Origin of the sequence: Chryseobacterium paridis (genome assembly GCF_016595215.1) — a bacterium.
In the GTDB taxonomy this organism is placed as follows: domain Bacteria; phylum Bacteroidota; class Bacteroidia; order Flavobacteriales; family Weeksellaceae; genus Chryseobacterium; species Chryseobacterium paridis.
Window position 1 is genome coordinate 57,672 of the sequence record NZ_JAENHK010000007.1, and the last position, 57,671, is coordinate 115,342.

A 57,671-nucleotide genomic window follows, 5' to 3' on the forward strand; every position below is an offset into this window, starting at 1 on the left:
TTAGGTTCATTCCACTCAAAAAGATTGGAGAGCATAAAGTTTTTATTGAACCAGTTTCTTTTTAAATGGACAAATGAATAGTCCAATTCTACTGCCTGGACTACGCTTTCATCATAATCTATCGACAAAATTTCAGATGGTAGATTTTCATTCGAATTTTTTGCTTCTGTATGTAAAATGTCGAGTTCTGACTTTTCGATTCTCATGCTATTCCATCCTGATTCATTTTCCATAAAATCATAAGGAATGAAATTAATATCATGAATTGAAGCATTGCTGATGACATCTGTTTTCTCTGCGGCATCAAATGTATTTTTGGCACTTTGGGCCATAGCTAAATATAAATCTGCTTCAGAAGCTTTATTGATTCTTGTAAGTTCTTTTTCAATATAATCTTTGTTGCCTTTTATTTTCCAGTCAGAAAATGCCAATTCTTTAATCGTATTTAAATTAACTAGCTGATCATTCCAATTGCTCTTTTCCTCATCAGTATCCAATCCGTCGAATAATTCAAGATGAGCTGTAATTTTATCTACAGTTTGTTCATAGGTCGTTCTGTATTTTTTATAAGCTTTAAATTCTTTGGTATCATTCTTTTTAGCATCAAAAAGTATGGTACTTTGAATGGCTATCATCTGATCAAGACTTTCCTCGAGATTCTTTAAATTATTTTTATCAAGAATGTCCCTGTAAATATCAAACAGAGAGTTATTAGGATTCAGATCCCAGAATTGAGAAGAGATAGGAACGGAATTGAGTTCATAAGCCATATTCTGTTTTTTAATGATAGAAAGAGCTTTTTTCTGCTCATCATTAAGAAGGCTTTGCGGCTTTAGAAGTTCCAGCTCTTCGTTTTCATATACTCTAAGAGAAGGGCAAATCATAGGAAGATCATTTTCCATCGAACTTTGAGACAAATAGGTGTTTTTAAGCTTTTGGTAAACGGCAATAAAGTATTTCATGGCATTAGTTTTTAGTTTTAAATAACCGACAGAAAAGATTTCTGCCGGCTATTCTTTATTGAGAAGGATATTATGATTTTCCGTCAGTCCATTTCTTGATTTCAGGATTTGGATTTGGAGATTTTGGAATGACATGGCATTTATAACCGATGATGTAAATTCCATCAGAAGTTAATTTTTTGCCATTCCATTTAGCATTAGACTGTACGTCCTGGTTATCGTAGCTGTAAGTTCCTCCGAAAACGAAAGGTCCGATTCCTACTGCAGCCCCCGATGTTACAGAGTTCTTTACATCTGTAAATGCTGTACTGTTGTTTGTGAAGTCTAAAGAAACATCTTTTGCAATGATCAGTTCAGTAATTATAGATGGCATTAGCCCTTTACCTTTTCCATCGCTGATTACGTCACCACTTAAAGTTTGTGGAGATTGCTCATGTAATTTCCAGTATTTGGACTCTATGAAATTTTGGTTCAGCCATCCTCTCTCTACTCTTACTTTTCCTAATTTGAAAGATATTTTCATATTGGTGTAGTCTGTATTGATTTTCGTCTTTTCGTGTTTTCCACCTCCTTTAGCGCCGATAGAGAAGATACCCAGGCTAAATCCTGCAGCTGCACTCCAGTTGTGAACAGATTTTGAGTAATCATAATTAGATTCGCCTTCCACGATGGTCACTGTTGGCCATCCTTTAGATTCCTTCAAAGCATTAGCTGCTACCGGAATAGAAGGAGAGTAGTTGGTGTAGTCGAGAACTCTTGTTCTTTGACTGTTTCTGAATTCAGATTCCATTCTTTTTTTAATGACAAGCATGTTTTTTTGCTCTACCTCACTCAGGTAATTCTGGATTTTCTCAACAGCTTCTTTGTATCCTAAAGATTGCCATGCCTTAAGTGATGCATCTTCACGCTTCTTCATGTTCTTGCCATCTATTGATAACTTGGCCATTGCTTCTGGATCTCCATTGTCAGCGGCAGTTCTTATTTCGTTGTTGGCGTCTACTATATCGTAATATTTCATTTGATATTCCACATACTTAGAATAGGTTGGAGAAACGAAAGTGTGGAAGATCTCTGGCTTATTCATATCGTCAATAGGAGAATTAGGATCAAAATCTGTGTTTTTTACTTTTTTGATTTTGAAAAGCTTATCTCTTAATGTGTTCAGTTTCTTTTCTACTTTTTCATCAAATTGAGTATCTACTACTACAGACCATTGTAAAAGATCTTCATATACTTTCGAAACTCTTTTCTGAGAATCATTCATAATGCTCATGATAGACATTGATCTTCCGTTCCCAGAGCTGGTAAGGGGAGGTAATTGCGAAGGAATAACGTCTACCATTGCGGCAAATTGCTCCATTTGAAGATATTTTCTGAACTTACTGTTTGATAAGGCATTCTGATAAGCTTCCATATCAATTTTAGGATTTCCGTTCGCATCCAGAATTGGTTCTCCTTTTGCGTCAAGCATTGGTTTTGGAGAAGGAGCATCTCCGAAAAGACCGTTAAGAGCATAGTCAAAAGTGTCCTCGGAAAGAGTAATCCCTACCGGATCAAATGAAATGAAATCATTAGGTCCCAGAGAATCCGGATCTCCGCCATTAGTTACTGTGTCATACACTTGTTTTAAAAGCATGCTCATTAATGAGTTTGATTTTGCTTCTTGAGTTAAAGTTGGCATAATTATTAAGTTTTTATTTTTGCTTACTCTTTTCGGTTTTCAGCATCCCCGCTTTTGTATGGTACAAATGTATTTTAGCTTATAATGAAATGTCTCAGTATTTTTCCTGTTTAGTGATGTGCTTTTTACTATTTTTTAATTTTTATTGAATTTTATTAATCAAAACATGATTATTGTTGTAAAATAAAAAGCAAAAATATTCTGTTTTAATATTTTTAATATTTCACGTGTATTTGAGTTTTACAATTGTCATAAAATTTTTTAAAATATTAATGTTTTAATAAATATTTGGCAAATATTTTGATATTGTAACATTACTTGTCGACGAGTACTATAAAACTAATAATCATCCTTTATTAACAGTTTAAATATTTTAAGTGATGAAACACCTACAAACCAATCAGGAATTTCGTTTCAATGAAGTTCTTTTCGAGCATCGTAACAAGGAATATGGTGCTTATGTTTTAAGAAATGAGTCAGACAAAATACTAACAAAAGCACTGTTCGTAGGTGTAAGTTTGTTGGCAGCTATTTCGATTACTCCGCTAGCTATATCGGCTTTTAAAAGTGAGGCACCGCTAAAAGCGCCTATTGCACCAGTTTATCATCCGATGGATATTCCTAATGATCCTCCAGTAAAAGACCCGCCAGCTCAAATTAAGCCAGAACCTCTTCGAGCTGAAAAGGTAAAAACCTATGATGATAGACTACCAGAGCCAAAAGCAATTGTTAGGAATGAGAAAAAAGAAATAGTAGACAAGGAGAATGCATTGGCAAGCACGCAAACCTCTCCTGGTAAAGAAGTTGAGAATACAAAGTATATTCCGGCTCTCCCTCAGAATATTGGAACAGGAAGTATACCACAGGTAAAACCCGAAATTCCTGCAGAGAAACCAGATCCTAAAAAAATTGAAACGGAACTAAGTGTTGAAGCTAATTTCGTTGGTGGAATCGATTCATTCAGAAATAAAGTGATGAATAATTTTGATGGTTCCGGATTTGAAACAGATGGAGTAGTAAAAACTACCATTACTTTTATTGTGGAGATCGACGGGACAATCTCAGGGATCAAGGCTAATGGTACCAATGCAGATTTCAATAGTGAAGCTATGAGAACTATAAAATCGATCAGAGGAAAATGGGTGCCAGGAAAAAATAAAAATGGTGAGGCAGTAAGAAGTTATTTCAAATTTCCAATTTCGATGAAGTTCGATCAATAGATATTAAAAATAAATCTTGACAGTTATCCACAAAATACTATTTTTTGTGGATAATTTTTTTTAGGGTTAAATTCTTTATTAACAATACTTTAACTCATTTTTAGTTTTCATCATTCATTAAGAGCAAAGAAAAATGTGTATTTTTGAGGCTTAAAGTTCTAATAATGGGAAAAATCATAGGTATCGCTAATCAGAAAGGAGGAGTTGGAAAAACGACAACAGCTGTAAATCTGGCAGCGGCATTAGGGGTATTGGAAAAGAAAATATTAATTATTGATGCTGATCCTCAGGCTAATGCCACTTCAGGATTAGGTGTTGAAGATGTTCAATATTCTACATACAATCTCTTGGAACATAGTGTAGAAACCACGAATTGTATCAAGAAAACGGCTACGCCAAATCTTGATATTGTTCCGTCTCATATAGACTTAGTAGCTGCGGAAATTGAGTTGGTAGACAAAGAAGATCGTGAGTATATGCTTAAAAAGGCATTGGAATCTGTAAAAGATGATTATGATTTTATCATTATTGATTGTGCACCAAGTTTAGGTTTGATTACCGTGAATGCATTGACTGCAGCTGATTCTGTTATTATCCCGATCCAGTGTGAATATTTTGCATTGGAAGGTCTTGGGAAACTTTTGAATACCATTAAAAACGTTCAGAAAATCCACAATAAAGATCTTGATATCGAAGGTTTGCTTTTGACAATGTATGACAGTAGATTGAGGTTATCTAACCAGGTAGTGGAAGAGGTAAATGCTCATTTTCCCGAAATGGTTTTCGAAACCATTATTAGCAGAAACGTAAGATTAAGTGAAGCTCCAAGTTTCGGAGAAAGTATTTTAAATTACGATGCAGAAAGTAAAGGAGCAATTCAGTATATTCAGTTGGCAGAAGAGGTTCTGTTAAAAAACGAAAATTTAGTAAAGAATTAAATTTAATAATGAATGCTCAATGAATGAATGTTATGGCAATCATTTAGTGATCATCATTTACCAATTATATTTATGAAGGATAAAAAAAGAGCGATGGGACGAGGTTTAGGAGCTATATTAAGCGCTGAATCGAAAGCGACTGTTAATTCTGCTACCGATGAGGGAGCAGACAAGTTTGTTGGAAATATTGTAGAAGTTGCGATTGAAGATATTTATCCTAATCCGACTCAGCCAAGAACTTATTTTGACGAGAAAGCTTTAAATGAACTTGCTCAATCAATTAAAAATCTAGGGGTCATCCAGCCCATCACCTTAAGAAAAGAAGGGGAGAGATTTGAGATTATATCAGGGGAAAGACGTTTTAGAGCTAGTAAAATTGCTGGTTTAACTTCTATTCCTGCTTACATTCGTTTAGTAAATGATCAGGAGCTTTTAGAAATGGCTCTTGTTGAAAATATTCAAAGAGAAGACCTTGATTCTATTGAGATTGCCCTTACTTACCAAAGACTTCTGGATGAGATCGGAATGACTCAGGAAAATCTTAGCCAGAGAGTAGGTAAGGACAGAAGTACCATTACCAATTCCATCAGATTGTTGAGATTGAGTCCGGATATCCAGAATGCTATCCGAAGTGGTGAGATTTCTGCGGGGCACGGTAGAGCAATCATAAGCATGGAGAATGATGAGTTGCAGCAAATTTTATTTGACCTTATCATTAAAGAGCAGCTCAATGTACGTCAGGCAGAACAGGCTGCTACAGCATTGAAGAATCCAAAATCACCTGCTGCCAAAAAAGTAAAAGCGGAACTTTCCAATAATTATAAAAGAGCCCAGAAAACAATTTCTGACATCTTAGATGTAAAAGTGGAGATCAAAACGACTGGGAATGGTAAAAAAGGTAAAATTGTTCTTGACTTTAAGAACGAGGATGAATTGGAATACATCCTATCCCACATTAAATAAATGAAGAAATTATTGTTCACTTTTTTCTTGTGTCTGTTTGCATTAGCCTATTCACAAGTAAATCCAAATGATACAATTCGGGTAGAGCACCATCCGAAGGATAGTGTTTCTGCTGCAAAGCCACAGAAATCTGAGGCTAAAGTGGTTGCAGATCTTGAAAAAGCAAATGGGCCTACAGCAAAAACTTTAAAATTAAATCCTACAAAAGCAGGTCTGTACTCTGCTGTTTTTCCCGGACTTGGTCAGTTTTATAATAAAAAATATTGGAAAATCCCTATTGTTTGGGGAGCTGTAGGAACTGGAGTTGGAATTGCCATGTGGAATGATAAACAGTACAAGAAGTACAGAGAGTATTATATTGCCAAATTAAATGGAACTCCCAATGAATTTATCGATAGCCGACCATGGTTGGATAAAGTAGCATTAGCAAACGTACAGGATAGGGCAAAAAGACAAAGAGATTACGCCATAGCGATCAGTGGGTTGATCTACATTTTAAGTATTGTAGATGCTGTGGTAGATGCTCATCTTTACGAAAGCCGCCATGACCCTGATTTAACTTTTAAACCTGCTGTAATTCAAGATCAGTTTAGTATCGAGCCTCCTAAAACAGGTCTAAGTTTAAGTTATAGATTTTAATGAGTATAAATCATAGTTTTCTATGATAACAAATAATAAATAATACATGAGAATAGCATTAGTTGGATATGGAAAAATGGGCAAGATCATAGATGAAATTGCTACAAAGAGAGGACATGATGTTGTTGCCCGTCTGAAAGAAACTCCAACTGCTGAAAATCTTAATAATCCAGATGTTGTTATCGAATTTTCATTACCTGAAGTAGCTTTCAACAACATAAAGGCATGTTTGGAAAATAATATCCCTGTTATTAGCGGAACAACAGGCTGGCTGGATAAAAAAGCAGAAATAGAAAGTATTGCAGTTGAAAATCAAACTGCATTTTTATATGGTTCCAACTTTAGTTTGGGGGTTAATCTATTCTTTGCTTTGAATGAAAAGCTAGCTGATCTGATGAAGAACGTTAATGAATATTCTTGCCAATTGGAAGAAATTCATCACATTCATAAACTGGATGCTCCAAGTGGAACAGCTATTTCCTTAGCTGAAGGTATCTTTAAAAACAATCCCAAATTTGATGCATGGAAGTTAGAAGAAACACAGGGAAACCAGTTAGGTATTTTTGCTGTTAGAGAAGATGAGGTTCCCGGAACGCACAGTGTGTTTTATAAAAGTGAAGTAGATGAAATTGAAATCAAGCACACGGCATTTAATAGAAATGGTTTTGCACTAGGAGCCGTAGTTGCTGCAGAATGGATTAAAGATAAAAAAGGAAATTTCACAATGAAAGATGTTTTGGGGCTTTGATCTGTAACAAAACCCCCGAATCATAAACTAATAAAGAAGTTGCTCAACGCAAATTAATAGAATAGGCACGAAATTTATGAATTACTTTTTAACTTATACAGTATATGTTCTCATTTTATCCTTATTAATGGGGATTTCAACATGGAAGCTGTTCAAAAAATTGGGGTATAGTCCGTTATTCGCTTTTATACCTTTTTACAATTATTTTATTATTCTAAAAGAAACCAAGCACCCTAAATGGTGGGCTATTTTATCCTATTTGCCGATCGTAGGTCCGATCATGATGTCTGTTTTTCATTTATATTTAATGAAAAAATTTGGAAAGACTCTTTTCAAAGATCAGCTGCTTACGGTAATTCTTCCGTTTATTTATATGGCGGTGGTGAATTATGGTAAGGATGTAGAATTGGAAGATGAAAATGAGTTGTTCTTAACCGATGAGGAAAAAAATGCAAAAAAGAAGGATTCATTCTTGGGGTCAGTTACTTTTGCTGTTGTTTTTGCAACCATTATTCACGTTTTCGTAACACAGCCTTTTGGTATTCCCACCGGATCGATGGAAAGAACATTGTTGGTTGGGGATTTCTTATTTGTAAATAAATGGAGCTACGGGTATAGATTACCAATGCGTCCGTTAGCAATACCTTTCTTACAAGGAACTATTATGGATACAGGGGAACCTGGAAATCCAAAAGATGATCCAAAATCTTATGTAGATGGTGTGAAGCTGCCTTATGCAAGAATAATGCAGTTCAGCAAACCTCAAAAGAATGATGTTCTGGTATTCAACTATCCCCAGGATTCAGTACATACTGCGATCGATAGAAAAGATCCATATGTAAAAAGATGTGTTGCCACTGCGGGAGATACATTTGAAATGAGAGCTGGAAGGCTTTTTGTAAATGGTAAGCCTGAGACTGTTTTAGGAGATCAGGAAGTTCAGCATGCGTATACGGTTAATACAGGAGCTCAATTAGATATTCCTGGATTGTATAATACCTATGGTTTCTTACCAGTAAGAGAAATGCAGACCGATAAAGGTTTTGTTTACATGTTCCAGGGTTTAACGAATAAAACTGCTGCAGAAATTAAAGTATTGCCAAGTGTAATCGATATGGAAGAAAGTATTTTTCCAAAAGATTCAGCTACGGTTCAACATAAGTTAAACGCTGATAAAACGGCTTACACAAAAAGTATTGATACCACTCAATCTATATTTCCGATTAATAAACCTTGGAATCAGGATTGGTATGGTCCGCTTAGGATACCTAAGAAAGGTGATGTAGTAGCTATTAATAAAGAAACTCTTCCAATGTATCAATGGATCATTTCTGAATATGAGCATAACAGCCTGGAAAATAAGAATGGAAAGATCTTGATCAATGGAAAAGAAACGAATCAATATACTATCCAGCAAGATTATTATATGATGGTGGGAGATAACAGAGATGCTTCATTGGATGCGAGATTCTTTGGTTTCGTTCCTGAAGAAAATATTGTCGGGAAACCGATATTTACCTGGATGAGTTTACAAGGTGTGTTTAAGGATGCCAGTTCTTCTTATCAGGCGCCATTCAAGATTCGTTGGGATAGAATGTTTAAAGCGACAAATACAGGAGAAGCTAATAAAACTTCTTACTGGTGGATAGCAGCAATGATTCTTATTTTATTCTTTGGATGGGATTACTTTGTTAAACTGTTCAGAAAGAAAAAAACAGAAGAAGATTTATAAATAAAATAAATTTAAAATAGAATGAAGTATTTGAAAAAATACTTCATTTTTGCATTATGAATATGAAGAATGTATTATTACCGGTGTTTTATTTACCACCAATTTCATGGTTTTCAGTCTTTTTAAATGCTGAAAATGAAGTTGCTTTTGAGCAATTTGAAAATTTTCCTAAACAGACTTATAGAAACAGGACCAATATATATGGTGCCAATGGAAAGCTATCTTTAATAATTCCGATCAGTCACACCGGGAAGAGAGCTTTGAAAGAAATAGAAGTCTCCAACAGAGAAGATTGGAGAAAGCTTCACTGGAAGTCTATCAAAACAGCTTATCAGAGTTCTCCTTATTTTGAATTCTATGAAGATAAATTAATAAAGCTATTTGAATTAAAGGAAAACTACCTTTTAGATTTTAATATCAAAGGTTTAGAGATTATACAGCAAATCTTAAAAACAGAAAAGGCATACTCTTTGAATGAAGAATATATCAAAAATCCTGAGGAAATCAATTTTAGAGAAAAGTTTTCAACAAAAATTCCTTCAGAATATGAAATGGAAAATTATTATCAAACATTCTCTGATAAATTAGGATTTTTAAATGACTTATCGATTCTGGATCTGATTTGTAACAAAGGACCTGAATCTTTGACATATATAAAAAATATTAAACAATCATACTAGCATGAAAAAGGTATTATTAGCTGCTGTTTTCTTAGCAGGCTTTAATTCTGCTTTTGCACAACAGGCAGAGGGGAAGAGTGTTGATCCGAAAGAAAATAAAGATTTAATGACATGGTACCACAAAGACTTTGGAACTACTAAGGTTTATGGTATCAATACAGAAAATGCGTATAAATATTTAGAATCTAAAGGGCTAAAACCTAAAACTGTTGTTGTAGGTGTTCTAGATAGCGGAGTACAGGTGGATCACCCGGGATTGATTAAAAATATTTGGTCAAATCCTAATGAAGTTCCGAATAATGGAAAAGATGATGATGGAAACGGATATATCGATGATGTTCATGGATGGAACTTTATTGGAGGGAAAAATGGAGATGTAGACATTGATAATATGGAGGTAACGAGAGTTGTTGCCAAATATAAGACCGTATTTGAGGGTGATGATTCTACTAAGAACAAGGCTAATCAGGCTAAAATGCCGGAAGAGTTTGCGATGTATATGAAGGCTAAAGAACTTTTTGGTAAGAAAAGTATTGAGGCAAAACAAAGCCTTCAGCAATATACCATGATCAATGATTTAATTCCTAATATGATTAAACTTTTAGGAGGTAAATCTGTAACTGCTGAAAATGTTGCTGCAATAAAGGCTCCAACAGAACAAAAAGATGCTATTGCACTTAATATTCTGACTCAGGTTGCTCAAAGCCCGGAATTTAAAGGGAAATCTTCTGCTGATTTTGAAACGGCAATGAAGAAAGAAATGAAAGGTGCTATCGATCATTTTGCGCCTGCTGCAAAACAATATGATCTGAGCTATGATACAAGAGCTGAGATCGTGGGAGATAATTATGATGATTATGCTCAAAAAAATTACGGTAATAATCACTATCAAGGACCTGATGCTGAGCATGGGACTCACGTTGCCGGAATTATTGCTGGTCTTCCTCAAGGAAAAGAAGTTCAGTATGGAGTAGCTTCAAGAGTAGCTAAAATTATGTCTGTAAGAACAGTTCCAAACGGAGATGAAAGAGATAAAGATGTTGCAAATGCTATCAGATATGCTGTAGATAATGGTGCTAAGGTTTTAAATATGAGCTTTGGAAAGCCTGTTTCTCCAGGTAAAAATGTAGTTTGGGATGCATTTAAATATGCAGAGGATAAAGGAGTTCTTTTAGTAAAAGCAGCAGGAAATGAAAATGAAGATGTAGCTGAGCACCTTGCATATCCTACGAATTTCAAAAATATTACAGATGATAAACCATTTGTAAACAATGTAATTGTGGTTGGTGCTAGCACGAACAGAAATAATCAATTGAGAGCAGATTTCTCCAATTTCAATAAGAAAATGGTTAATGTCTTTGCTCCAGGTGAAGAAATTTATTCTACTGTTCCTACAAGTTCATATGAATACCTACAGGGAACTTCAATGGCTTCTCCGGTTGTAGCTGGGGCTGCTGCTGTTTTATTGGCCTACATGCCTAACTTAAAGCCAGATCAGATTATTGAAGCTTTAGTGAAGTCAAGTAATGCAAGTACTGAAAATGGATTTACTGATCTTTCACAGGCAGGAGGTGTTATTGATCTAAAGAAAGCGGCAGAATATGCTTATACCAACTTCTATAACGGGAAAACTTCAGTTGTAAAAAAAGCTGCGAAATCCGTAAAAAAGACTGTTAAAAAATAATATATTTCACTGCAATACAGTGTATATCATGTAAAGTCCGAATTTTTCGGACTTTTTTATTTTTATTTTTCAATTTTGGCACGGTTTTTTGTAACTTTATTGTAATAAAAAATAAACGACAAAATGAAAAAGTTACTACTTGCAGGAATGTTGGGAACATCACTTTTTGCAGTGTCTTGTTCCTCAGTGAAAAACGCACAAACATCACAAAACCAAAAATCTGACTTTTTAAAAATTAAAGGTGATTGGGAAATTGTTAGCATTGATTATGATAAAGGATTTAAAATCAAGCCTTTTGATGAAGGAGCGGATGCACAATGTTTTGTAGGAAGCCATTGGAGATTAATTCCTAATAACTACACAGGATCTTATAGCTTAAATGGAGGTGGAAGCTGCCCTAGCATTACACAGCCAATTAAATTTGAAGTTAAAGGTGGAAATACTTTTATGTTTAAGAAAATTGCTGAAGGAACAAAAGCTAAACAAAATACGGTTGGGTACTCTTTAAATTTGATCAACCAATCTACAGATCAGTTTTCACTTGAACAAAATGTTCCATTTGATGGAAGTACAGTAAGAGTGGTATACAATTTCCAAAGAACTGGAATGAAATAATTTATAACAAGAAAAAAATAAAAAGATGAAATTTAATAAAACATATATCGCAGGTATCTTCCTATCATCAACATTGTTATTGACAAGTTGTGAAGCAGTTCAGAATTCTAATCACCAACAAAGAGGTACAGCAGTGGGGGTTGCATCCGGAGCTGTTCTTGGAGGTATTTTAGGTAATAACGTAGGTAAAGGAGGAAACGGAGCTTTAGGAGCTGTATTAGGTGGTATTATTGGTGGTGTTGCAGGTAACGTTATCGGTAACAAAATGGATAAGCAGGCTAAAGAAATTAAAGAAACTTTACCAGGAGCTCAAGTAGAAAGAGTAGGAGATGGTATTAAAGTTACTATGAACGAAAGCATCGTTAATTTTGCTTTTGACTCTTCAAACCTTACATCTGTAGCTCAAACCAACTTAGATAAATTAGAAAAAGTATTAGAGAATAACCCTGATACGAATATTAACATCTATGGACATACAGACAGTGTAGGTAAAGATGCTTATAATATGTCACTTTCTCAAAGAAGAGCAGACGCTGTAAAAGCATATTTAGTAAGTAAAGGAATTGCTTCAAACAGAATGTTTACAAAAGGAGAAGGTAAAAACATGCCGGTTGCAAGCAATGATACTGACGAAGGAAGAGCTAAAAACAGAAGAGTAGAGTTTGCTATTACTGCAAATGAAAAAATGATTAATGAAGCCAAACAACAAGGGCAATAATTAATTTATTATATAAATATTTTCTTAAAAGACCGCCACGGCGGTTTTTTTTGTACTTTTATGCTACTCATTTTGAAATTACTATTTTTGCAATTGAAACAACATAAATGAAGAAATATCTTAAACTGCTGCGTGTGGAGCAATGGGTAAAAAATCTATTTGTTTTTGTGCCTTTGTTTTTCTCTGGCAATATTAAAAACCTTGACCTGCTTTCTAAAAGTATCTTTGCTTTTATTATTTTTTCCCTTGCTGCCAGTATGGTTTATATTCTGAACGATTATAATGACATTGAAGCAGACCGACAACATCCCGAGAAAAGGAAGAGACCACTGGCAAGTGGGGCCATTTCAAAGCCGAAAGCGATAACGATCCTTATAGGTTTGGTTGTAGTGGATATTTTCCTCGTTCTTTTTGCACAATTTTATTTTGAAGAGATTCTATGGAAATTTGCTACGATCATAGCATTTTATTTTGTTATGAATCTTGCCTATACATTTAAATTAAAACACGTTCCGATCATTGATATTTTTATTATTGCTACAGGATTTGTTTTAAGAGTTCTGGCTGGAGGTTATATTACAGGGATCAGTATTTCCCAATGGGCTATATTGTTGACATTTGTATTGGCACTCGTATTGGCAATAGGAAAAAGAAGAGGAGAATTGATTAATGCGCAGGTTTCCGGGAAAACAAGAAGGGCATTAGATGGTTATAATGTACAATTTGCAGATATTGCACTTTCTATTTCAGTGACACTGGCTATCATGTGTTATCTGATGTTTACGCTATCACCGGAAGTACAGGCTAAATTTCATGAAAGAGTTTTCTATACCGTTATTTTTGTTGTGTTCGCATTTTTGAGATACCTACAACAAACGCTGGTATATAACAGAACAGAGTCTCCGACAAAAATTGTATATAGAGACAGGTACATTCAGGTTACCTTATTATTATGGGTCGCTACATTTTTAATTCAAATTTATTTTAAGAAATGAAGCCAAATTTTATACAAAAAGTTACCAATTGGGGCAACTTTCCCATAGTGGAAAAAGAAATGAAGTCTGAGGACAGCTTCAAAAAGATAAAAGAATTTGTACTGAACCACAATGAGGTAATTGCACGAGGAAATGGAAGATGCTACGGAGATGCCTCATTGGGAGAACACATATTTTCTACAAAAAAATTAAATAAATTCATCAGTTTTGACCGATTAAACGGTATTATAGAATGTGAATCAGGAGTTCTGCTTTCAGATGTACTGGAAATTGCAGTTCCACAGGGGTATTTTCTATATGTAACACCAGGAACTAAATTTGTTACCATTGGTGGAGCTATAGCATCAGATGTACATGGAAAAAATCATCATTCGGAAGGTTGCTTTTCAGAATATGTTATTGAGTTTAAATTAATGACAGAAAATGGCGAGATAATTACTTGTTCGAGAGAATCAAATGCAGATAAATTTTGGGCAACAATTGGTGGTATGGGGCTTACCGGTATTATTCTGACTGCAAAGTTTAAGCTTAAGAATATTGAATCAGCATATATTCGTCAGGAGAGCATTAAAGCGGAAAATCTTGATGAAATATTTAAACTGTTTGAAGAGAGTGAAAGCTGGACTTACACAGTAGCATGGATTGATTGTTTACAGAAAGGTAAAAATATAGGAAGAAGTATTTTAATGAGAGGAGAACATGCTTTTCAGCACGAACTTCCTGAGAATATGAAGAAGACTCCTTTGCGATTAAAGAAAAAAATTCAGCCAACTGTTCCTTTTTATTTTCCTGGGTTTGTTTTAAATGCTTTAACAGTAAAGATTTTTAACTTGTTGTATTACAAAAAACAATCTAAAAAGGAGGTCAAGAATTTTATTGATTATGAAACATTCTTTTATCCATTAGATTTTGTTACCGATTGGAACAAGATTTACGGTAAATCTGGATTTATTCAATATCAGATGGTGATTCCAAAAGAATCCGGAAGAGAAGGAATGAAGAAAATTCTGGAAACGATTGCTAATAACAAGAACGCATCATTCTTAGCTGTTTTAAAACTTTTTGGGAAAGATAATAAGGAAGCTTATAATTCGTTTCCAATTGAAGGATATACATTAGCATTAGATTTTAAAGTAAATTCCAAACTTAAAAAACTGGTTGAGGAACTGGATAATATTGTTCAGGAATTTGATGGTAGAATCTACCTGACAAAAGATAGCATGAGTAAATCTTCTCTGACCAATTATCTTAAAAATATTCAAAGTCCAAAATTTGTGTCGTTACAGCACAAAAGAATCATAAATAATAACGAGTAGATGATAGTTCTGGGAAGTACCTCCGAAGTAGCACAGGCTTTTGTTGAAAAAGCATTACAGGAAGGAGAAAAATATGAAAAAATTTATCTGTTTACCTCCAGTAAAGAAACTACAGAAAGGTTTGCAAGACATATAGATGTTAAGTTTCTACAGCAGGCAGAAGTAATCGAGCTGGATCTGATGAAAGAAATAGATTATACAAGATTTGAAAATGTCAGTTCAAATGTATTATTTTGTGCTGTGGGATATATGGGCGATGGAACAGAAGAAGGATTATATGATCATAAAAACACTGAAAAAATTATCAATATCAATTATTCAAAATTGGTTCCGGTAATGAATTATTTCGCCCAAAAGTTTGAAAGCAGGAGATCAGGGACAATTATTGGGTTATCATCAGTTGCAGGAGATAGAGGAAGACAGAGTAATTTTATTTATGGAAGTGCAAAAGCTGCTTTTACTGCATATTTAAGTGGTTTACGAAATTATCTTTTTGATAAAAAAGTACATGTGCTTACCATAAAACCTGGTTTTATGGAAACCAAAATGACTGAAGGATTACCATTAAATCCTAAGTTAACAGCTAAACCCAAGCAAGCAGCGGCTTGCATTTACAAGGCATATAAAAAACAAAAGAATGTTGCTTATGTATTGCCAATATGGGGGATTATTATGATGATCATCAGGAATATTCCTGAATTTATATTTAAGAAATTAAAGCTTTAAAAAAATGAAAAAATTGTATTGTTTTGATTTTGATGGTACCATAACCTATAAGGATACTATGTTCATGTATCTTAAGTTTTACGATTCTACAAAATATCATATACAATTTTTAAGACATGTTCCTCTTTTCATTTTATTAAAGCTGAAATTGGCAGAAACGGAGAAAGTGAAGAAAAGTTTTATTGGATCTATCCTCAAAGGGCAATCTCAGGAAAAGATAGAGAAAAAAGCCAAGCAATTTTTTGAGCATCATTATCCCAGAATTGTTCGGGAAAATGCACTGGACTTTATTAAAAATATTGATCGTAATAATACTCAGAGTCTATTAGTTACGGCATCCTTAGATATCTGGGTAAAACCATTTGCGGAAGAACTTCAAATGCAACTGGTTTCCACTCGTGCAGAGTTTAAAAACGGTGTTTTTACCGGAAATTTTATTGGAAAAAACTGCAACGGAAAAGAGAAATTAATTAGAATCAAAGAACAAATAAGCAACTCAAAATACGATAAAATAATTGCTTTTGGCGATACTTCAGGAGATAAACCAATGCTAAAATGGGCAAATGAAGGACATTATCAATTTTTTCACTAATTTTGGGATGTAAAAATGTAACAATGAATAAACTGTTTATTTGGTTTCTTGCTCTTTTCATGAGTTGTACAAGTGCGCCATCTTCAGCATCTAATGATGCACAAAAAGGTGGAAATATTCTCGTTTCTGAATCTCAGGGAGGTACTGAGAACGCTGGGTTCTCCATTTTAAAAAATGATGAAGAACTTCAAAAAATTATAAAAGGTAATTCGAGTCTTGCCGAAATAGGTAAAGAATCTACTGTTAAATATCCTACTTTTCCGAAAAATCAAAAAGCTGTTTTATATAATCTGGGAACTTTCAGGTCTGGGGACCATAAAATCACAGAAATTAAAAGTCTTTCTTTAAAGGATAATGTATTATATGTAGAAGTTCCACAACGAGAGTCTGGAGGAATGGAAATACAGGTAATATCAAACCCCTGGGTTGTTTTTACAGTTCCATCAAATTATCAATTCAATTCCGTCGTATTAAAATATTCAAAATAAAATGAATAAAGTATATTTAGATAACGCAGCAACAACACCACTTTCAGAAGAAGTTATTGATGCAATGGTAGGTACCATGAGAATGAATTTTGGAAATCCTTCTTCTACTCACAGCTTCGGACAAGAGGCTAAAATTCTTATTGAAAGTGTAAGAAGACAGATTGCTGATTATCTTCATGTAACACCTGCTGAAATTATTTTTACTTCCTGTGGCACCGAGTCTAACAATATGATTATTAAGTCCAGTGTAGAGCATCTTGGAGTGGAGAGAATCATAAGTTCGCCATTGGAACACAAATGTGTTTCAGAGAGTATCTTGGATATGAAGAACAGAAAAGGTGTGGAGGTTGTATACATCCGCCCTAATGAGAAAGGAGATACTGATCTTAATAAATTAGAAGAACTATTAAAATCTTCAGATAAAAAAACATTAGTAAGCTTAATGCATGCTAATAATGAAATTGGGAACATTGTAGATATTAAGAAAATTGCAGAGCTATGCAAAGCAAACAATGCACTTTATCATGCTGATACGGTAAAAACAATGGCTCACATGGAGTTTGATTTTTCTGCTATTCCGGTAGATTTCGCGTCATGCAGTGCTCATAAATTCCATGGGCCAAAAGGAGTTGGTTTTGCTTTCATCAGAAAAGCAACAGGCCTTAAAGGTATTATTACAGGAGGTCCTCAGGAAAGAAGCCTGAGAGCAGGAACTGAAAACGTTGCTGGTATAGTTGGCTTAGGTAAAGCATTAGAGCTTTGCATCAACAATATGGAAGCGTATGCTGGTCATATTAGAGAAATTAAAAAATATGCTATCGAAAGATTATCCGCAGAAATTCTGAATATTAAGTTTAATGGACGAAGCGGAGAAATGGAGAATAGTGTTGATAGTGTTTTAAGTATTTTATTACCCTATAAAGACCCTTTAATAGGTCTGCAACTGGATATGAAAGGTATTGCTGTATCTCAGGGGAGCGCATGCTCTTCCGGAGCTTCTAAACCTTCAATGGTTATGATGATGGTTTTATCAGAAGATGAAATGGATCATTGTACACCATTACGAGTTTCATTTAGCCATCTTACTACAAAAGCAGATATTGATGCTTTGGTCAACGCTTTGAAAGAAATTTCAAATGATTTCGTTATAGAAAAAACAAATGTCGAGCATAGATAGTCTTATTGCTGAAAAGTAGTAATTTTGTTTATCCAATTAAGGATTAAAAATACAATAGAATATTAATTTAAATAAAATAAAAAAAATGGCTTTAGAAATTACGGATAGCTCATTTCAGGAAACGGTTTTAAAATCAGATAAACCGGTATTGGTAGACTTTTGGGCAGTATGGTGTGGACCTTGTAGAACATTGGGACCAATCATCGAAGAAGTTGCAACAGATTTTGAAGGAAAAGCGCTAGTAGGAAAAGTAGATGTAGACAACAATCAGGAAATTTCTATGCAATACGGTATCAGAAATATCCCTACTGTTCTTATATTTAAGAATGGTGAAGTTGTAGATAAATTGGTTGGAGTAACGCCAAAAGAGGTAATCGCTGAGAAATTAAGCGCTCACTTATAAAAAAAATAACTTTGATAATGAATGCCTTCCACTTTTGGAAGGTATTTTTTTAACAAATAATTTGCAGGAAATTAAAAAAGGTGTAATTTTGCAATCACAAAAAAGAAACGAGTTCTTTAACAAAATTTGATCCGGTAGTTCAGTTGGTTAGAATGCCGCCCTGTCACGGCGGAGGTCGCGGGTTCGAGTCCCGTCCGGATCGCAATCAAATTTATTTGAAATTATTAGAACTACTGATCCGGTAGTTCAGCTGGTTAGAATGCCGCCCTGTCACGGCGGAGGTCGCGGGTTCGAGTCCCGTCCGGATCGCATATCAAATTTGATTGAAAACTCAGGACTACTGATCCGGTAGTTCAGCTGGTTAGAATGCCGCCCTGTCACGGCGGAGGTCGCGGGTTCGAGTCCCGTCCGGATCGCAATATAAAAATGCTGTAAAATTTATTTTACAGCATTTTTTGTTTGTAAGAAAGTTCTAATTAAAATTGATTTTAATCTTCAATGATGGCTTTTATTGAAGAGTGTTTCCCTCCATTGCACAGACCTTTTGATACACTACAGACTACAATATGTAAGCGTACATCATTTTCCGCCATTAGCTTTGAGATCTGCTTTGCAGTTATTGTCTAATTGAGGAATATTACCTGTGGTAAGGAATCCCAGAATATCGGTAGTTTCAGAAGCGTAATACATCAGGCAATTCTGGTTGGAACAATGATTTCCATTGGAAGGATCTTTATGGCTTGTTTGCATCGGTGATCCCAGATCCACCAATCCTAATAGATGTCCTAATTCATGTTCAAGCACTGTTGCTTCAAGTTTGGTTCTGCTTGTTTGCCCAAATCCCCCGGAATTATCACGGATCGTTTTACCAAATAAAGCAATAGAGGTATTGCGATATGCAATTCCCAACGTATTTGAACTACCGGAGTACTGCCCATTGGTGTAAAGAATATTTACAGCCATAGTCGATCCATTAGTAAAAACTGTACGGTTTGTATTTTCTATCCGTCTGATATCTTCAGCAGATAGACTGGAAGATGAAGCTCCCTGGATTTCACGTTGATTAATAGTGATTCCACCATTTTTCTGAAGAAAGGAAGAAAGGAAATTTTTTAAATGGTCTACAGCTTGAGCATCTGGTGCATATCCAGGCATATATTGGATTTCTATCAACAAAGAATTGTAACGGCTATTGTTTAATAGATCATTAGAAGAAGCGCCGACAGAGCCAGAATGATTGTAGTCTGATGATCCATTACTAAATTCATTATCTCTGCTGCAAGAAACAATAGAAGCAAGGATTAAAACTGGAATAATAATTTTTTTGATCATTTCGTATTGTGTTTATTAAGATTATAAGGATACAATAATAGTAAAAATAAAATTCAAAGTCATTTCTATAATAGGATGAAGCTTATTTATTGTTCAATCCATTTTTTGAATTCGGCGACTTTGTTTTTACTAATGAGAATTGTTTCACTACTTTCAGGTTGCACTACTAATTTGAGTTGGTTTTTTCCATACATAAGAATACTGCCAATAGCTTTGATATTAATAATAAACTGTCTGTTGGCTCGGTAGAACATCTCATTATCTAATGTTTTGATAATCTCATCAAGGCTTGAGTTGATAGAATACTGACCCCCTTTAAAAGTCAGGAGATAAACGGTATTACTTTCTAAAAAGAAATAAGCAATCTCTGAAGTTTCTAGAGAAATTAATTCATCTTTGTGATAGGTGATTATTCTTTTTTTCGAACTTTCTGTTATGCTTTCATCTGATCGGATAGGGGGGATTTCCTGATATTTTTCCTGAATTGTATTAAGTTGCTTATTTAATGTTGTCAAATTATTGATTTCCAGATTAAGGTCATTGATAATTTCATTTTTTTTATCCTCATATTTCTTGTAAATCCATCTTATTACAATAAAACTGATGCCTAAAATAATCAGAGATGCAATAATAAACACCAATAAGAACTTTTGATACAGATTTGTTATTTGCTGTTCCAGGCTGTTGATATTGGCGTGTGACGCTACCATCCAGTCACTTCCCTGTACGGGATAGACACTTACTATTTCAGAGCTACGTTTCATCTTTTCCGGGAAGTTTCGTACTCCGGCACTGATTTGCCCGGAATTTAAAATGTCTGCAAAGTCTGATTGATTTTGATCGCCTGTTACGAAGTCAGAATTGTTTTTATCTATTTTATGGCCGATTAAAGCTGGATTGGGATGACAGAGTTCAATTCCATTTCTATTATACATGCAAATGAATCCGCTTTGAGTATCTGTATTTACGATGCTGCTTTGTAAATTCTGAATAACCACCTCTTTTGAGAGACCTTGTTTGAGTTGTAATTCTAATAATTTACCAATCTCACGGGATTCTCTTTTGCCAGCTTCGATTTTACTATTAAAGATATCTTCTTTTGAAGATGAATACAAGTAACGGAAGGAAAGAAAACTGATCAGTAAAATGATAATACTTACTGCAAAAAAAGTAATGGTATAGAGATTGATTTTTTTCATTAGTTTAATCCTATGAATTATGATGTTCCTTTATCAAAAATAATCATTATTCAGAAGAATATATTCGCCTTTAAATACCTTTTTTACCCTTTTACGGGTTTGTTGAAAACATAAAGTGTTGTTTCTTAGTAATTTTAGACTATGATTTAATAAACTATAAAATGTTTTGTAATGAAAAGAAATACTAAAATACTCGCAGTTTTATTGATTGTATTCTGTCTTCTACAATTTTTTAGACCTGAAGAAATCAATTATGGGAAGCCTGCAGAAAATCTAAGTAATGTTCCAAAAGAAGTCAATGCAATTATCAGGAATTCTTGTTTTGATTGCCATTCATCTGAAGCTAATTTACGGTGGTATGATAAGTTGACACCAGCCAATTTTTTGGTTACCTCTCATATTAAGGAAGGTCGCAAAGCTTTAGATTTTTCAAAATGGAGTACATGGCCGAAACCCCAGCAGAATTCGACCATCTATTATGCTATTAATAAAGTATTGTCAGGTGAAATGCCACTTCCGAGTTATTCTGCTGTACATTCATCTACAAAGCTTAATGACAGACAAATTCAGATTCTTAAGGAATATGCCTTATCTCTTGCTCCCCGCAAAGTAACGGATAGTACCCAAATTAATAAGGCTGAAATGGAATATAATAATTGGATAAAAGAGAATAAGAAGTATTCAGCTGTAAAACCATCACCCAATGGATTGAAATATATTCCTGATTATAGAAAATGGAAAGCAATAAGTACAACGGATCGTTTCGATAATAGTACAATGCGTATTATTTTCGGGAATGAAATTGCAGTGAAGGCAATTCAGGAGCATCATACCAATCCCTGGCCAGATGGTACTGTTTTCGCTAAGACTGCCTGGAAACAGGAGGTTCATGCTGACGGGAATATTGCAACTGGTGAGTTTATTCAGGTAGAATTTATGGTGAAAGACACTAAGAAATATGCTAAAACAGAAGGTTGGGGCTGGGGAAGATGGAAGGGAAATGATCTTAAGCCTTATGGAGATCATCCGGACTTCGATAAAGAGTGTGTAGAATGTCATCGACCAATGAAAGATCGGGATTATGTTTTTACTTCTCCTTTGTATCTTATTTCACAACTTAAAAAAATAAAATAACATGAAAAAGATGAGTATTTATATTATAGTTGTAAGCTTCCTGTCTTTATGGTCTTGCCATTCAGAACAAAAGGAAAACCTCAATAAAAAAGCTGCTGTTCAACAGAATGATGAGCTGTTAGAAAATCCATTGTTAATGATCCCTATAACATCATCTATTCAGCCAAAAGATAATACGATGTCCACTCTGTATGGAAATCAGATTGCTGCTGATTATGCGAGAAATAATGCTGATTCCCAATATCCCCAGGGTGCCGTACTTTATGAAGTGACATGGAAACAGAAGCCAGATGAATTATGGTTTGGAGCTAAAGTGCCCGAAGATATTTTCTCTGTAGAAAAAGTGACTTTTCATGACCATAATAGCTATACTTATGAAACTTATAAGGACAAACCTCTTCGAAAAGTGAAAGAAAGTAAGATTAATACTTCTCGAATCTCATTTATAACCTCTCAAAAAATGGCTGTATCCCCCTAAAAAACATAGTTAGTTTTGTGGCTACACCGTATTTTTACGATATTTTTAACCATCATTATGATTATTCCGTTTTAGGTCTGATATTTGTACTGAGTAGCAAAACTAAGCGACCAATTAAATTTATGAATAACATATTTGTGAAAAAATCTTTTTTATACAGTCTTATACTGACTTTATTTTTAGTTTCATGTAAAAAGGAAATTGAAAAAATAAATGATACTTTAAGTAATGATACAACGTCTACAGAAACTCCGACAGTAAAAACGGATTCTGTAAAGAAAGATTCAGCAGTTAAAAAGGAATCTGTACCTCCTGCCATGCAGGAAAATGGCTTCTATAATGCATTTGTTCTTCCGAAGGATAAAAAACTCAGGGATTCGGTATATGGAGTATTTAGTAAAAAATATTCCGAAAGGGAGCGCTATGCTATTTTAGCATTAAACAGGCTGGATTCTAAAAATAAATGGAACTCCGATACTTTGGTAGTTCCAGCTAAAATAGATACCACCTTGATGTCTTATTCGCCGTTTCCAATGCAATTAGATGTTTTGAGTAATGTGAAGAAGTTTGTAATCTTTTCTTATCCTATTCAGGCATATGGAGTATATTCTAATGGAAGTCTTGTGAAATGGGGACCTACCAGTATGGGGAAAAAGGCTGCGCAGACCACAAGGGGTTTAACATTCGCGAACTGGAAAAAGAAATTGTCAATCTCAACGGTTAGTAGTGAATGGAAATTACCATACAACTTCAACATTTTTAATACAGGTGGGATAGGATGGCATCAGTATGATCTGCCTGGATATCCTGCATCTCATTCATGTTTAAGACTATTAAGAAATGATGCTCAATGGTTGTATTCTTACGCTGATACATGGATCTTAAACCCAGGAGGTGCAACTACAAAAGCAAAAGGAACTGCTGTAATGGTTTTTGGAGATTATAAATGGGGTAAAAGAAAACCCTGGAGAAATTTATTAGATGATCCTAATGCCAATAATATTTCTGTTGAGGAAATGAATAAGCTTATAGAGCCTCACATTGAGAAAATTATAAAAGAACAGGATAACAGGGAAAAAGTGGCGGATTCTATTAAAGCAGCAAAAGCTGTTGAAATTCAGGAGCCGGCAAAAATGCCTGAAGTATTAGCTCCTTAATCTTTTTTCTTTTCGAATTGTAGGGTTGACTCTTCTGCAAACTTTCGGAGTTTTTGCATTTCGTTTTTAGCTTTGCTTTGCCCAAATCTTGCAGCTGCATATGTAGCTGCAATACATATCAACATAGCAAATGAAGCATTGAGAGCCCAGGGAAATTCATAACTTTTAATTTGTTTTTCCACATAGTACATCGTGAAAAAGGTCATCCACAAAATTGAAAATGAAAAATAGAGGAACATAAAAAATGTCCAGACTGCAGAACTGGGACCAAATACACCCCGTATAGCAATGTCATCATCCTCTACTTCTACACGTAAAGAGAGTCTGGGCTTCCAATAATTGTCATAAGGAGTTTGTGCCCAAATAGTAGCCACTTCTTTATTTACGTTACCGGAAAACTCATCCTTATGCTTTTTAAGGTACTTGCTTAGATTTTCCGCATATTCCTCCTTACTCAGATGCGTGAACATTTTGAATCTGGGACGGGTTCGTATTTTATCTAATGTGGTTTCTTCGGTTTTCATATTATTCTTGATAAGGTATTGGATCTTCTAATGTGAAGCTCAAAGTAAGTTCATGATCTTTTCTCTTTATAATCATTGTAATGGTTTTTCCCTCATCAGACTTCATCAATTCCACAATCTGCTTCAAGGTCATATCTAAAGTTTTTCTTCCATTAATTGTAATGATTTTATCATCTTTTTTTAAACCAGCTTTATCAGCTGGAGAGTCTTTTCGAACTCCCGCAATTGAAAACAATGGCTTTAAAGCAAATTTGTATTGTAAATTGTTATTGATAAGTTCCACCTCGCTGCTAGTTTTCTTAGCATTTGTTTCTAGCGAAACTAAATCTTTTTCCCATATTAGTCCATCCTGTTGAAAATCCAGCCCACTCATATTAAAATGAAAAGGATCATCATAATTTTTGTTTTTGCGCAAATATAATTTCTCATTAGCATAATCAAAAACTACTGTAAAACGACAAAGTATTTCTCCTCCGATAGAACCTCTTCTATTTTCTACAAGATTGACATGCTGGATCGAAAATTCATCTGGCATTGCTGTAAGAGGTTTTTCAAATTTAAAATCTCCAAGATAAAAATTATGGATCCTGCTTCTTTTTCCATAAACATCACCATTGAAGCCTCTCCCCAAAAAGTCGTCAATATTGGGACGGTTATATACAAAATTTTTAATCAGGGTAGGGAAGAGCCATATAGGATCACTATTTCCAAGATCTATGAGTAACTTAGAGCTTTTCTTTTCATTGGTCATTTCTACATCAGCCTCAATATAAGGCTTATTTTTTTCAATAGATATAGAAAACTGTTCAAATTTTTTTGTTTTTTTTCTGAATAGATCCATATCATTGTAAATAGTGATCTTTTTGGAGATATAGTCTATTGAGATCGGATGATTTTTAAAAAAATGGTAGCCAATTATCCCATTAACAGGTATTCCAACATGAGAAGAAATATTGAAGTCCTGATTTACAATAATAAAAAGACTTAGAGAATTATTAATGAAATCCTTTCCTATTACGGCAATATTATTGTCAGAACGGAAGCCATCTATACTTGCATTGCCTCCCAATCCTGAAAATTTTATTTTTTCCAGTGTTGTCAATTTTACTTCTTTATTTTCAAGACTGAATATTGACGTTTCAGCAACTCCGGTATCTAGTAGAAAAGTAAGCTCTGCTCCGTTTATAGTAACGGGAATAAAAATAAGGTTGTTAATTAATTTGAAGGGGATAACTACTTTTCTAGCATCTTTGATTTCAAATGAGTTCTGGGCATTTAGAAAAATGCTTAAAAATAAGAACCAAATAAAATGCTTGAATTTCATTTACTGAATATAGTCAATTTATTGGTATAGATAATAAAAAACATTCCCAAAGTTGAGAATGTGTATATATATGACAATGATATCAATGAAATGTTTATGTTTCAATAAATTATTTTGTAAAGAAATCCATGAGATCAATATAGTTTTTTTGATTGACTCCATGCCCGCTCATATATTCTCTGAACGTAAAATAGCAACCTAATTCATATAATAGATCTGCTGCTTTTCTTCCCCATTCTAAAGGTATAACAGCATCATCTGTTCCATGTGAAACAAAGAATCTGAGTTTTTCCAGTTTCTTTTTATCTTTAACTATATCTTTTAAAAGCTTTTCTTCGGGATAGCTGCTAAGGCATGCTACATAGTTGAATAGGTCTGGATATTTTAATGACAGTGCATAACACAAAATTCCACCCTGACTAAATCCACACAGATTAGCTCTGCTTTCGGTAAGTCCATAATGATTAACTATTTTTAGTATGTTCTCTAAAACGGCATTCAGGGATTCTTGTGCCTGATCTATATCTATAAAATTCTCAGGATTATTAAAATCAATATCATACCATGAATATCCCTCAAATTGAGTATCTTTTGGTGCTCTGAAGCTTATAATTAACCAATCGGCTGGAAGGGTCTCTCTGAAACTGAAAAGGTCTTGTTCGTTACTTCCATACCCGTGAAGCATAAAAAGGATAGGGGTTTTAGGAGTAATATTTTCGGGTTCTCTTACTAGATAATCTAAATTCATAACACAAAGATAATTAATAAATCAAATTACTAAATCTTTACGCATCGAATATTTTTCACTGAATTTATACCAATAGAATATGGATAATAGTTGAATTTTTAGGGAATTAATCTTTTTATTAATTTGATATTGTTTGGATTTTTTTGTTGAAAGTTTTTCATGAAAGTTATTTTTATATTGATAAAAAACCTATATTTGAAACATTAAAAAATCTATTTGGAGAAATGAAGCAATTTTACAAATCAAAAAGTTTATTTAAACTCTCTTTCTTATTCATCGTATTATTTTCGGCAATTTCTGTTCTTAATTCTTGTAAAAAAGATGACGACGATGAAGAATTTAAAGATCACATTGTTCAGTTTGAAGTGAAAGGTACTACCAATGTAATTTCAAAAACTATTGTAACTCAGGTTGGAACTACATCAAATACAATGTATAATACTGCATTAACTCCGCTTCCTTTGCCTTGGACAAGTGGTGAGTTTTTTGTTAACTCCAGCCAGGCTCAGTTAAATCTTTCTGCCAACGCAGATATGCCAAATGATGATTCTAAACTAACCGTTACAATCTATATAGACGGAGAGGTTTCAGAAACTAAAACGGTTACAGGTAAAGGAGTTTTAAGTGTAGCTGTTTTTCACAACTTCTTAGAATTATAGAAAACTAAACCTATACATATATAGAAACCGCTTTATAAGCGGTTTTTTTATTGTATTTAAATCATATTTTGCTGTATGGCTAGGCTTATCAGTTCACTGGAGTTTTTAGCATGAAATTTTTGAAGTAAATTTTTACGATGGGTATCCACTGTCAAAGAACTTAGAAATAACTCTTCTGCAATCATTCCGCTGGTCTTGCCTTGGGTTAGCAGCTTTAAAATTTCTTTTTCACGCTTTGTTAGCCTGGGAATTATAAATTCAGTTTGAGAAGGAGTATTGATGATCTGTTTAGTCTCCGAACAAAATACAATATCACCCGACAAAGCTCCTTTAATACATTTTATGAGTTCATCTATTGATGTATTTTTTAATAAATATCCGCTGGCTCCGTTTTGAATACACTGCATAACAATACTTCTTTCAGAGCGATTACTGAACATAATGACAGAAGTACTGGGTGAGATCTTTTTGATCTCCTGGCAAAGATTAATACCATTAGAATCCGGCAAAGTAATATCTAATAGAATGATATCAGCCGCATTTGAATTAATAAAATTAATGACCTGTGATCCTAATGTGAAACTCTCTGCTATGGAAAATGAAGGTTCTTTTCTTAGCATCATTTTTATTCCTTCAATAACGATAGGATGATCATCTACAATAACGATTTTTATAAGGTCAGATTTCATAAGTGTTGAGTTCAATATTAATGTTTGTTCCTTCATTATCAGAATTGATTTCCATTTTACCCAGAAGATAATTTACTCTATTTCTGATATTCTGAAATCCCATACTCGTAGGTTTAATCGTATCTTTAACGAATCCTCTTCCATTATCTTCAATGGTGATAAAGAATGTATTTTCGGCTTGAGAACATTGTAACAGAATACTGTTAGCCCCGGAATGTTTTACTGCGTTGGCAAGTAGTTCCTGGATAATCCTGTAGATGTGAAGTTGAGTAGATAATGATAGTTCTTTGTGTATGTTGATCGGTTGGAAATCAATAGTAAGGTTTTTTCTTGTATAAAAATCACAAAGGTCACGAAGCGCCGTTTCCAAACCGAAATTTAATAAAGATTCAGGCATTAAATTTCTTGCAATATGCCTTAGTTCACTCACTGAGCGATCCAGCTGCTCCAATATTTTGTAAAAATCCTCGTGCTCTTCACTGACTAAATTATTGGAAGACCAGGTAGAAAAATTAATTTTAACGCCAGCCAGCATCCCTCCAAGTCCATCATGCAAATCTTTTGCAATACGTTCCCTTTCTCTTTCTTCGCCCTCAAGGATAGCTTTTGTAAGCGTTAATTCTTCCTTTTGTTTAATATCAGTAATTTTTTGCTGAAGATTGATTTCTTTTTGTTCTGAAAGCTTTTTGTTCTTTCTATATAATGTTGAAAGGGAAATGGCAAGACTTATAAAAAAAAACGATACCAAACTTAGTCCTAATAAATAATAATTTTTTCTGCTCACTTCAAGTTCTTTCTGCTTTTTCTCAGCATTAAGGCTTGCAATCTTTCTTTCTTTTTCTGCGGTATTGTATTTTGCTTCTAATTTATTGATCTCGAGTTTTATGTTGGCAGCGTTTAGGCTATCACTTAGTTTTGAATGGTATCTGTCCCAGGCTAAAGCTTCCTTAGTATTCCCCATTACTTCATTTATACTTGATAATTGGAGATAAATTGTCTTTCTGTTATTGGCATCTATTACCAGTGTTTTTTCTTTTAGTATACTTTTTAACAAGTCTCTGGCTTCAGTATATTTTTTTTGCTTTTTTAGAATATCATATTTATGAACATAAAACATCTGTGTAAGCAAGTTCTGTTGAAATTTCTTAGTGTAATAAAGTCCTTTTTCAATAGCTGACAAGGTTTCTTCATTTTTTTGTTTTGTGATATAGTATAAAGTTTTGTTATAAAAATAATACGAATTCGATGAAGAGTCCGGATAAGGCTGAATAAGCTTTTCTGCTTTATCCAGAAATGATTTTCCCATATCTCCTTTTGCCTGATAAAAGAAATTACTTGCAATATTTAAATACGTAAAGAACAGTTCTGAAGAAGCTGGGGCATTTTTTTCAAGAATTTCAAGGGCTTTGTTATTGTAATTTTCTGCTTTTTTAAATTCGGCATTATAAGTAAACATAAGAGCCAGTTGGGTATATTCAAATCCTAAATTCCTGCTGTTTTCATATTTTGCAATGAGCGGAATACTCTTTTCAAGCATGATTTTAATTAGGAATGGGTAGCCCTCTTTGTTCTTTTGAGCTATTCCATAGCCAAACCAGGATCTCGATTGTAAAAACTCGGATTCCTTATTTTTGAATTTGGATAATAATTCTGTGCCTTTCAAATAGGATGCAGCGGCTTTTTCTTTATCACGATCCGCATAATACTGACCCTGATAATAAAAATATTGGGCAGAAATAAAAGGATTGGACTTTCCTAATGACCGGGCGGTTTCAAGATGTTTTTTGCTAAGAGTAGAGTCTGTATTTCGGTAATAATTAGATAATAGGAAATAAGCAGCAGCTTTTGATTGATTATCGGTTTTTAATCTCACAACATTCTGCAAACTGTCTATGTAGGACTTTTCGTCAAGTGGCACAATTTGCTGGGATCGTAATGCCAGTGAAAGTAAAATGCTAATTACAAGACCTAATTTTTTCAATTTTTATGAATTTTAGTTCTGATTATGAATGTTTTATTATATGTGCTACAATTTAATTAAAATTTTTAGCACAGAAAATACCTAAGATTGGGTAGAAATAATTACTGTTTTTAAAGGATTGATAATATCTTACTACCAGAATAGTTTTGTAATTATAAAATAAGCAAATCATAGAATTGAACAATTGTAGGAAATTTAAACAAAAACTTATGAAAAAAATGTGGTTAAATAATAGATTAAAAAGAGCCGTTATAGCAATGACTGCGACAGTGCTCTTAGGGTTTATATCATCATGCAGCAATGATGATGACGATAATAACGATGGAGGTGGTTCGGGAACTAGCCATAAGGTAATTTTTAAAGCACAGGTATCTCCAGGAAGCACTATAACTGGTGCAGTATATGGATACGATGCTATTAATACTGAAGCAAACGGATTGAGTGGGACAAGCTGGACGAGCCCTGAATTTACGGCTCCTGCTGGAGCTGTTATGGTAAATGGAGGAGTAGTTGGTACAGGTGCTAATGCTAATGCTACAGTAAAAGTACAGGTTTATATAGATGGTCAGTTGAAAAAAGAAGGAACAGGAAGTGGTACAAGTCTTTCTGGACAAGTTAGTTATTCTTTCTAATCATACCTATATTTTATTTAGTGGTAAAGCCATGAGAGAGGTCTCATGGCTTTTTTTTTGTAGAAATGCAGAATAACAAAAGATTATATTAAGTCTATATGTCAAAGTGTTTCTTGTATTTTTTAATTATTGAACTTTAATAATAAAGTAACTTTTCTTTCCTTTCTGAAGCAATAAGAACTTGCCATTGATCAGGTCTGTTTCATTCGCAGTAAAAGTATCATTTACTTTTTGCTTATTGATAGAAATTGAATTTCCTTTAATTTCTCTTTGAGCTTCACTTTTTGATTTTAGAAATCCTGATTTTTCTGAAAGCAGATCAACAATGTTTATTCCTAAGACATCATCTTTTGCTACTTCTTTTTGTGGAACTCCATCGAAAACTTCAAGAAAAATTTCTTCATCCAGGCTTATTAAATCTTCAGCAGTAGAACGTCCGAAAAGAATTTCAGAAGCTTTTAAGGCTTTTTCATATTCTTCTTTTCCATGCACCCATACTGTCACTTCTTCTGCTAACTTCTTTTGCAGTTTTCTTTCATGCGGAGCAGTTTTATGCTCTTCGATTAGGGCTTCAACTTCTTCTTTGGGAAGGAATGTATAGAATTTAATGAATCTTTCAGCATCAGCATCGGTAGCATTTAACCAAAACTGGTAAAATTTATAAGGAGAAGTTCTTTTTTTATCCAACCAATAGTTTTCACCACTTTCAGATTTTCCAAATTTGGAACCATCTGCCTTCGTAATTAAAGGAACGGTTAAAGCAAAAGCTTCACCCTGAGCCTTTCTACGAATTAATTCAGTTCCAGTAGTGATATTTCCCCACTGATCGGTACCTCCCATTTGTAACTTTACGTTATTGTTTTGGTATAGGTGAAGGAAGTCATATCCCTGAATTAGCTGGTACGTAAATTCTGTAAAACTCATCCCATCAGCTCCGGCTTCTCCAGAAAATCTTTTCTTTACAGAGTCCTTTGCCATCATATAATTTACGGTGATGTTCTTACCTACATTTTTAGCGAAATCTAAAAATGAGATGTTTTTCATCCAATCGTAGTTGTTCACCAATTCAGCTTTGTTAGGGCCGTCTCCCTCAAAATTCAAAAAATTTGAAAGTTGGTTTTTTAAACAATCAACATAGTATAATAGAGTCTCCTCATCCAAAAGGTTTCTCTCCGCAGACTTTCCTGAAGGGTCACCGATCATTCCTGTAGCACCACCTACCAGGGCAATAGGCTTATGACCATGCTGTTGAAAATGCGCTAGAATTTTGATTTGAATAAGACTTCCGATATGTAAAGAATCAGCGGTTGGATCAAAGCCAATATACGCAGTCGTAACCTCTTTATTCAGTTGCTCATCGGTTCCTGGCATCATATCAGCAAAAAGGCCTCGCCATTTTAATTCTTCAATAAAGGAGTTCATATTATAATTTTCTTTAAAATTTAACTGGGCAAAGATAATGAATTAAGGGGAAAATTGCTAAATAGAGGATTTGTTAAATGGCTAAATAGCAAAACCGAGGAATCGCGGAATCGTAAAATTGTAAAAGAGGTTAAAAAAATATTTTGTTTTCCTACGATTTAGCTATTCAGCAATTTTACGATTTTACAATTAAGCGATTTCGCCTTTCAGCTTTTCAGCCATTCTGCAATTTAGCGATTTAACGATTTTGCAGTTCAGCGATTCCGCCTTATTGCCATTTCCCTCAAAATAAATTATATTTGTTATTAAATGAATGACGAACAGCTATTTTTGCTTATCCAAAAGGCTAAAGACAAAGATCAGAAAGCCCAGACAAAACTCATTAATGTTTTTTGGGTAGATGTCTTTTCTTTTGTAATGAAAAAAGTACATGATGAGAATGATACAGATGAGATTACTGTGAATGTTTTCTCAAAAGTATTATCCAAGCTGGATATGTATGATCCCCACTTTCAGTTTAAAACATGGATATTGACGATCGCTCAGAATACCGTCATCGACTTTTGGAGAAAAAAGAGTCGTGAAAACCAAGATCCTACTGAGAACCTGGATGAGGTAAAAAATCAGTTTGCAAAATCACCTGAAGAATTAATGATATCTAATGAAGAACAGAAGAAGATCATTAAAACCATAGAATCTTTAGATGCTAATTATCAGGATATTATTAAGCTTCGATTTTTTGAAGAAAAAAGCATAAAGGAAATTGCAGAAGAATTAGGTATTTCAGTTGCTAATACTAAAGTTAGGGTAATGCGTGCAAAAAAAGTATTGGCCGAATTATTAAAGAATAACGAATTCGATGAGGATTAACTGTAAATGAATTTTTAAGGCATTAAATTTTTTCCTTAATAATTAGAATAATCATCTTAATTAAACTTAAATCCTTAAACAACCTTAATGGTCTAATTTTATATTATAAATGAAACTCAGCTTTTGTTTTTGGAAATATAAAAGTTCTTTCTTCTGAATTTCTATTTTGCAGATTAATTTTCCAGTCTTTTTTAATGACAGTTTCTTTTTCTGATTTACCATTGTCGGGGTTATCTTTGTCTTCTACCTCTTTGGAATAGACAAGTTGCCCTGTAGACAGATTATAATCCATATCTGCCCAATAGTCTCCCGGTCTTCCATAGCTTAAAGAATGTCCGATCAATTCAAAGTGTCCATTTTGGAATCGATATTTATCCGTATATCCCCACTTCCAGCTGCTTCCTCCTGCTTGAGTAATTTCTAAAATGCCCTTTTTTATGACAGCACCTTGATAAGGATCTCCCATCATTCCTCCATGTTTACTTTCCAGAACAGCATTTCTGGATTTTTCTAAAATAGTCCATTTTCCATTCGCTTTTTTCAGAATTTGAATCTCACGGATGTTGCCCATATCTGTGGTATCCTTTGTGTTGTAAACAATTATTTTTTCAGGAATTTTGTCCCCATCCAGATCTCCGTCTACCGTTTCTAGGATGTCAGAACCTTTCGGTTGAAATTCTTTTTGAGCAGAATATAAAGTACTTAGTAATAATGATAATAGGCAGAATATAGTTTTCATCGGCGAATTTTGATGTTTCAATTTACAATTATATTTTTAATTATACGTTCCATCAATTTCTCCGTTAGATGGTTTCCATTAAAAATTCCTTAACTTTGAACTTCAATTTTAGAAATGGAAAATTTAGTTCAAGACACTACCGTTCAAAAACCAAAGTGGATTCGTGTAAAACTTCCTACCGGAAAGAATTACAGAGAACTGAGAAGTTTGGTTGATAAATATAAATTAAATACAATTTGCCAGAGTGGAAGCTGCCCGAATATGGGTGAATGTTGGGGGGAAGGAACTGCAACTTTCATGATCTTAGGGAACATCTGTACACGAAGCTGTGGATTTTGTGGAGTAAAAACCGGAAAACCGTTAGATGTTAACTGGGATGAGCCTGAAAAAGTAGCACGTTCTATCAAATTAATGAAGATCAAACATGCTGTGCTTACTTCTGTAGATCGTGATGATTTGAAAGATATGGGATCCATTCTTTGGGGTGAAACTGTAAATGCTGTGAGAAGAATTTCTCCAGGTACTACAATGGAAACTCTGATCCCGGATTTCCAGGGATTGACAAAACATCTTGACAGATTAGTAGACGTAGCTCCAGAAGTGATCTCTCACAATATGGAAACGGTAAAACGTTTAACAAGAGAAGTAAGAATTCAGGCAAAATATGAAAGAAGCCTTGAAGTATTAAGATATCTGAAAGAAGCGGGGCAAAGAAGAACAAAAACAGGAGTAATGCTTGGTTTAGGAGAAACAAGAGATGAGGTTTTCCAAACTATCGAAGATATCAGAAATGCGAATGTAGATGTTATTACAATGGGGCAATATTTACAGCCTACTAAAAAGCATTTACCCGTAAAAAAATTCATTACACCTGAAGAGTTTGATGAATTTGGAGACTTTGCAAGAAGCTTAGGTTTCAGACATGTTGAAAGTTCACCACTAGTAAGAAGTTCTTATCACGCTGAAAAACATATTCACTAAAATATAATCGCTCCAATTCCGGAGCGATTTTTTTATCAAAAAATATAGATAGAACGTGGAATAGTCGTCAGTTCGAGTGAAATTATTTTTAATGACAGTTAAAAATAATTTTGTATCGAGAACCTGTCCCTAAAATTTAAACTTTGATTTTGTTAATCGCAAAGACGCAAGAATCTTCATAAATGCTCTGTTTTTTAAGGTGCAAGGATTTTTATCTACGATAAAAATGAATGTACAAACTGCTATACAACATTTGTCATTCCATTGAAATCTAATTTTTTTTAAATTCTTCATAAAGATTCCTACGGAATGACAAGGTTAAAAACGAAAAACTCTATTCTCAAAGATTTGTATAAAAATACACCACTTCAAATGACGCGAAAATTTAAAGATTTTACAGTTTAACGATTAAACAATTTCACATTTTAACAATTTAGCATTTTCACCTTTCCACTTTCCACTTTCAATTTTCCACTTTCTCCAAATGCCTTTTCCTAAATTCCGACGGCGTTTCTCCCAAGTGTTGTTTAAACAGCTTATTAAAATAGGATAGGCTTTCAAAACCCACCTGGAAGCACACTTCCGTTATAGAAGAATCTTTTAATAAAAATATTTTAGCCTGATTAATTCTGTAATTGTTTACAAAGTCTGTAAACGTCATATTGGTTTGCTTTTTAAAGTAGCGACAGAATGCGGGAGTACTAAGACTTACCATTTCAGCAATTTGATTGACATTCGTTTTTTTATCATAATTTTCATGAATGTAGTCGTAAATCGTCCCCATTCTTATTTTATCATTCAGAAACCATTTGATTCTTGTGTCTTCACTATTAAGCTCTTTAACCTCATTTGAATTGGCTAAGATTTGTAGAATTTCAATTAATCCCATAAGAGAATCAAAAGTTCCGGTATTCATCATGGTGTGCATTTTTTCTACGACCCTTTTTTTTGTTTCACCAGAAAAAGAGAGCCCCAGGTAGGAACGTTCCAAAAGAGTTTTGATGTGATCAAATTCAGGAACAGGAATAATGATATCCTGAAGAAAATTCTCTCTCATCTGAAGAACCAGTTGCTTACATTCCGTTTGGATCTTGTAATCAAAATTGAGGTGAGGGACATTGGAACCAATAAGAAGAAGATCACTATCTGTAAAACCTGAAATATCTTTACCCACATGTCGGATTCCATTGAGAGCTTCAACATAAACCAATTCTATTTCGGGATGATAATGCCAAAAAAAACAATTTTTCAGAGAAGGCGCAAAAAGCTTGAATGATTTTCCTTTTTCAAAGTCAATAATTTCTTTCTGAATTTTCATTTGGTTCTATCTTGATTAATTCTAAGGTTAAAATTAATCAAAAAGGTTAATATGGAGCAAATTTTTATCATTTGAGTAGAAGTAAAAACGGATATTTCTGTCGATTTTTGCACTTTCAAATTAGAGGATTGTTGACATTGTACAAAACAATAGAAATAACCTTAAGAACTTTAAATGATATGGGAATAGATAAGAGGATAATACCATTGGCCATAGGTGGTTTGGGGATTGGAACGACAGAGTTTACTATTATGGGTTTACTGCCTGATATAGCAAAAACTTTACAGGTAAGTATTCCGGAAGCCGGACATCTGATCTCTGCCTATGCACTGGGAGTGGTTATTGGCGCACCAATATTGATCGGTTATTCTGTGAAATTTCCTCCAAAAAAAGTCTTAATTGTTTTAATGATGATTTTTACATTGTTTAATGGGCTGTCTGCAATAGCACCCGATTATACAAGTATGTTGATCATTAGATTTCTTTCAGGTTTACCACATGGAGCATTTTTTGGTGTGGGAACAGTGGTTGCTTCAAGATTGGCAGGAAAAGGGAAGGAGGCATTTTATATTTCGTTAATGTTTACTGGACTTACTGTGGCTAACCTTGCAATGGTCCCTTTGGTAACTTATATTGGACATACTTTCCACTGGAGATGGTATTTCGTAATTGTTGCTGCCATAGGTTTATTTGCGCTCTTATTTTTAAAATTCTGGCTTCCTGCTATGGAAACCAAGCAAGATACCCACTTCCTTGAAGAATTAAAATTTCTAAAGCATAAACAATCCTGGTTGGTATTATTAATTACTGCCATTGGGTTTGGAGGACTTTTTACATGGTTCAGCTATATAACTCCATTAATGACGATCATTGCTGGGATTAAAGCCAGTCAGATGGCCTATGTAATGATTCTGGCGGGAGCTGGAATGGTGGTAGGAAATTTAGCCGGTGGCTTTTTATCTGATAGATTAGGCCCCGAAAAGACATGTGTTCTTTTATTATTTTTGATGATGTCTTCATTAGCGGGTGTATTTTTCTTTTCAGAAAATAGAATGATAGCACTGGTACTTACATTTATTTGTGGTGCATTATCTATGTCTGTTGCTGCGCCAATCAACATTATGATGATGAAAGCGGCTCCGAGAAGTGAAATGATGGCTGCTGCTTTTATGCAAGCTGCTTTTAATATAGCGAATGCCATGGGAGCTTTTTTAGGAGGAATTCCTTTAGAACACGGTTTCTCATTTAAATATCCTTCTCTTGTTGGAGTAGGAATGACATTTATAGGGTTGCTGATCAGTATACGATATATGTATTTGTACAGAGTGTCTCAATCTGGAGAAGAAGCTGGTGTAGAATGTGTACCATGTGATAAATAACATTTAAAAAAAGAGGCAATTGCCTCTTTTTTCGTACCCTTTATGCTTCCACTTCATTTCCATTCTTGCACCAATAAAGGGCATTGTATACATTTTCCTTTGGAAAGGATTTAAATTCACCGGGCATTAAAACACTGAAAATATCAGTAAAGTTTTGAACTCCCTCGCTATTGGTAACAATAGCTGTACGATTCCATTTGGTCAAATTTTTCAATCCTAAAAATGCATCCTGTAGCCAGGCGCCCATTGTAAAATTATCCAGATCGGTATCTAAATACAATAAATAATTAAGTTCATCAAACTGATCCACTTTCTGTTTTACGTGGGGAATAACCAGTTTCTCAAAATCTTCTCGGGTGACTTCCCCTGTTGCATTGAATGCTGCAACATTCTCAGGGGCATCTGGAATAATTGTAATCATAGTATATTTTTTATGGTTTGGTGATATTTCACCAACAACAATTACACCATTAATAGCTGTGTAAGCGTTAAAATACTCACAAATATTAGTACTTTAGTGTAAAATATCAATATGGATTTAAAATCTAATGAACCGTTTTGGTTGCTAAAGAATGGAATTCTAGCCTCTTACCCCTCATTGAAAAGTGATGAAGAATGTGACGTATTGGTTATAGGTGGTGGGATAACAGGCAGCTTAGTAGCTCATCAAATGATACAAGATGGTTATAAAACAATCCTTATTGATAAACGTGAAATTTGTAACGGAAGTACCTCTGCAACCACCTCTATGCTACAATATGAAATTGATGTTCCGCTTTTTGAACTTATTGGTAAAATTGGAGAAAAAGGAGCTGTTGACAGTTATAGAGCCTGTTCAGATTCCATTGATAGGATAGAAATGCTGACGAAACAATTAAGATCACAAGCTGGATTTAAAAGAAAAAAGTCTTTGTACTTCGCATCAAAAAAGAAGGATGTTGATTGGCTTAAAAAAGAATTTGAAGCGAGGAAAAAATATGGATTTAAAGTTAAATGGCTTGAATCCGATGAAATTGAAAATGAATTTGGCTTCCGCAATACGTATGGAGGTATCATATCCAGACAGGGAGCAAGTATTGATGCATTTAAATTTGCTCATGAATTATTGGAGTTCAATCGGGGAGAAGGTCTAGGTATATTTGATAAAACAGAAATGAAATCTGTAGAATACCGTAAAGACCATAATTTGGTCACTACTACAAATGGGCCCCAAATCAAAACAAAAAAGATCATCTATTGTATAGGATATGAGAGCAAAAATTTGATTACAGAACATTTTGTAAATCTGAAAAGCACATACGCTATTGTTTCCGAGATCGATCATGATAAATTTAAAAATATAAGCAGCACATTGGTTTGGAATACAGATGAGCCTTATATGTATATGAGAACAACGGATGATGGACGATTATTGATTGGAGGAGGAGACGAAGATTTCTATAATGCTGAAAAACGGGATGCTTTACTTAATAAAAAGGAAAAAGAGATTCTAAAGACTTTGAAAAAAATAAAGCCTGATTATCATTTTTATACTGATTTTGTATGGGCTGGAACTTTTGGAGAAACGAAAGATGGGTTGCCTTTTATAGGAGAACATAAAAAATTTAAGAACTCTTATTTTGTATTAGGTTTTGGTGGCAATGGAATTACCTTTTCAGTCACTGGAATGGAAATGGCTTCCCTGTTTATGAAAAACAAAAAACATCCCTTATCAGGATATTTTAAATTTGGCAGATAAAGAAACCGACGGTTGATATTCTCAAAGCCGTCGGTTCTAAAACTATGAAAATTAAAATCATATCATTTATACATCTATAAATGAAGTGACCTAAAAGTAATTAGTACGATGGTGGCTGAGGCTCTCGAAGCCACCATTACAGGCTATACCCATTTTTCTTAGCTAACTCCAAAATCGATTTTTCAATTGCTTTTCCAAGATCGTCAGAATCGGTATTGCCTCGTTTTTTCATTTCTTTATCAATGTACTGTTGTCTCTTTATAGAAAGTTCTTCAATTTCACGTTGAATTTTTCCACGTTCTGAAGATTTTAAAGCAACGACTTTTTTCACCTCTTCTTTACTTTTACCTTTTAATTCAGCGGGAAGCTCACTTTCTTTAATGGTAGTAATGAAGTCGACGTCTTTTTCTGCTTTGTCTACAAGATCCCAGTGATCATTTTTGTAAGCGTTCTTTTTGCTTTTGGCAACTGTTCTTTCCACGGCATTGGAAACAGATTGGACTTCTGCATTTTTATCCTGCATTACCTGTTTGTTTTTGAATTCAGAGCCATGGCTTCCGTAATACATATAAGTATCATTCAATTTTGTATTGCATTCTGAAATTCTAATGTCGTAGGGCGTTTCAATATAAATTACTTTTCTGTCGCTGTCTATATTAAAATATTTTCCATCACCAGTAACGGCACCGTTTTGCCAGAAGGATTGGATTCCTTCATTTCTGTCGCCACAGAAAATAGTATTGGTGTAAATCTTCTTAGCTTTAGCAGACGAAATAACTTCCTTATAATTAATTCTTCCCTGATCAAAAGGCTCGTTCCCGGCAATATAAATCAGTTTCATGCTTTTATCATTTTTATCCCAATTGAGATTCATACTTGCATCACGGATTACGGCACCACAATATTCGCTTCCTCCATTGGTTCTTAAAGCAAATAGTTTTTCTGAAACCAGATCTAAATCCTGTGTCAGGGGAGTGACTTGTCTAATGAAATTTTCATCCCGAATTCCGTCGTTTCCGTATTCATAAAGTGCGATTTCTATCTGTGGTGCTTTACCATCGTATTTCAATGTTGTCAAGGTATTCACGATATTCCATAATCTTGATTTTGCCTGATCGATCAGCCCGTCCATACTGTTCGAAGTATCTAATAAAAGAGCAACCTGGATCTTATTTTCTTTAGCTGCTTGATTTGGTGCTAAAGAAGCATTTTGTGTCACTAAATCATTGGTTACAGTATTATTTCTACCTGCACAACGATTATCTGTCAGGCTATTTGAGCTTAAAAAAGCGGCGCCTAGACTCAATGTTAAAATTTTTAAAGTTGTCATTATTTATATTTTTAATTAGGTTATCTGCTGTAATATTGGACTTGCATGTCTTTTGGATATTTCACTTCAAAAGAGAAGTTGATAATATCTGAATTTCCACTGTTGATTTTTCTGTTCCAAAGGATGCTTCCCGTTTTTTCATCGAGGTTTCCGTTTCCTATTTCCAATGATTTTACGGAGATTTTAGAATTTTCACTGATTGGAAGCTGGTCAAGGATTTCAAGATCAATGTTTTCTTTTGTGTTATTTCTTACATGTATTTGATAAGATTCTGTTTCCCACTTATTTGAATTGAGTGTTTTTTGAGAAGTTTTATCTTCTACTTTTATTCTTTTTACTGTAATTCTTTCATCTGCACCAAGAGAGATTGGGAACTCATCTTTGATATAGTTGCTTGTGATATTTGTTTTTCCGATATAATTATCTTCAAAATAGATATTGGCTTCTCCGGAAATCAGATTAAGATTTTGCCAGTTTTTCACAAATGCCATCAGGAATACCTGATTGTTGAGCTTTGATACGGTATGATATTTATAAGTAGCATTTACTTCTTTTTTATCCAAAATCACATACTGTTCCTTTTCCTGGCTTACAATAGTCTGATTGAATTTCAGTTCATACATCACATTCATCTGATTGTCGGAGACTGTTGCGATTGGTACCTGGCTTATTGGAACAACTTGCTCAGCCCGCATCTGATATGCATTCGTCATATCTGCTTTTGCTTTCATTGAATATCCTGCAAGTTCTTTTTGAGAATCATAGGCTGTATATTCTGCTACGTACAATGGAGATAAAATGGGTCTATTCTGGTTATATGAAGGTCTGTAAGTCGAAACAAAAAGTTTTACATTATTCCAGTCCTGACCTGTTTTCTGATATATTTTTCCTTTATATGCAATCTCAAGAGGTTTCTTGGTAGATTCTGCACGCAAATCATAGGAAGGTACCCAACCAGCATTAGAAACAATATAACTTATACCCAGATTGATATTCATTTCCCGATCTGCGAGAATTTCAAGAAGTAGTTCCTTTTTGTTTTGATTTTTATGCGTTTGTTCTTCTGTAAACTGCTTATTGATCTTAGCTATACTTTCATCAAATCCACTTTTCTGTTCATTCAGTAAGAATACCTGATTATCAATTTCGAGCATTCTCTTTCTGTAGAACTCGGTAAGTTTGATCAATTGATCCTGGGGAGTCGATTTATCATTGGTAGAAACTTTAAGATTATCGTTGATTATATTTTGCTCACCTGTCAGGTTTTTAATCTGAATATTTAATAAGCTTACTTGTCGCTGTAGCTTTTTCCTTTCATCCTCCAGTTTTTTTTCACCCTCGGACATTTCATCATTCTTCAGATAATTACTCTGTGGAGTAATGGAAAGAAGAGTCGTATTTTTTTCGAGATTGATTTTATAAGTGTTTTCATCAATATCATTAGGAAGACTCATAATTCTTACTGTATTTTTTCCTTTCTGTAAAGAAATACTGGTGCTGCCAAAGACTTTGGCTCCCTGCAAGAATAGAGTAGCTTGTTTTACATCAATTTCTTTTTTTATCTCTTGCGATTTGAAAAGTGAAACTGTGAGGAGTATTAAAAAGTATTTCATAGCGTATTATTTAAAATTCTAAAGTAAAATTATCTGTATTCCAGGCTGAAAATCTGAAGACTTGGTGAGGAGGAGTTTTGACTTGGTGAATGAGTCGGGAGAGAAAAAAAGCAGTTCGAAAGAACTGCCTTTATTCTATTTTAAAGTATCTCGTATCTTGTTTTAATGCTGTACTTTAATTTGATATTTTCAATATTATCAAATGAGTAATCAACTCCTGCATCAGCTTCCATTTGTACGCTGCTTGATTTTCTTGAATAAGCTGCCATTGGTAAAACAGTGTCGCTCGTGTAGTCTTCTATTTCTACAATTTCCAAAGGAGCGCCTACTTTTTTACCCATACTTTCTAATAAGTAATCTGCTTTTTCTTTGGCTGCTTTTAAAGCATTTATCTTCACAGTTTTTCTAAATTCAGCAATTTTGGTATTCTTTACCTCTGAAACATTCAGGTTACTTACCCATTTTTGGTTCAATCCTTCAAATACTTTGCTTAAGTTGGTTTTTGCATTTACCTTAAACTGAAAGCTCTTTGTAAACTTGTTTGTTTTTGAATAAAGATTCTGATACATCGATTTGAAGGTGATGTCCTCATTCTTTACTCCATTGCTCTTTAATGTTTCGAATAATTTCTTTTCATTATCAGCCAGCTCATTCTTATTGTCGGCTTTTATTCCGATGTTAAAGATGATCTCATCCGGTTCAACTTCCATTTCAGCAACTCCTGTTACTTCAATTGCATTTTTCTTTACTTCCTGTGCGCTTATTAAACTTCCTGCTGTAAGGAATCCGATTAATAAAAAATGTCTCAATTTCATAATTTTTTGTTTTAAATTCTGAAGTAAAATTAGTCTGATTCAAAACCGGAAATTGAGAGACTTGGTGAAATGAAGTTTTCACTTGGTGAAAGAACAAAAAAACGACAGCCGGTGAGAACTGTCGTTTTTTTTATTAAAAGATTAAAAGATTAAAAGATTAAAAGATTAAAAGATTAAAAGATTAAAAGATTAAAAGATTAAAAGATTAAAAGAACTTGCTAAACACTAATTTTGCACTATCAACTATCAACTATCAACTATCAACTTCTCATTTTCAACTTTCAATTTTCAGCTGCCTCCCTCTAATGCAAAAAATAAACCTTAGAAATCTTATCATTCTTTATCTCATAAATAGCAGTTGCTTCTATCTTTCCATTTTTTCTAACTCCTGAAACACTTTCTCTATCTATAACAAAATTACCATTGATGATCCTGTTTTTAATTTCACAATGGAGATCTGGTGTTTTATCAAACATGGCACTATAGCTTTTTCTCATTGCTTCTTTTCCTTTGCTGATTAATGTATTAGGGAAAGTATATAACTCGACATCTTCAGAATAAGGCTCAAGGAACGCATCAATATTCCTTGCATTGTAGCCATTCAATTGTTGTTGAGCAAGAATTTCAGGTGTTACCTTCAAAATTTTATCAGCTTGTAGTGGTTGTCCGTTTTTAAAAACCATTTCGATATTTGTAAGGTGATCTAAATTTTCAGTAGGATCCGAATTCAGAAGTACCATATCTGCAATTTTCCCTGTAGTAATACTTCCTGAGGTATTCTCTTTATTAAAAATTTTAGAAGGATTGATCGTCGCCGACTGAATAACCTGCCAATTGCTCATTCCACTTTCTTTCATTGCTTTAAGTTCGGCAATAAAAGAGGTTGCGTGTTGGGTGGCAATATTTCCGGCATCCGTACCTGCAGCAATCGTTACTCCTCCGTCAGAAAGCTTTTTTAAATTAATGACTCTTATAGAATCCTTTTTTCTGGCATAAACATCTATTTGGGGTAGATTAAAGCGCTTTTTCAGCTTGTTGATCATTGTAGAATCTGAAGAGCCAGACAAGTGTTTTAGATCATAAATAGATCCAACTGTTTGTGGATTGGAGTTCTCTAATTCATAAGTGTTATACTGCTTCTTCTGTGCATAGGTTTTATAATAGTTATCCATTACAGTCAATGTAGGGCTTAAAACAACATTTTTTGATTTCAGAAGTTTTACAAAAGCATCAGGAACTACTTCATCTTCTACGTCATGTACTAAAAAATCGGCACCATTCTGTACAGCAATTTGTGCTGTTATCCTTTCTGTCGCATGTACAGCAACCTTTAAATTATTTTTGTGAGCCTCATCAATGATTGTTTTTATAATAGGTTCATATTTCTTTGCAGTAGCTTCCATTTCCTTTGGATCAGCCATTACGATGTACCATATTTTAATAAAATTAGGTTTATAGGGAAGTTGTTCCTGAACCATTTTTTTGGCTTCTTCAATGGTCGTTACCAATTTGAAAGGTTCATTTTTATCCAGGTTTTTAAATGCTTCAGGTTCATATGTTGTAAGAAGTGGTCCTGTCATATAAACAGATGGTAATGTCATATTCTTTGAAAATGTATCTCTTAGACCCAGAAAATTATAGGTAGCCCCTGCGTCTACTACAGACGTGATTCCACTTTTAAGATAACGCAATAAAAAGTCTTCCATATTGTTATGTACCCAATCAATTTCTTTTTCATACGGAGCTTGTTTTCTTAGATCAAATGCATCAGGTCTTGTATATAACCCTCCACTTTGGAAAAAATGAACGTGAGCATCTGTCATTCCCGGTATAAGAAATTTACCCTTCCCATCTATAGTCGTAGCATTTTGTGGTACTTTTATTTTATTAGCAGGCTTGACATCAGAAATAAGGTCTTTACTAACAACAACTGTTTGATTGGGAATCAGTTTTTTGTTAGTAATATCTACAACTGTTACATTTTGTATGTAGGTCTGTGCGTGGATCTTACCGGATAAGAAACAAAGTATGAATAGTAAATAAAAATGGGTCTTCATGAGTTTCAGTTTATGTTGTTTGTAAATCACAAATATATGAAAACAGTATCATCAATATGTACCCGTGTGAAACTTGGTGAAATGTAGTTTTGACTTGGTGAGTCATAAGAAACTATACATAAAGTTTTAGTTACTTTGCATTATAGAATAAAAAAGGTGAAGCAACTTTTCAAAATAATAGTAATCATCACATTAGCGATAGGAAATTTTTCTTTCGCTCAGGATTCTACAAGGGTTGTAAAAGCTCTGAAATCAGCATCAAAACTTAAAGTGGCTGTCGATAATAATGATAATAAAACGGTAGCGGAAACTTATGTAGGAATGGCTAGTGATTATTATAATCAGGGAAACTATGCCAAAAGTGAGGAATACCTTATAAAGGCCAGAAATGTCTACCAAAACCTGAATGATAAAAAGAATCTGGAACTCGTTACCCGTAAACTAGCTCAATCTCAGGAGAAGCAAAATAAGATAACCCCTGCCATAAATAATTACAGCCGTGCAGCAGAAATAAGTTTTACAAAGGAAAGCCGCAGTATGAATTCCAATGATGCTACAAGGCTTTCTTCACCTTCTCAGGAAGCAAAAGCAGAAGCAATAAAAAGTAATATAGATATTAGCCAAAAAGAAAATGAGAAAGCAGATCTGGCGGCTGGTTACAGTCAGTTAGCAGATATAAATATTCAACAAAATAATATTCCTCAGGCGGAACAGAATCTCAAGAGTGCCTATACGATTTCTAAAAAGCAATTAGAACCACAACAGGCTTTGGAAATCAATCAAAAGCTAACCAATTTTTACGTTGATAATAAAGACTTTGATAAAGCGATTGCGGCCAAGAAAAAAGTATTAAAAGAGGATTTTGTGAAAGATGATTCTCAAACAAAGGTGGAGCAGATTCAGGAATTGGCTGATATCTATATTAAGAAAAATGATCCCAAAAGTGCAATCGAAGAGCTAAAGAACGCATATGGAATAGCCTTGGAGAAAGGACATACTTTAGAGGCACAAAAAAGTGTCAAGAGGTTAGACAGTCTCTATAGTGTTTCCGAAAATACAGATGCTTCAGTACAATTGTACAGAGATTTCCTGGGAAGACTACCGGATCTTGTATCAAAGGACAGGAGCCTCGTTGATAATAAAATTCTTGAAGATACAGAGCAAAGAATTTCTCAATTAGAAAAAGAACGCGAATTAAAAGATGAACTGATCCGAAAGAAAAATGTTTTTAACTATAGCCTGATTGGTGCATTGGTCCTATTGCTAGGATTAATAGGCTTTATATTCTGGACACTTCGTAAAGTTCAGATCAAAAATAAAAAAATTGCTTTGCAGTCGCTTCGACGAGAAATGAATCCTCATTTTATTTTTAATAGCTTGAATAGCGTCAATCAGTTTATCACAACAAACAATGAATTGGAAGCCAATCAATATTTAACCAAATTTTCGAAACTCATGCGTGGTGTCATGGAAAATTCGGCTGAAGACTTTATCCCTTTCCAGCAAGAACTTGATTTACTGCAAAATTATCTGGCACTGGAGAAAACTCGTTTTGCGGATAAATTTGATTATGAAATTGATGTTGATGAAAATCTTAATTTACAAAGTTTACATGTTCCCGGAATGTTGGTTCAACCATTTTTAGAGAATGCTATTTGGCATGGATTGAGATACCGAAAAGAAAAAGGATTTTTAAAACTCAGTTTTGAAAAAGTGAATCAACACCTGAAAATCAGTATTGATGATAATGGAATCGGGATTGAGGAAAGCAAAAAATTAAAAACAGAGCACCAAAAAGCAAGGGAAGGACGTGGAATGAAAAATACCATGGAGCGAATCGGTTTACTCAACGATCTTTACAAACAAGATATCCGTTGTAAGGTAACAGATAAAAAGAATGAGCCCGGAGTTTTAGTAGAAATAGAATACAGACTTTAAATGGGCACTTTGTAAAAATTTTCGATAGTCATTGTAACTTAATAAAAAATAATATTGTCTATAGAGTATAGAATCAAATATTTATAAAAACTATTTTGCAATGAAAACTAATACCCTTGGAAAACTAGAAGATGCTCCGGTGAATATTAAGATTAAACTCGCCGGGCTTTGGACTTCTGTAACCCTATGCTATTTGTATGGTGATTATTTTGAACTATATACTCCCGGTAAAGCAGCAGGTCTTACCAATGGGACTAATTTGCTGGATACCCCTTTTAAATTGTTTTTGGCCTCACTACTCCTAGCAATCCCGGCTGTAATGGTAATGTTTTCCTTGATATTAAAACCTTCAATCAACAGAATTCTAAATATTATTTTCGGGTTATTCTTTACAGCAATTATGTTATTGATAGCAGTGACTTCATTTTCTGCATGGTATGCATTTTATGTTTTTCTGGCTATTTTAGAAAGTGTGATCACGCTATTAATAGTTTGGTATGCCTGGAAGTGGAGAAGAGTTTAGTGCAGTGACTTTCGATCTAAAGATTGTATGTAAAGCTAAATATTTCTATTTTTACAGTACAACTGAAATTCATTCAGATCTACTTAAATGAAAATAAAAGCGGTTATCATAGACGATGAGGTTATTGCGAGAGAAGTTTTGAGAAGCTATCTCACAAAATATTGTCCACAGGTTGAAATCCTTGGGGAAGCTGAAAATATAAATGATGCAGTTCCCCTTATTGCAGAGAAACAGCCTCAGCTTGTTTTTCTGGATGTAGAGATGCCATATGGAAATGCTTTCGATGTTCTGGAGGCTACAAAAGACTACGTATATGAGACTATTTTCATTACCGCTTTTTCTCAATATTCTTTACAGGCACTGAATAAATCAGCAAGTTATTATATTTTAAAACCTATTGATATCCAGGAACTCATCCTTGCTGTTAATAAAGTAGTAGAAAGCCTTGAGAAGAAGGAAGAGCTGAACCGTAATAAAATATTGCTTGAAAATTTAAAATTAAAGCCTGAAAAACAACAGCTTATTCTTCCAACTTTGCAAGGGTTTGATGTTGTAAAGACAGAAGATATTGTAAGACTTCAGGCAGATGGTAATTTTACCCAGGTTTACCTTACGGATGGGTCCAAAAAAATGGTGTGCAGATTTTTAAAACATTTTGATGATCTATTAGAAGCCCCATTTGTAAGAGTTCATCGTTCACATATTATCAATACAGATTTTGTAAAGTCCTACCACAAAAGCGGAACGGTAACACTATTAGACGAAGCGGAAATAGAAGTTTCCGGGACATTTAAGGATGCTTTTCTAAAAGTTTTTTCTTAGAGTTATTTTTAATTAAAAGCCTAAAGGCATTATTTTTGGACTTTTTCATTGTAACCACATAAGTACATTATTATGAAAAATATTCAGAAAATTGCCATTCCTATTTCAGTTGGTTTTTTGGGGTTACTGGTTTTTAATCACTATTCATTAAGAATTCCAAAAGGCGCCGTACCTGTAACCAATTTCGATGCCGAAAAATATTTGGGAAAATGGTACGAAATAGCTCGGTTCGATTATAAGTTTGAGAAAGGAATGGATAATGTAACAGCCACCTATACTCAAAATTCCGATGGAAGTATTCGCGTAGATAATAAAGGATACAATTATATAAAAAAAGTCTGGGAAGAATCTATTGGTGAAGCAAAATTTGTAAAAGATAAAACAGAAGGACGTTTAAAAGTATCTTTCTTTAAACCCATTTGGGCGGGTTATAATGTTATCGATATCGACGAAAATTATCAATATGCCTTAGTTGCAGGAAACAGCCTGAAATACCTTTGGATATTGTCCCGAACCACCGAAATCCCGGAAAGCATAAGACAACGTTTTTTAGAAAAAGCCAGGAAGATAGGATATGATACTCGTGAATTGATCTGGGTGAAGCATACTTAAGGAAAAGGCAAAAAGGCAAAAGGGCGAAAAGGCTGATTTGCTAATTTGTAAAACTGTAAAACCGAAAAAAGATTACACGGCCAATGGCGGTATATAGACTGTGATTTAAACGTATCACCTATTTCGCGATTCAGCGAATTAACGATTTTGCAAATCAGCCTTTTCACAAATTCGCTCTTTCCCTTCCCTCCCAAAATATTTCCACAATAAACATTGCCCCAACCGTAGATTTTTCCGTCATTTGTATTAGAATTTTTTCAAGAATTACAATATGGAAAATGCTGTCCTAATTACCATTGGAGATGAGATCCTTTCCGGGAATACAATAGATACCAATTCTAATTTTATTGCTACAGAACTTAAGAACATAGGCATAAAAGTTTCACAAATCTTTACGATTTCAGATGAAATTGAAACCATCAAAAATACTTTACGAACTGCCTTTGAAATCGGTGACCTGGTTATTACAACGGGAGGGTTAGGACCAACCAGAGATGATAAGACAAAAAAAGCTCTCGCTGAATTTTTTGATGATGAGATAGCCTTGGATGAGGCTACTTTTATTCATTTAAAAAATTACATGGAGAAAAGAGGACGGGGGGATATATTGGAACGAAATAAGGAGCAGGCTTTTGTTCCTACAAAATCCACTGTTTTTCAGAACCAATATGGAACGGCTCCGTGCATGATGATGAAGTACAATAACAAATTGAGTTTTAGCCTTCCGGGAGTGCCTTACGAAGTAAAACCTTTAATCAAAGATCAGATTGTCCCTTATTTAAAAGAAACTTTCAGTTTACAATATATCAATACAAGAATTGTTTCGGTTGTTGGAATTCCTGAAAGTGTCCTGGCAGATATTATCGAAGACTGGGAGCTTTCTTTGCCTCAAAATTTAGCATTATCCTATCTTCCTGTTGGAACACGTGTAAAGCTGAGGTTAACGGCATCAGGACATAATGAAAGTGTTTTACAACAACAATTGGAGCAAGAGATCCAAAAGCTATTTCCCTTGATTGGAGAAAGTATTATTGCTACTTCTGAGGATAAGATTGAAAAAATATTGGGAGAATTGCTAAATGAGAAAAAGTTGACACTTTCTATTGCTGAGAGTTGTACAGGTGGAGAATTGGCAAAAATGATTACCTCCAACTCAGGAAGTTCTAAATATTTTGTAGGGGGGATAGTTCCTTATGCAACAGCAAAAAAGGTGGAAATTTTAAATGTTTCTCAAAAAACGGTAGATGAATTTACAGTGGTAAGTGAACAGGTAGCTCAGGAAATGGCAAAAGGATGTCAGAAATTATTCGGTAGCCATATTTCACTTTCAACTACCGGCGTGGCGGGACCTGGAAAAGGGGAAGATGGGAAAGATATCGGAACTGTTTTTTATACCATCAGAATCAATGATAATGAGCAGACTTTTAGATTATATATGCCTCATTTGGAAAGACTTGACTTTATGTATTTTGTTTCTCAGAAAATTATTCAGGATTTAATAGGGTTACTTATAAATAATCAATAAGATTCTTTATTCTATTTTAATTTTTTTTTAATTTTAAAAGATATAGTTTTTCATACTTTTTGAAACCCTTCAGAAAAATAACAAAAAAAAGTGGAAAATTCAAAACAGGTTTTTCAAACAACTAATAAAAAACGCTGGAGAAATGTGCAGTGGGGGTCTCGTATTTTTATTTTCATAGGAATATTACTCTTTTTAGCATTGGCATTAATGATGAAGCTGGACAGAAGTCCTAAAATTCCTTTTCATGAGGATTACAAAACAGTAATCACTGCTGGAAAACCTTACCTTCAGGAGAATAGAATTTCAAAAGAATATAAAGGATTCAGAAGTTTTATTTCTGAAAAAACAATCCGTACTAATCTTTCTAAAATAGAGGAAGCAAAAGCAGAAAGGCTTAAAAATCAAAACAGAAACTGGACCCAATTTCCGGGAGGAATCCGCTCTGCTTTTTATGTAGCATGGGATCCTCAGTCTCTGATGTCTCTTAAAAGAAATGTAAAACACATCAATTTAGTTTTTCCTGAATGGTTTTTTCTTGATCCAAAAACAGGAGATCTGAAAACCAATATCGATCCTGAAGGATATAAGGTTATTAAAAGAACGGGGGTCGCAGCTATGCCAATTCTGAGTAATAACTCGGACAGAGAATTCCGTGCGGAAGGTTTGGCTAAGGTACTCAATGATCCGTCAAGAAGAACCAAGCTGATCAAAAAACTAAGCGACGAATGTCTGAAGTTTCACTTCAAAGGAATCAATATTGACTTTGAAGATATGAATCTGGATTCTGATGAAAACCTTGTTGCTTTCATGAAAGAACTTTCGGATACTTTTAAACAAAATAAGCTATTGGTAACAATGGATATTATGACGGATAACGACGATTATAATATTCAGAGATTAAATCCTTATGTAGATTATTTTGTTTTGATGGCTTATGACGAATATTCTTCTTCCGGTGATGCTGGTCCTATCTCTTCTCAAAAATGGATCGAAGCTCAAACAGGGAAAATTTTAAAGAAAACAACAGCTAATAAGATTATTTTAGGTCTTGGTGCTTATGGGTATGACTGGAGTTCAAATCCTGATGACAACATCAATGTTTCCTATATGCAGGCGATTACAAAGGCGAGCGCCAGCAAATCGATAATGAATTTTGATGATAATACGTTTAACCTCAACTATTCATACACAGATTTTAAAAATAATACGCATACTGTCTTTTTCAATGATGCAGCTTCTATTTTCAATACGATGCGCTTTTCCTCAGAATATCCTTTGGCAGGAACTGCTCTTTGGAGACTTGGAAGTGAAGATAGCCGGATCTGGAATTTTTATGATAAAGATCTGACCTTTGCAGGTTTGCCCAAACTTGATTTGAAAAAATTGGAGAATGTAAAAGGACAGACAATGGTCGATTATATTGGTGATGGTGAAGTTTTAGATGTGTTGAATACCCCGCATGATGGTAAAATATCTTTAGAAATAGACCCGAAAGAGAAAATAATCACTGACGAAAATTACGTTACGTATCCGAGCTCTTATGAGGTGAAAAAATACGGCGCGGCACCACAAAAAGAATTGGTTTTAACCTTTGATGACGGGCCAGACGAAACATATACGCCACAAGTCCTTGATATACTATCAAAATATCACGTTCCGGCCGCTTTCTTTTTAATCGGACTGAATGCTGAAAAGAATCTTCCATTGGTAAAACGTATTTACAGAGAAGGACATGAGATCGGAAACCATACATTTACTCACGAGAATGTAGCAAAAGTGAGTCCCGAGAGAGCATTACTGGAAATGAAGCTGACCAGGTTATTATTTGAATGTATAACCGGGCATAGCACAATTCTGTTCAGAGCACCTTATAATGCCGATTCAGAACCTACAACTTCTGAAGAGATTATTCCGGTTGCGTTGGCAAGACAACAAAATTACCTCGATATCGGTGAGAGCATTGACCCTGAGGACTGGCAGCCTGGCATAAAAGCAGATGAAATTGTAAAGCGTGTAATGGATGGAATAAAACAGGAAAGAGGAAATATTATTCTTCTTCATGACGCAGGAGGGGACACCAGAGAAGAGACTATTAAAGCGCTTAAAATTTTAATCCCAACATTACAAAAGCAAGGATATCATTTTACTAACCTTGCCAGCATTTTGCATAAAAGTAAAAATGAACTCATGCCTCCGGTTCCTAAGACTAAGTCGTATTACATCATGCAGCTTAATCTTGTTTTGGCCACTGTCATTTATGGGATCAGCCACTTTTTGGTTGCATTGTTTACCATCTTTATTATTTTGGGAATAATACGATTGATCCTAATGGCTTATTGGGCGATCAAGGAAAGGAAAAAAGAAAAAAAATTAGGGGTATTTCCAATATTGGAAAATTATCCTAAAGTATCTATTATTGTTCCGGCATATAATGAAGAAGTAAATATTATATCTTCCTTGCATAATCTGCTCAGACAGTCTTATCCTAATTTTGATGTGATTCTCGTAGACGATGGAAGTAAGGATTTGACATTTGAAAAAGCTAAAGAAGAATTTTCTGGTCACCCAAAAATGAAACTCTTTACAAAAGCTAATGGTGGAAAAGCAACAGCTTTGAATTTTGGAATTTCCCATACGGATGCAGAGTATGTGGTTTGTATTGATGCAGATACCAAACTTCAGCAAGACGCTGTGAAGCATTTAGTAGCAAGATTTTTAAATGCTGATCCTAAGGAGAAAATTGGGGCAGTGGCAGGAAATGTAAAAGTAGGGAATCAGGTAAACTGGCTTACCAAATGGCAGGCAATAGAATATACAACCAGTCAGAATTTCGATAGATTAGCATATGCTAATATCAATGCCATTACAGTAATTCCAGGTGCTATAGGCGCATTTAGAAGATCGGTAATTGATGAGGTGGGTGGATATTCTTCCGATACATTGGCAGAAGACTGTGATATCACAGTGAAAATTTTAAAAGAAGGTTATACAGTAGCTAATGAAAACCAGGCTGTTGCTGTAACAGAAGCTCCGGAAACAGTGAAGCAGTTCTTAAAACAACGTTTCAGATGGACGTATGGAATTATGCAGATGTTCTGGAAACAGAAACAGACCTTCTTAAATCCCAAATACAAAGGATTAGGACTTTGGGCAATGCCGAATATTTTATTATTTCAGTACATTATTCCATTTTTCTCACCTTTCGCTGATGTGATTATGTTTTTTGGAATCTTGTTCGGAAACGGAGAAAAGATATTTATTTATTATTTGTTATTCCTTTTAGTAGATGCTTCATTGGCAATTGTTGCTTTTCTGATGCAAAGGGAGAAATTAATAAATTTATTATATGTAATCCCGCAGCGATTTGGCTATAGATGGCTGATGTATATTGTGTTATTCAGAAGCTTGAGAAAGGCATTAAAAGGAGAAATGCAGGCCTGGGGATTTCTGAAAAGAACAGGGAATGTAAAAGAGATAACAACTTCTTAATATTTGTTTAAATTTGTTTTTGTAAACGTAACAAATATTAAATTAAATATACATATTATATAAATTGTTATCATAATGAAAAAACTAACGCTTTCTTTGTTTTTATTAGCGGGAATTTGCTCACAAAATATGGTGAGTGCTCAGGCTAAAACAACCAAAACAGTAATGAGTACAACAGATAAAGGTCTAGACCTAAGCTTGATGGACAAATCTGTGCGTCCACAGGATGATTTTTATAACTACGTGAGTGGAACGTGGATGAAAACAGCCAAAATTCCTTCTGATAAACCAACATGGGGAAGCTTCAATAAATTGGCAGATGATACTGACAATAACTCAATGACGATTTTGAACTCTCTTCTGAAAGATAAATTTGCTGACGGAAGTGAAGGTAAAAAGATTCAGGATCTGTATGCAACGTATATGAACATGCAGAAAAGAAATGCAGATGGTATTAAGCCTATTCAGGGCAACCTGACTAAAATCGATGCGATCAAAAATCTTACTGATTTGCAAAACTACCTTGCTTCTGTAACTAAAGAAGGAGAAAATACTTTGTACGGATGGGGTGTAGATGCAGATCTTAAAGATTCTAAAATGAATGCAATCTATCTTGGAGATGCATCTTTAGGTTTGGGAAGAGACTATTATCAGAAAGTAAATGATAAAAATACAGAAGCAATTGCTGAATACCAAAAGTATGTAGCTTCTATGCTAAAAGAATTAGGATATAAGAATGCTGATGAAGCTGCAAAAGGAATTGTAGATTATGAAAAAAGTATTGCTAAAACTTATTTGACAAACGAACAGATCCGTGACTCAAATCTTCAGTACAACCCTAAAACAATGGCAGAACTTTCTGCTTTGGTAAAAAATGTTGACCTTCCTGCATACCTGAAAAAAGTAGGGGTGAATTCAGACAAGGTGATCATCGGAGAATTGGGATACTATAAAAACTTTGACCAATTGGTAAGTGCTCAGAATCTTCCGGTTATTAAGGATTATCTGAAATTTCATTTGATCAATGGAAGTGCTGCTTATTTGAGCGAAAATCTTGGAAATATGAGATTTGCTTTCTATGGTAAATACCTTAGAGGTCAGCAGGAACAAAGAGCACTTAACAAAAGAGGATATGAGCTAATCAATGGTTCTTTAGGTGAAGCTTTCGGTAAACTTTATGTTGAAAAATATTTCCCTGCTGAAGCAAAAGCTCAGATGGTTGAATTGATCGACTATTTAAAGAAAAGTTTTGTTGTTCACATCAATAACTTAGCGTGGATGTCTTCTACAACAAAGGAAAAAGCATTAAACAAGCTTAATAAATTTACTGTAAAAGTTGCTTATCCAGATAAATGGAAAGATTATTCAAAATTAATGATCACTCCGGAATCTAAAGGAGGAACTTTATATCAAAATCTTCAGAATGTTGCTGAATGGCAGTATAATAAAGATTTAGCTAAAATCGGAAAAGCTGTTGATAAAACAGAATGGGGAATGACTCCACAAACTGTAAATGCTTACTATAACCCGGTAAATAACGAAATCGTATTCCCAGCTGCTATTCTTCAGCCGCCATTCTTCAATCCTAAAGCTGATGCTGCTGTAAACTTCGGTGGAATTGGAGCGGTTATCGGTCACGAAATGAGCCATGGATTTGATGATTCAGGAGCTCAGTTTGATGCAGATGGAAACCTTGTAGACTGGTGGACTCCGGAAGATAAAACAAACTTCGAGAAAGCAACAAAAGCACTTGCTGCTCAGTATGATAAATATGAGCCTGTAAAAGGAACTTTCGTAAACGGAACATTTACAAATGGTGAAAATATTGCAGATTTAGGAGGGGTAAACATTGCTTATGATGCATTACAAATGTATTTAAAAGATAAAGGAAATCCTGGAGTAATCAGCGGATATACACAAGATCAGAGATTCTTCTTAAGCTGGGCAACTGTTTGGAGAACATTATCTAGTGAGAAGTACATGATCAATCAAGTGAAAACAGATCCACACTCTCCTGGATATTTCAGAAGTTTTGGACCACTTACGAATGTAGATGCATTCTATAAAGCATTTGATGTAAAACAAGGAGATAAATTATACAAAGCTCCTCAGGACAGAATCAAAATCTGGTAGTATTTAATCTAAATATAGACCGCTCAGAAATGGGCGGTTTTTTTTTGTTTAGGGGGTAGGTGTTAGGGATTAGGGATTAGGGATTAGGGATTAGGTTGCAGGTAGTAGGTAGTAGGTAGTAGGTAGTAGGTAGTAGGTGTTAGGTTGCAGGTAAAAGGTTAGGGTTTTTATAGGTATTAGGTCGCGGGTAGTAGGTATTAGATGTTAGGTAATGGGTTAAGGTTTTTAATAGAAAGAAAAATGATCAAAGTTTTTTGCCTAAACATTATATTGTCCTGCAATAAGTGTCTCAAATTTCATATTCTATATCCCACAACTCATAACCCCACAACCCACAACCCGAATCTCGAACCTCGAACCTCGTATCTAATAACTCTCAACTTTCCACTTTCAATTTTCAACTATTAACTCCCAACTCATAACTCATAACTTTTACCACATTCTCACTTTACTCACTCCCACATTACGAAAATTCGTATATTTGGTATGTTTGTGTAAAATCAAAAACGATCTTTTAATGAAAAAGCTAAATATTGGGATACTTGCCTTTTCGGGTATGGTATTTTTAAATTCATGTGGTACTGCAAAAACTGCAGAAAAAACTACTAAAACAGAAACTCCGGTGGCAACTACACAACCTGTAAAGGAAGAAGTGAAAGAAGAAGGAATTAATTTATCATATATGGACAAAAGTGTTCGTCCACAAGATGATTTTTTCAGTTATGTAAACGGAAACTGGGTTAAAACCACTCAAATACCTTCTGATAAAGCAAGTTGGGGATCTTTCAATGCATTGAGAGAAAATGTAGATGATGCTTCTTTGGATATTTTAAATAAAATCCTATCTGAAAAATATGCGGAAGGATCTGAAGGACAGAAAATTCAGAATTTATATGCATCTTTTATGGACATTAGCAAAAGAAATGCAGATGGTCTGGCACCTATAAAAGGAGATTTAGCTAAAATTGATGCGATTAAAAATCTAAATGACCTGCAGAAATATCTTTTAGATGCTACCAAGCTTGGAGATAACTCTTTCTATGGATGGAGAGTGGGTGCAGACATGAAAGACTCTAAAATGAATGCGGTTTATCTTGGCGGGCCAGATCTTGGTTTGGGAAGAGATTATTATCAAAAAGTAAATGAAGCTAATACAAAAACACTAGGAGAATATACCAGCTATGTTGGAAAACTATTCGGAGTATTAGGATATAAAAATTCTACTCAGTCTGCTGAAAATGTAGTAGCTTTTGAAAAGCAATTGGCTAATTATCTTTTAACGTTAGAGCAAAACAGAGATGCTAATTTAAGATATAATCCAAAAAACGTATCTGAATTGTCCGGATTGGTTAAAAATATTAATCTTGCTAAATATTTAACAGATGCTGGGGTAAAAACGGACAGAGTAATTGTTGGAGAATTAAAGTATTACCAGAATATGGATCAGTTTCTTACCCAAAAGAACCTTCCTTTGGTTAAAGATTATTTGAAATATCATGTGATCAACGGTAATGCAAGTAATCTTGATGAAAACTTAGAGCAGATCCGTTTTGATTTCTATTCAAAATATCTTCAGGGACAAAAAGAACAACGTCCTATGAATAAAAGAGGGCTAGGTCTTGTAAATGGAGTTCTTGGTGAAGCTTTTGGGAAATTATATGTTGAAAAATACTTTACTCCTGAAGCAAAACAGCAGATGGAAACTTATATCGATTACATCTTAAAGTCATTCAAAACTCATATCAATGAGATGGATTGGATGTCTCCGGAAACAAAAGTAAAAGCTCAGGAGAAATTATCAAAATTCACAGTAAAAATAGCTTATCCTGATAAGTGGAAAGATTATTCTGCATTGAAAGTAGACTCTCCGACTCAAGGAGCTACGCTATATTCTAATTTACAGAATGTGGCAGCTTGGCAATATCAGAGAAGTTTAGAGAAGGTAGGTAAACCAGTTGATAAAACAGAATGGGGAATGACTCCACAAACTGTAAATGCTTACTATAGCGGTTCTAATAATGAAATCGTTTTCCCGGCAGCAATTCTTCAGCCTCCTTTCTATAATCCGAAAGCGGATGCAGCTGTAAACTTTGGTGGGATAGGTGCTGTAATTGGTCACGAAATTTCTCATGGTTTTGATGATAGCGGTTCTCGTTTCGATGGAGATGGAAACCTTAATAACTGGTGGACAGATGCAGATCGTAAAAACTTTGATGCAAAAGTTGGACAGTTA

At 34.3% G+C, this 57,671-nt stretch carries 51 protein-coding genes and 3 tRNA genes (2 of these 54 cut by a window edge); 37 read left to right on the forward strand and 17 right to left on the reverse strand.

The window, feature by feature from the left end; all coding sequences use genetic code 11:
• Together JHL15_RS07180 and JHL15_RS07185 are read right to left on the reverse strand one after the other, a co-directional pair.
• Window positions 1-962 carry the 5' portion of a hypothetical protein gene (locus JHL15_RS07180; RefSeq protein ID WP_200244578.1) on the reverse strand. The gene continues 877 nt to the left of window position 1, outside the view, so 962 of the gene's 1,839 nt are visible here — the first part of the coding sequence; its start codon is at window positions 960-962; its stop codon lies beyond the left edge, outside the window.
• Window positions 963-1,032: 70 nt separating this feature from the next.
• A complete protein-coding gene (locus JHL15_RS07185) occupies window positions 1,033-2,643 on the reverse strand; it encodes a hypothetical protein (protein WP_200244580.1) in 1,611 nt (536 codons plus the stop codon).
• 380 nt (window positions 2,644-3,023) lie between these two features.
• Between JHL15_RS07185 and JHL15_RS07190 the strand changes: the two genes are divergently transcribed.
• From JHL15_RS07190 to JHL15_RS07285, 20 genes are all read left to right on the forward strand, one after another.
• On the forward strand, window positions 3,024-3,863 hold the full coding sequence (locus tag JHL15_RS07190) for an energy transducer TonB (RefSeq protein WP_200244581.1): 840 nt from the start codon (window positions 3,024-3,026) through the stop codon (window positions 3,861-3,863).
• Between the two features lie 164 nt (window positions 3,864-4,027).
• Window positions 4,028-4,801, forward strand: coding sequence for a ParA family protein (locus JHL15_RS07195; protein ID WP_200244582.1), 774 nt, complete (start codon window positions 4,028-4,030; stop codon window positions 4,799-4,801).
• A gap of 72 nt (window positions 4,802-4,873) precedes the next feature.
• Window positions 4,874-5,764, forward strand: a complete 891-nt coding sequence (locus tag JHL15_RS07200) for a ParB/RepB/Spo0J family partition protein (RefSeq protein ID WP_200244587.1) — start codon at window positions 4,874-4,876, stop codon at window positions 5,762-5,764.
• The gene (locus JHL15_RS07205; RefSeq protein WP_200244589.1) at window positions 5,765-6,403 is read left to right on the forward strand and encodes a DUF5683 domain-containing protein; all 639 of its coding nucleotides are present in this window, start codon (window positions 5,765-5,767) and stop codon (window positions 6,401-6,403) included.
• A gap of 46 nt (window positions 6,404-6,449) precedes the next feature.
• Window positions 6,450-7,151: a 4-hydroxy-tetrahydrodipicolinate reductase gene (gene dapB, locus JHL15_RS07210; RefSeq protein WP_200244591.1), complete on the forward strand. Its 702-nt coding sequence runs from the start codon at window positions 6,450-6,452 to the stop codon at window positions 7,149-7,151.
• Window positions 7,152-7,227: 76 nt separating this feature from the next.
• Window positions 7,228-8,883, forward strand: coding sequence for a signal peptidase I (gene lepB / locus JHL15_RS07215; protein WP_200244593.1), 1,656 nt, complete (start codon window positions 7,228-7,230; stop codon window positions 8,881-8,883).
• A 56-nt stretch (window positions 8,884-8,939) separates the two neighbouring features.
• Window positions 8,940-9,563, forward strand: a complete 624-nt coding sequence (locus tag JHL15_RS07220; RefSeq protein ID WP_394369181.1) for a WbqC family protein — start codon at window positions 8,940-8,942, stop codon at window positions 9,561-9,563.
• Between the two features lies 1 nt (window position 9,564).
• The gene (locus JHL15_RS07225) at window positions 9,565-11,247 is read left to right on the forward strand and encodes a S8 family serine peptidase (RefSeq protein ID WP_200244597.1); all 1,683 of its coding nucleotides are present in this window, start codon (window positions 9,565-9,567) and stop codon (window positions 11,245-11,247) included.
• A 123-nt stretch (window positions 11,248-11,370) separates the two neighbouring features.
• Window positions 11,371-11,862, forward strand: coding sequence for a lipocalin-like domain-containing protein (locus tag JHL15_RS07230; RefSeq protein WP_200244598.1), 492 nt, complete (start codon window positions 11,371-11,373; stop codon window positions 11,860-11,862).
• Window positions 11,863-11,887: 25 nt separating this feature from the next.
• On the forward strand, window positions 11,888-12,580 hold the full coding sequence (locus tag JHL15_RS07235; RefSeq protein ID WP_200244599.1) for an OmpA family protein: 693 nt from the start codon (window positions 11,888-11,890) through the stop codon (window positions 12,578-12,580).
• 107 nt (window positions 12,581-12,687) lie between these two features.
• A complete protein-coding gene (locus JHL15_RS07240) occupies window positions 12,688-13,575 on the forward strand; it encodes a decaprenyl-phosphate phosphoribosyltransferase (RefSeq protein ID WP_200244600.1) in 888 nt (295 codons plus the stop codon).
• Window positions 13,572-14,891: an FAD-binding oxidoreductase gene (locus JHL15_RS07245; protein WP_200244601.1), complete on the forward strand. Its 1,320-nt coding sequence runs from the start codon at window positions 13,572-13,574 to the stop codon at window positions 14,889-14,891. The genes JHL15_RS07240 and JHL15_RS07245 overlap by 4 nt, the downstream gene beginning before the upstream one ends.
• Window positions 14,892-15,617, forward strand: a complete 726-nt coding sequence (locus JHL15_RS07250) for an SDR family NAD(P)-dependent oxidoreductase (protein WP_200244603.1) — start codon at window positions 14,892-14,894, stop codon at window positions 15,615-15,617.
• Window positions 15,618-15,621: 4 nt separating this feature from the next.
• Window positions 15,622-16,209, forward strand: a complete 588-nt coding sequence (locus tag JHL15_RS07255) for an HAD family hydrolase (protein WP_200244604.1) — start codon at window positions 15,622-15,624, stop codon at window positions 16,207-16,209.
• Window positions 16,210-16,232: 23 nt separating this feature from the next.
• Window positions 16,233-16,697 carry a protease complex subunit PrcB family protein gene (locus tag JHL15_RS07260; RefSeq protein WP_200244605.1) on the forward strand — a complete coding sequence of 155 codons (465 nt, stop codon included), beginning with the start codon at window positions 16,233-16,235 and terminating at the stop codon, window positions 16,695-16,697.
• A 1-nt stretch (window position 16,698) separates the two neighbouring features.
• The gene (locus tag JHL15_RS07265; RefSeq protein WP_200244607.1) at window positions 16,699-17,874 is read left to right on the forward strand and encodes a cysteine desulfurase family protein; all 1,176 of its coding nucleotides are present in this window, start codon (window positions 16,699-16,701) and stop codon (window positions 17,872-17,874) included.
• Window positions 17,875-17,959: 85 nt separating this feature from the next.
• Window positions 17,960-18,277 (forward strand): thioredoxin, encoded by a 318-nt coding sequence (gene trxA / locus JHL15_RS07270; RefSeq protein ID WP_076561138.1) that lies wholly within the window; start codon window positions 17,960-17,962, stop codon window positions 18,275-18,277.
• 128 nt (window positions 18,278-18,405) lie between these two features.
• Window positions 18,406-18,479: transfer RNA gene (locus JHL15_RS07275), tRNA-Asp, on the forward strand.
• Between the two features lie 33 nt (window positions 18,480-18,512).
• Window positions 18,513-18,586, forward strand: a tRNA-Asp gene (locus JHL15_RS07280).
• A gap of 33 nt (window positions 18,587-18,619) precedes the next feature.
• A tRNA-Asp gene (locus JHL15_RS07285) sits at window positions 18,620-18,693 on the forward strand.
• Window positions 18,694-18,856: 163 nt separating this feature from the next.
• Here JHL15_RS07285 and JHL15_RS07290 read toward each other — a convergent pair.
• Window positions 18,857-19,609 carry a zinc metalloprotease gene (locus JHL15_RS07290; protein ID WP_200244608.1) on the reverse strand — a complete coding sequence of 251 codons (753 nt, stop codon included), beginning with the start codon at window positions 19,607-19,609 and terminating at the stop codon, window positions 18,857-18,859.
• Between the two features lie 86 nt (window positions 19,610-19,695).
• Window positions 19,696-20,808 carry a LytR/AlgR family response regulator transcription factor gene (locus JHL15_RS07295; RefSeq protein WP_200244610.1) on the reverse strand — a complete coding sequence of 371 codons (1,113 nt, stop codon included), beginning with the start codon at window positions 20,806-20,808 and terminating at the stop codon, window positions 19,696-19,698.
• A gap of 171 nt (window positions 20,809-20,979) precedes the next feature.
• On the opposite strand from JHL15_RS07295, the gene JHL15_RS07300 reads away from it, so the two are divergent.
• From JHL15_RS07300 to JHL15_RS07310, 3 genes are all read left to right on the forward strand, one after another.
• Window positions 20,980-21,942 carry a cytochrome P460 family protein gene (locus JHL15_RS07300; RefSeq protein ID WP_200244614.1) on the forward strand — a complete coding sequence of 321 codons (963 nt, stop codon included), beginning with the start codon at window positions 20,980-20,982 and terminating at the stop codon, window positions 21,940-21,942.
• A 1-nt stretch (window position 21,943) separates the two neighbouring features.
• Window positions 21,944-22,420 carry a cytochrome P460 family protein gene (locus tag JHL15_RS07305; RefSeq protein ID WP_200244615.1) on the forward strand — a complete coding sequence of 159 codons (477 nt, stop codon included), beginning with the start codon at window positions 21,944-21,946 and terminating at the stop codon, window positions 22,418-22,420.
• Window positions 22,421-22,542: 122 nt separating this feature from the next.
• A complete protein-coding gene (locus JHL15_RS07310) occupies window positions 22,543-23,577 on the forward strand; it encodes a L,D-transpeptidase (protein WP_200244616.1) in 1,035 nt (344 codons plus the stop codon).
• On the opposite strand, the gene JHL15_RS07315 is transcribed toward JHL15_RS07310, so the two are convergent.
• From JHL15_RS07315 to JHL15_RS07325, 3 genes are all read right to left on the reverse strand, one after another.
• The gene (locus JHL15_RS07315) at window positions 23,574-24,101 is read right to left on the reverse strand and encodes a hypothetical protein (protein ID WP_200244617.1); all 528 of its coding nucleotides are present in this window, start codon (window positions 24,099-24,101) and stop codon (window positions 23,574-23,576) included. The two genes, JHL15_RS07310 and JHL15_RS07315, sit on opposite strands and share 4 nt — an antisense overlap.
• A gap of 1 nt (window position 24,102) precedes the next feature.
• On the reverse strand, window positions 24,103-25,425 hold the full coding sequence (locus JHL15_RS07320) for a PDZ domain-containing protein (RefSeq protein ID WP_200244619.1): 1,323 nt from the start codon (window positions 25,423-25,425) through the stop codon (window positions 24,103-24,105).
• 109 nt (window positions 25,426-25,534) lie between these two features.
• The gene (locus JHL15_RS07325) at window positions 25,535-26,173 is read right to left on the reverse strand and encodes an alpha/beta hydrolase (protein WP_200244620.1); all 639 of its coding nucleotides are present in this window, start codon (window positions 26,171-26,173) and stop codon (window positions 25,535-25,537) included.
• A 224-nt stretch (window positions 26,174-26,397) separates the two neighbouring features.
• On the opposite strand from JHL15_RS07325, the gene JHL15_RS07330 reads away from it, so the two are divergent.
• On the forward strand, window positions 26,398-26,832 hold the full coding sequence (locus tag JHL15_RS07330; RefSeq protein WP_200244621.1) for a hypothetical protein: 435 nt from the start codon (window positions 26,398-26,400) through the stop codon (window positions 26,830-26,832).
• Between the two features lie 56 nt (window positions 26,833-26,888).
• Here JHL15_RS07330 and JHL15_RS07335 read toward each other — a convergent pair whose 3' ends face one another.
• Both JHL15_RS07335 and JHL15_RS07340 read right to left on the reverse strand, forming a co-directional pair.
• Window positions 26,889-27,521, reverse strand: coding sequence for a response regulator (locus JHL15_RS07335; RefSeq protein ID WP_200244622.1), 633 nt, complete (start codon window positions 27,519-27,521; stop codon window positions 26,889-26,891).
• Window positions 27,511-29,502, reverse strand: a complete 1,992-nt coding sequence (locus JHL15_RS07340) for an ATP-binding protein (protein ID WP_200244623.1) — start codon at window positions 29,500-29,502, stop codon at window positions 27,511-27,513. Before JHL15_RS07340 ends, JHL15_RS07335 begins: the two co-directional genes overlap by 11 nt.
• 209 nt (window positions 29,503-29,711) lie before the next feature.
• On the opposite strand from JHL15_RS07340, the gene JHL15_RS07345 reads away from it, so the two are divergent.
• Window positions 29,712-30,134, forward strand: a complete 423-nt coding sequence (locus tag JHL15_RS07345) for a hypothetical protein (protein WP_200244624.1) — start codon at window positions 29,712-29,714, stop codon at window positions 30,132-30,134.
• A gap of 126 nt (window positions 30,135-30,260) precedes the next feature.
• Here the strand turns inward: JHL15_RS07345 and tyrS are convergent, their stop codons facing one another.
• Window positions 30,261-31,556, reverse strand: a complete 1,296-nt coding sequence (gene tyrS, locus JHL15_RS07350; RefSeq protein WP_200244625.1) for a tyrosine--tRNA ligase — start codon at window positions 31,554-31,556, stop codon at window positions 30,261-30,263.
• 309 nt (window positions 31,557-31,865) lie between these two features.
• Between tyrS and JHL15_RS07355 the strand changes: the two genes are divergently transcribed.
• On the forward strand, window positions 31,866-32,426 hold the full coding sequence (locus JHL15_RS07355; RefSeq protein WP_200244627.1) for an RNA polymerase sigma factor: 561 nt from the start codon (window positions 31,866-31,868) through the stop codon (window positions 32,424-32,426).
• 103 nt (window positions 32,427-32,529) lie between these two features.
• Here the strand turns inward: JHL15_RS07355 and JHL15_RS07360 are convergent, their stop codons facing one another.
• Window positions 32,530-33,165, reverse strand: coding sequence for a hypothetical protein (locus JHL15_RS07360; protein WP_200244629.1), 636 nt, complete (start codon window positions 33,163-33,165; stop codon window positions 32,530-32,532).
• Between the two features lie 114 nt (window positions 33,166-33,279).
• Here JHL15_RS07360 and lipA point away from each other — a divergent pair, with 114 nt between their 5' ends.
• Window positions 33,280-34,146: a lipoyl synthase gene (gene lipA / locus JHL15_RS07365; RefSeq protein ID WP_200244631.1), complete on the forward strand. Its 867-nt coding sequence runs from the start codon at window positions 33,280-33,282 to the stop codon at window positions 34,144-34,146.
• Window positions 34,147-34,609: 463 nt separating this feature from the next.
• Here the strand turns inward: lipA and JHL15_RS07370 are convergent, their stop codons facing one another.
• Window positions 34,610-35,464 carry an AraC family transcriptional regulator gene (locus tag JHL15_RS07370; RefSeq protein WP_200244632.1) on the reverse strand — a complete coding sequence of 285 codons (855 nt, stop codon included), beginning with the start codon at window positions 35,462-35,464 and terminating at the stop codon, window positions 34,610-34,612.
• Window positions 35,465-35,643: 179 nt separating this feature from the next.
• On the opposite strand from JHL15_RS07370, the gene JHL15_RS07375 reads away from it, so the two are divergent.
• Complete coding sequence (locus JHL15_RS07375; RefSeq protein WP_200244634.1) at window positions 35,644-36,843, forward strand: MFS transporter; 1,200 nt, start codon at window positions 35,644-35,646, stop codon at window positions 36,841-36,843.
• A gap of 40 nt (window positions 36,844-36,883) precedes the next feature.
• Here the strand turns inward: JHL15_RS07375 and JHL15_RS07380 are convergent, their stop codons facing one another.
• Window positions 36,884-37,264: a SpoIIAA family protein gene (locus tag JHL15_RS07380; RefSeq protein ID WP_200244635.1), complete on the reverse strand. Its 381-nt coding sequence runs from the start codon at window positions 37,262-37,264 to the stop codon at window positions 36,884-36,886.
• Between the two features lie 111 nt (window positions 37,265-37,375).
• Between JHL15_RS07380 and JHL15_RS07385 the strand changes: the two genes are divergently transcribed.
• Window positions 37,376-38,581, forward strand: coding sequence for an NAD(P)/FAD-dependent oxidoreductase (locus JHL15_RS07385; RefSeq protein ID WP_200244636.1), 1,206 nt, complete (start codon window positions 37,376-37,378; stop codon window positions 38,579-38,581).
• A gap of 136 nt (window positions 38,582-38,717) precedes the next feature.
• Here the strand turns inward: JHL15_RS07385 and JHL15_RS07390 are convergent, their stop codons facing one another.
• From JHL15_RS07390 to JHL15_RS07405, 4 genes are all read right to left on the reverse strand, one after another.
• The gene (locus JHL15_RS07390; RefSeq protein ID WP_200244637.1) at window positions 38,718-39,911 is read right to left on the reverse strand and encodes a VWA domain-containing protein; all 1,194 of its coding nucleotides are present in this window, start codon (window positions 39,909-39,911) and stop codon (window positions 38,718-38,720) included.
• A 20-nt stretch (window positions 39,912-39,931) separates the two neighbouring features.
• Complete coding sequence (locus JHL15_RS07395) at window positions 39,932-41,524, reverse strand: DUF4139 domain-containing protein (RefSeq protein WP_200244638.1); 1,593 nt, start codon at window positions 41,522-41,524, stop codon at window positions 39,932-39,934.
• 140 nt (window positions 41,525-41,664) lie between these two features.
• The gene (locus JHL15_RS07400) at window positions 41,665-42,339 is read right to left on the reverse strand and encodes an SIMPL domain-containing protein (protein WP_200244640.1); all 675 of its coding nucleotides are present in this window, start codon (window positions 42,337-42,339) and stop codon (window positions 41,665-41,667) included.
• A gap of 302 nt (window positions 42,340-42,641) precedes the next feature.
• On the reverse strand, window positions 42,642-44,396 hold the full coding sequence (locus JHL15_RS07405) for an amidohydrolase family protein (protein WP_200244645.1): 1,755 nt from the start codon (window positions 44,394-44,396) through the stop codon (window positions 42,642-42,644).
• A gap of 156 nt (window positions 44,397-44,552) precedes the next feature.
• Here JHL15_RS07405 and JHL15_RS07410 point away from each other — a divergent pair, with 156 nt between their 5' ends.
• From JHL15_RS07410 to JHL15_RS07445, 8 genes are all read left to right on the forward strand, one after another.
• Window positions 44,553-46,334, forward strand: a complete 1,782-nt coding sequence (locus JHL15_RS07410; protein ID WP_317193022.1) for a tetratricopeptide repeat-containing sensor histidine kinase — start codon at window positions 44,553-44,555, stop codon at window positions 46,332-46,334.
• Between the two features lie 100 nt (window positions 46,335-46,434).
• The gene (locus JHL15_RS07415; RefSeq protein ID WP_200244647.1) at window positions 46,435-46,857 is read left to right on the forward strand and encodes a DUF6326 family protein; all 423 of its coding nucleotides are present in this window, start codon (window positions 46,435-46,437) and stop codon (window positions 46,855-46,857) included.
• Window positions 46,858-46,944: 87 nt separating this feature from the next.
• Complete coding sequence (locus tag JHL15_RS07420; RefSeq protein WP_200244650.1) at window positions 46,945-47,679, forward strand: LytR/AlgR family response regulator transcription factor; 735 nt, start codon at window positions 46,945-46,947, stop codon at window positions 47,677-47,679.
• 72 nt (window positions 47,680-47,751) lie between these two features.
• A complete protein-coding gene (locus JHL15_RS07425) occupies window positions 47,752-48,291 on the forward strand; it encodes a lipocalin family protein (protein ID WP_200244652.1) in 540 nt (179 codons plus the stop codon).
• A gap of 271 nt (window positions 48,292-48,562) precedes the next feature.
• The gene (locus tag JHL15_RS07430) at window positions 48,563-49,816 is read left to right on the forward strand and encodes a CinA family nicotinamide mononucleotide deamidase-related protein (RefSeq protein ID WP_200244654.1); all 1,254 of its coding nucleotides are present in this window, start codon (window positions 48,563-48,565) and stop codon (window positions 49,814-49,816) included.
• 90 nt (window positions 49,817-49,906) lie between these two features.
• Entirely contained in the window at window positions 49,907-53,305 is a 3,399-nt protein-coding gene (locus JHL15_RS07435) for a polysaccharide deacetylase family protein (RefSeq protein WP_200244661.1), read from the forward strand.
• Window positions 53,306-53,380: 75 nt separating this feature from the next.
• On the forward strand, window positions 53,381-55,438 hold the full coding sequence (locus JHL15_RS07440) for a M13 family metallopeptidase (RefSeq protein WP_200244663.1): 2,058 nt from the start codon (window positions 53,381-53,383) through the stop codon (window positions 55,436-55,438).
• A gap of 517 nt (window positions 55,439-55,955) precedes the next feature.
• Window positions 55,956-57,671: the 5' portion of a M13 family metallopeptidase gene (locus tag JHL15_RS07445; protein ID WP_200244665.1), read on the forward strand. It continues 381 nt past the right edge of the window; the window shows 1,716 of its 2,097 coding nt (coding positions 1-1,716); it begins with the start codon at window positions 55,956-55,958; its stop codon lies off the right edge, out of view.

Coding starts and splice junctions, on each gene's coding strand:
- JHL15_RS07185 (WP_200244580.1), bottom strand. CDS start 2,643: ATGCCAACTTTAACTCAAGAAGCAAAATCAAACTCATTAATGAGCATG.
- JHL15_RS07190 (WP_200244581.1), top strand. CDS start 3,024: ATGAAACACCTACAAACCAATCAGGAATTTCGTTTCAATGAAGTTCTT.
- JHL15_RS07195 (WP_200244582.1), top strand. CDS start 4,028: ATGGGAAAAATCATAGGTATCGCTAATCAGAAAGGAGGAGTTGGAAAA.
- JHL15_RS07200 (WP_200244587.1), top strand. CDS start 4,874: ATGAAGGATAAAAAAAGAGCGATGGGACGAGGTTTAGGAGCTATATTA.
- JHL15_RS07205 (WP_200244589.1), top strand. CDS start 5,765: ATGAAGAAATTATTGTTCACTTTTTTCTTGTGTCTGTTTGCATTAGCC.
- dapB (WP_200244591.1), top strand. CDS start 6,450: ATGAGAATAGCATTAGTTGGATATGGAAAAATGGGCAAGATCATAGAT.
- lepB (WP_200244593.1), top strand. CDS start 7,228: ATGAATTACTTTTTAACTTATACAGTATATGTTCTCATTTTATCCTTA.
- JHL15_RS07220 (WP_394369181.1), top strand. CDS start 8,940: ATGAATATGAAGAATGTATTATTACCGGTGTTTTATTTACCACCAATT.
- JHL15_RS07225 (WP_200244597.1), top strand. CDS start 9,565: ATGAAAAAGGTATTATTAGCTGCTGTTTTCTTAGCAGGCTTTAATTCT.
- JHL15_RS07230 (WP_200244598.1), top strand. CDS start 11,371: ATGAAAAAGTTACTACTTGCAGGAATGTTGGGAACATCACTTTTTGCA.
- JHL15_RS07235 (WP_200244599.1), top strand. CDS start 11,888: ATGAAATTTAATAAAACATATATCGCAGGTATCTTCCTATCATCAACA.
- JHL15_RS07240 (WP_200244600.1), top strand. CDS start 12,688: ATGAAGAAATATCTTAAACTGCTGCGTGTGGAGCAATGGGTAAAAAAT.
- JHL15_RS07245 (WP_200244601.1), top strand. CDS start 13,572: ATGAAGCCAAATTTTATACAAAAAGTTACCAATTGGGGCAACTTTCCC.
- JHL15_RS07250 (WP_200244603.1), top strand. CDS start 14,892: ATGATAGTTCTGGGAAGTACCTCCGAAGTAGCACAGGCTTTTGTTGAA.
- JHL15_RS07255 (WP_200244604.1), top strand. CDS start 15,622: ATGAAAAAATTGTATTGTTTTGATTTTGATGGTACCATAACCTATAAG.
- JHL15_RS07260 (WP_200244605.1), top strand. CDS start 16,233: ATGAATAAACTGTTTATTTGGTTTCTTGCTCTTTTCATGAGTTGTACA.
- JHL15_RS07265 (WP_200244607.1), top strand. CDS start 16,699: ATGAATAAAGTATATTTAGATAACGCAGCAACAACACCACTTTCAGAA.
- trxA (WP_076561138.1), top strand. CDS start 17,960: ATGGCTTTAGAAATTACGGATAGCTCATTTCAGGAAACGGTTTTAAAA.
- JHL15_RS07290 (WP_200244608.1), bottom strand. CDS start 19,609: ATGATCAAAAAAATTATTATTCCAGTTTTAATCCTTGCTTCTATTGTT.
- JHL15_RS07295 (WP_200244610.1), bottom strand. CDS start 20,808: ATGAAAAAAATCAATCTCTATACCATTACTTTTTTTGCAGTAAGTATT.
- JHL15_RS07300 (WP_200244614.1), top strand. CDS start 20,980: ATGAAAAGAAATACTAAAATACTCGCAGTTTTATTGATTGTATTCTGT.
- JHL15_RS07305 (WP_200244615.1), top strand. CDS start 21,944: ATGAAAAAGATGAGTATTTATATTATAGTTGTAAGCTTCCTGTCTTTA.
- JHL15_RS07310 (WP_200244616.1), top strand. CDS start 22,543: ATGAATAACATATTTGTGAAAAAATCTTTTTTATACAGTCTTATACTG.
- JHL15_RS07315 (WP_200244617.1), bottom strand. CDS start 24,101: ATGAAAACCGAAGAAACCACATTAGATAAAATACGAACCCGTCCCAGA.
- JHL15_RS07320 (WP_200244619.1), bottom strand. CDS start 25,425: ATGAAATTCAAGCATTTTATTTGGTTCTTATTTTTAAGCATTTTTCTA.
- JHL15_RS07325 (WP_200244620.1), bottom strand. CDS start 26,173: ATGAATTTAGATTATCTAGTAAGAGAACCCGAAAATATTACTCCTAAA.
- JHL15_RS07330 (WP_200244621.1), top strand. CDS start 26,398: ATGAAGCAATTTTACAAATCAAAAAGTTTATTTAAACTCTCTTTCTTA.
- JHL15_RS07335 (WP_200244622.1), bottom strand. CDS start 27,521: ATGAAATCTGACCTTATAAAAATCGTTATTGTAGATGATCATCCTATC.
- JHL15_RS07345 (WP_200244624.1), top strand. CDS start 29,712: ATGAAAAAAATGTGGTTAAATAATAGATTAAAAAGAGCCGTTATAGCA.
- tyrS (WP_200244625.1), bottom strand. CDS start 31,556: ATGAACTCCTTTATTGAAGAATTAAAATGGCGAGGCCTTTTTGCTGAT.
- JHL15_RS07355 (WP_200244627.1), top strand. CDS start 31,866: ATGAATGACGAACAGCTATTTTTGCTTATCCAAAAGGCTAAAGACAAA.
- JHL15_RS07360 (WP_200244629.1), bottom strand. CDS start 33,165: ATGAAAACTATATTCTGCCTATTATCATTATTACTAAGTACTTTATAT.
- lipA (WP_200244631.1), top strand. CDS start 33,280: ATGGAAAATTTAGTTCAAGACACTACCGTTCAAAAACCAAAGTGGATT.
- JHL15_RS07370 (WP_200244632.1), bottom strand. CDS start 35,464: ATGAAAATTCAGAAAGAAATTATTGACTTTGAAAAAGGAAAATCATTC.
- JHL15_RS07375 (WP_200244634.1), top strand. CDS start 35,644: ATGGGAATAGATAAGAGGATAATACCATTGGCCATAGGTGGTTTGGGG.
- JHL15_RS07380 (WP_200244635.1), bottom strand. CDS start 37,264: ATGATTACAATTATTCCAGATGCCCCTGAGAATGTTGCAGCATTCAAT.
- JHL15_RS07385 (WP_200244636.1), top strand. CDS start 37,376: ATGGATTTAAAATCTAATGAACCGTTTTGGTTGCTAAAGAATGGAATT.
- JHL15_RS07390 (WP_200244637.1), bottom strand. CDS start 39,911: ATGACAACTTTAAAAATTTTAACATTGAGTCTAGGCGCCGCTTTTTTA.
- JHL15_RS07395 (WP_200244638.1), bottom strand. CDS start 41,524: ATGAAATACTTTTTAATACTCCTCACAGTTTCACTTTTCAAATCGCAA.
- JHL15_RS07400 (WP_200244640.1), bottom strand. CDS start 42,339: ATGAAATTGAGACATTTTTTATTAATCGGATTCCTTACAGCAGGAAGT.
- JHL15_RS07405 (WP_200244645.1), bottom strand. CDS start 44,396: ATGAAGACCCATTTTTATTTACTATTCATACTTTGTTTCTTATCCGGT.
- JHL15_RS07415 (WP_200244647.1), top strand. CDS start 46,435: ATGAAAACTAATACCCTTGGAAAACTAGAAGATGCTCCGGTGAATATT.
- JHL15_RS07420 (WP_200244650.1), top strand. CDS start 46,945: ATGAAAATAAAAGCGGTTATCATAGACGATGAGGTTATTGCGAGAGAA.
- JHL15_RS07425 (WP_200244652.1), top strand. CDS start 47,752: ATGAAAAATATTCAGAAAATTGCCATTCCTATTTCAGTTGGTTTTTTG.
- JHL15_RS07430 (WP_200244654.1), top strand. CDS start 48,563: ATGGAAAATGCTGTCCTAATTACCATTGGAGATGAGATCCTTTCCGGG.
- JHL15_RS07440 (WP_200244663.1), top strand. CDS start 53,381: ATGAAAAAACTAACGCTTTCTTTGTTTTTATTAGCGGGAATTTGCTCA.